The sequence below is a fragment of the Pseudomonas sp. RW10S2 genome (assembly GCF_014268985.1).
Classification (GTDB): Bacteria; Pseudomonadota; Gammaproteobacteria; order Pseudomonadales; family Pseudomonadaceae; genus Aquipseudomonas; species Aquipseudomonas wayambapalatensis.
The window spans coordinates 1-55,419 of sequence record NZ_JABWRO010000010.1; the positions used below are offsets into that span (position 1 = coordinate 1).

Annotated in this window: 55 protein-coding genes (1 of these 55 only partly in view); 30 read left to right on the forward strand and 25 right to left on the reverse strand. The window is 65.0% G+C overall.

Annotated features, from left to right (window positions below; genetic code table 11):
- Nucleotides 1-24: 24 nt before the first annotated feature.
- From HU729_RS03900 to lpxO, 3 genes are all read right to left on the reverse strand, one after another.
- A complete protein-coding gene (locus HU729_RS03900) occupies nt 25-594 on the reverse strand; it encodes an N-acetyltransferase (RefSeq protein WP_054890879.1) in 570 nt (189 codons plus the stop codon).
- Nucleotides 595-672: 78 nt separating this feature from the next.
- Nucleotides 673-1,017: a carboxymuconolactone decarboxylase family protein gene (locus tag HU729_RS03905; protein ID WP_054890878.1), complete on the reverse strand. Its 345-nt coding sequence runs from the start codon at nt 1,015-1,017 to the stop codon at nt 673-675.
- A gap of 102 nt (nt 1,018-1,119) precedes the next feature.
- Nucleotides 1,120-2,019, reverse strand: a complete 900-nt coding sequence (gene lpxO, locus HU729_RS03910; protein ID WP_054890877.1) for a lipid A hydroxylase LpxO — start codon at nt 2,017-2,019, stop codon at nt 1,120-1,122.
- A 204-nt stretch (nt 2,020-2,223) separates the two neighbouring features.
- Between lpxO and thpR the strand changes: the two genes are divergently transcribed.
- Nucleotides 2,224-2,838 carry an RNA 2',3'-cyclic phosphodiesterase gene (gene thpR / locus HU729_RS03915; protein ID WP_186665173.1) on the forward strand — a complete coding sequence of 205 codons (615 nt, stop codon included), beginning with the start codon at nt 2,224-2,226 and terminating at the stop codon, nt 2,836-2,838.
- Between the two features lie 46 nt (nt 2,839-2,884).
- On the opposite strand, the gene HU729_RS03920 is transcribed toward thpR, so the two are convergent.
- A complete protein-coding gene (locus HU729_RS03920) occupies nt 2,885-3,790 on the reverse strand; it encodes an AraC family transcriptional regulator (protein ID WP_186665172.1) in 906 nt (301 codons plus the stop codon).
- Nucleotides 3,791-3,971: 181 nt separating this feature from the next.
- Between HU729_RS03920 and HU729_RS03925 the strand changes: the two genes are divergently transcribed.
- Nucleotides 3,972-5,024 carry an NAD(P)-dependent alcohol dehydrogenase gene (locus HU729_RS03925; protein WP_186708495.1) on the forward strand — a complete coding sequence of 351 codons (1,053 nt, stop codon included), beginning with the start codon at nt 3,972-3,974 and terminating at the stop codon, nt 5,022-5,024.
- Between the two features lie 72 nt (nt 5,025-5,096).
- On the opposite strand, the gene HU729_RS03930 is transcribed toward HU729_RS03925, so the two are convergent.
- Entirely contained in the window at nt 5,097-6,389 is a 1,293-nt protein-coding gene (locus HU729_RS03930) for a hypothetical protein (RefSeq protein WP_186708539.1), read from the reverse strand.
- Between the two features lie 195 nt (nt 6,390-6,584).
- Between HU729_RS03930 and HU729_RS03935 the strand changes: the two genes are divergently transcribed.
- Nucleotides 6,585-7,796 (forward strand): sugar transporter, encoded by a 1,212-nt coding sequence (locus tag HU729_RS03935; protein WP_186708497.1) that lies wholly within the window; start codon nt 6,585-6,587, stop codon nt 7,794-7,796.
- A 3-nt stretch (nt 7,797-7,799) separates the two neighbouring features.
- Here HU729_RS03935 and HU729_RS03940 read toward each other — a convergent pair whose 3' ends face one another.
- Nucleotides 7,800-8,384, reverse strand: a complete 585-nt coding sequence (locus tag HU729_RS03940; RefSeq protein ID WP_186708499.1) for a LysE family translocator — start codon at nt 8,382-8,384, stop codon at nt 7,800-7,802.
- A gap of 48 nt (nt 8,385-8,432) precedes the next feature.
- On the reverse strand, nt 8,433-9,263 hold the full coding sequence (locus HU729_RS03945) for an AraC family transcriptional regulator (protein WP_186665166.1): 831 nt from the start codon (nt 9,261-9,263) through the stop codon (nt 8,433-8,435).
- Nucleotides 9,264-9,398: 135 nt separating this feature from the next.
- On the opposite strand from HU729_RS03945, the gene HU729_RS03950 reads away from it, so the two are divergent.
- A complete protein-coding gene (locus HU729_RS03950) occupies nt 9,399-10,259 on the forward strand; it encodes a hypothetical protein (protein WP_186708500.1) in 861 nt (286 codons plus the stop codon).
- On the opposite strand, the gene HU729_RS03955 is transcribed toward HU729_RS03950, so the two are convergent.
- Nucleotides 10,256-11,152, reverse strand: a complete 897-nt coding sequence (locus HU729_RS03955) for a LysR family transcriptional regulator (protein WP_186708501.1) — start codon at nt 11,150-11,152, stop codon at nt 10,256-10,258. The genes HU729_RS03950 and HU729_RS03955 overlap by 4 nt on opposite strands.
- Nucleotides 11,153-11,254: 102 nt before the next feature.
- Between HU729_RS03955 and nfsB the strand changes: the two genes are divergently transcribed.
- Nucleotides 11,255-11,905, forward strand: coding sequence for an oxygen-insensitive NAD(P)H nitroreductase (gene nfsB / locus HU729_RS03960; protein ID WP_186665163.1), 651 nt, complete (start codon nt 11,255-11,257; stop codon nt 11,903-11,905).
- A gap of 37 nt (nt 11,906-11,942) precedes the next feature.
- Here nfsB and HU729_RS03965 read toward each other — a convergent pair whose 3' ends face one another.
- On the reverse strand, nt 11,943-12,503 hold the full coding sequence (locus tag HU729_RS03965) for a TetR/AcrR family transcriptional regulator (protein ID WP_186708502.1): 561 nt from the start codon (nt 12,501-12,503) through the stop codon (nt 11,943-11,945).
- Between the two features lie 87 nt (nt 12,504-12,590).
- Between HU729_RS03965 and HU729_RS03970 the strand changes: the two genes are divergently transcribed.
- Both HU729_RS03970 and HU729_RS03975 read left to right on the forward strand, forming a co-directional pair.
- On the forward strand, nt 12,591-13,322 hold the full coding sequence (locus tag HU729_RS03970) for an SDR family oxidoreductase (RefSeq protein ID WP_186708503.1): 732 nt from the start codon (nt 12,591-12,593) through the stop codon (nt 13,320-13,322).
- A 40-nt stretch (nt 13,323-13,362) separates the two neighbouring features.
- On the forward strand, nt 13,363-13,953 hold the full coding sequence (locus tag HU729_RS03975) for a 2-hydroxychromene-2-carboxylate isomerase (RefSeq protein WP_186708504.1): 591 nt from the start codon (nt 13,363-13,365) through the stop codon (nt 13,951-13,953).
- Here HU729_RS03975 and HU729_RS03980 read toward each other — a convergent pair.
- The 5 genes from HU729_RS03980 to HU729_RS04000 all read right to left on the reverse strand — a co-directional run bounded on the left by HU729_RS03980 (nt 13,945) and on the right by HU729_RS04000 (nt 17,717).
- On the reverse strand, nt 13,945-14,232 hold the full coding sequence (locus HU729_RS03980) for a hypothetical protein (RefSeq protein WP_186708505.1): 288 nt from the start codon (nt 14,230-14,232) through the stop codon (nt 13,945-13,947). The genes HU729_RS03975 and HU729_RS03980 overlap by 9 nt on opposite strands.
- 6 nt (nt 14,233-14,238) lie before the next feature.
- Nucleotides 14,239-14,784, reverse strand: a complete 546-nt coding sequence (locus HU729_RS03985; protein WP_063545119.1) for a cupin domain-containing protein — start codon at nt 14,782-14,784, stop codon at nt 14,239-14,241.
- A gap of 88 nt (nt 14,785-14,872) precedes the next feature.
- Entirely contained in the window at nt 14,873-16,084 is a 1,212-nt protein-coding gene (locus HU729_RS03990) for an MFS transporter (RefSeq protein WP_186708506.1), read from the reverse strand.
- A 56-nt stretch (nt 16,085-16,140) separates the two neighbouring features.
- On the reverse strand, nt 16,141-16,674 hold the full coding sequence (locus HU729_RS03995; protein WP_186708507.1) for a cytochrome b/b6 domain-containing protein: 534 nt from the start codon (nt 16,672-16,674) through the stop codon (nt 16,141-16,143).
- Nucleotides 16,671-17,717, reverse strand: coding sequence for a catalase family peroxidase (locus tag HU729_RS04000; protein ID WP_186665153.1), 1,047 nt, complete (start codon nt 17,715-17,717; stop codon nt 16,671-16,673). Before HU729_RS04000 ends, HU729_RS03995 begins: the two co-directional genes overlap by 4 nt.
- Before the next feature lie 130 nt (nt 17,718-17,847).
- Between HU729_RS04000 and HU729_RS04005 the strand changes: the two genes are divergently transcribed.
- From HU729_RS04005 to HU729_RS04015, 3 genes are read left to right on the forward strand one after another with little or no spacing between them, the layout of a single operon-like run.
- Complete coding sequence (locus HU729_RS04005) at nt 17,848-18,369, forward strand: sigma-70 family RNA polymerase sigma factor (RefSeq protein WP_186708508.1); 522 nt, start codon at nt 17,848-17,850, stop codon at nt 18,367-18,369.
- Nucleotides 18,366-19,118 carry an anti-sigma factor gene (locus HU729_RS04010; RefSeq protein WP_186708509.1) on the forward strand — a complete coding sequence of 251 codons (753 nt, stop codon included), beginning with the start codon at nt 18,366-18,368 and terminating at the stop codon, nt 19,116-19,118. Before HU729_RS04005 ends, HU729_RS04010 begins: the two co-directional genes overlap by 4 nt.
- Before the next feature lie 52 nt (nt 19,119-19,170).
- Nucleotides 19,171-19,572, forward strand: a complete 402-nt coding sequence (locus HU729_RS04015) for a hypothetical protein (protein ID WP_186665150.1) — start codon at nt 19,171-19,173, stop codon at nt 19,570-19,572.
- A 3-nt stretch (nt 19,573-19,575) separates the two neighbouring features.
- Here HU729_RS04015 and HU729_RS04020 read toward each other — a convergent pair whose 3' ends face one another.
- The 4 genes from HU729_RS04020 to HU729_RS04035 all read right to left on the reverse strand — a co-directional run bounded on the left by HU729_RS04020 (nt 19,576) and on the right by HU729_RS04035 (nt 25,184).
- Complete coding sequence (locus tag HU729_RS04020; protein ID WP_186708510.1) at nt 19,576-20,193, reverse strand: LysE family transporter; 618 nt, start codon at nt 20,191-20,193, stop codon at nt 19,576-19,578.
- Between the two features lie 111 nt (nt 20,194-20,304).
- Nucleotides 20,305-21,555, reverse strand: a complete 1,251-nt coding sequence (locus HU729_RS04025; protein WP_186708511.1) for a carbohydrate porin — start codon at nt 21,553-21,555, stop codon at nt 20,305-20,307.
- Nucleotides 21,556-21,633: 78 nt separating this feature from the next.
- Nucleotides 21,634-24,051, reverse strand: coding sequence for a glucose/quinate/shikimate family membrane-bound PQQ-dependent dehydrogenase (locus HU729_RS04030; RefSeq protein WP_186708512.1), 2,418 nt, complete (start codon nt 24,049-24,051; stop codon nt 21,634-21,636).
- Between the two features lie 218 nt (nt 24,052-24,269).
- Nucleotides 24,270-25,184 (reverse strand): AraC family transcriptional regulator, encoded by a 915-nt coding sequence (locus HU729_RS04035; protein WP_186665146.1) that lies wholly within the window; start codon nt 25,182-25,184, stop codon nt 24,270-24,272.
- Nucleotides 25,185-25,286: 102 nt separating this feature from the next.
- Between HU729_RS04035 and HU729_RS04040 the strand changes: the two genes are divergently transcribed.
- Genes HU729_RS04040 through HU729_RS04060 form a run of 5 tightly spaced genes read left to right on the forward strand, consistent with a single transcriptional unit; the run spans nt 25,287 to nt 29,723 of the window.
- On the forward strand, nt 25,287-25,847 hold the full coding sequence (locus HU729_RS04040; RefSeq protein WP_186665144.1) for a carboxymuconolactone decarboxylase family protein: 561 nt from the start codon (nt 25,287-25,289) through the stop codon (nt 25,845-25,847).
- 46 nt (nt 25,848-25,893) lie between these two features.
- The gene (locus HU729_RS04045) at nt 25,894-26,958 is read left to right on the forward strand and encodes an acyl-CoA dehydrogenase family protein (protein ID WP_186708513.1); all 1,065 of its coding nucleotides are present in this window, start codon (nt 25,894-25,896) and stop codon (nt 26,956-26,958) included.
- Nucleotides 26,955-27,776, forward strand: a complete 822-nt coding sequence (locus HU729_RS04050; RefSeq protein ID WP_186665141.1) for an ABC transporter ATP-binding protein — start codon at nt 26,955-26,957, stop codon at nt 27,774-27,776. The genes HU729_RS04045 and HU729_RS04050 overlap by 4 nt, the downstream gene beginning before the upstream one ends.
- Nucleotides 27,763-28,968 (forward strand): ABC transporter substrate-binding protein, encoded by a 1,206-nt coding sequence (locus HU729_RS04055; RefSeq protein ID WP_186708514.1) that lies wholly within the window; start codon nt 27,763-27,765, stop codon nt 28,966-28,968. The genes HU729_RS04050 and HU729_RS04055 overlap by 14 nt, the downstream gene beginning before the upstream one ends.
- On the forward strand, nt 28,968-29,723 hold the full coding sequence (locus tag HU729_RS04060) for an ABC transporter permease (protein WP_186708515.1): 756 nt from the start codon (nt 28,968-28,970) through the stop codon (nt 29,721-29,723). Before HU729_RS04055 ends, HU729_RS04060 begins: the two co-directional genes overlap by 1 nt.
- Nucleotides 29,724-29,899: 176 nt before the next feature.
- On the opposite strand, the gene metH is transcribed toward HU729_RS04060, so the two are convergent.
- Nucleotides 29,900-33,607: a methionine synthase gene (gene metH, locus HU729_RS04065; protein ID WP_186708517.1), complete on the reverse strand. Its 3,708-nt coding sequence runs from the start codon at nt 33,605-33,607 to the stop codon at nt 29,900-29,902.
- Nucleotides 33,608-33,780: 173 nt separating this feature from the next.
- Here metH and HU729_RS04070 point away from each other — a divergent pair, with 173 nt between their 5' ends.
- From HU729_RS04070 to HU729_RS04090, 5 genes are all read left to right on the forward strand, one after another.
- On the forward strand, nt 33,781-36,081 hold the full coding sequence (locus HU729_RS04070) for a fatty acid cis/trans isomerase (RefSeq protein ID WP_186708519.1): 2,301 nt from the start codon (nt 33,781-33,783) through the stop codon (nt 36,079-36,081).
- Nucleotides 36,082-36,202: 121 nt separating this feature from the next.
- Complete coding sequence (locus HU729_RS04075) at nt 36,203-37,237, forward strand: acyltransferase (RefSeq protein WP_186665127.1); 1,035 nt, start codon at nt 36,203-36,205, stop codon at nt 37,235-37,237.
- Between the two features lie 58 nt (nt 37,238-37,295).
- Nucleotides 37,296-37,880 carry a Fe-S biogenesis protein NfuA gene (gene nfuA, locus HU729_RS04080; protein WP_063545100.1) on the forward strand — a complete coding sequence of 195 codons (585 nt, stop codon included), beginning with the start codon at nt 37,296-37,298 and terminating at the stop codon, nt 37,878-37,880.
- Between the two features lie 285 nt (nt 37,881-38,165).
- Nucleotides 38,166-38,774, forward strand: coding sequence for an SCO family protein (locus tag HU729_RS04085; protein ID WP_054890835.1), 609 nt, complete (start codon nt 38,166-38,168; stop codon nt 38,772-38,774).
- Entirely contained in the window at nt 38,775-39,257 is a 483-nt protein-coding gene (locus HU729_RS04090) for a copper chaperone PCu(A)C (RefSeq protein WP_186665125.1), read from the forward strand.
- A 51-nt stretch (nt 39,258-39,308) separates the two neighbouring features.
- On the opposite strand, the gene HU729_RS04095 is transcribed toward HU729_RS04090, so the two are convergent.
- From HU729_RS04095 to HU729_RS04110, 4 genes are all read right to left on the reverse strand, one after another.
- Nucleotides 39,309-39,536 carry a hypothetical protein gene (locus HU729_RS04095; protein WP_054890833.1) on the reverse strand — a complete coding sequence of 76 codons (228 nt, stop codon included), beginning with the start codon at nt 39,534-39,536 and terminating at the stop codon, nt 39,309-39,311.
- A 63-nt stretch (nt 39,537-39,599) separates the two neighbouring features.
- Entirely contained in the window at nt 39,600-40,433 is an 834-nt protein-coding gene (locus tag HU729_RS04100) for an AraC family transcriptional regulator (protein ID WP_186665123.1), read from the reverse strand.
- Entirely contained in the window at nt 40,430-40,744 is a 315-nt protein-coding gene (locus tag HU729_RS04105; RefSeq protein ID WP_065862729.1) for an AzlD domain-containing protein, read from the reverse strand. The genes HU729_RS04100 and HU729_RS04105 overlap by 4 nt, the downstream gene beginning before the upstream one ends.
- Complete coding sequence (locus tag HU729_RS04110; RefSeq protein ID WP_186665119.1) at nt 40,741-41,442, reverse strand: AzlC family ABC transporter permease; 702 nt, start codon at nt 41,440-41,442, stop codon at nt 40,741-40,743. Before HU729_RS04110 ends, HU729_RS04105 begins: the two co-directional genes overlap by 4 nt.
- A 154-nt stretch (nt 41,443-41,596) precedes the next feature.
- Between HU729_RS04110 and HU729_RS04115 the strand changes: the two genes are divergently transcribed.
- Nucleotides 41,597-42,502, forward strand: a complete 906-nt coding sequence (locus HU729_RS04115; RefSeq protein WP_186708520.1) for a hypothetical protein — start codon at nt 41,597-41,599, stop codon at nt 42,500-42,502.
- 25 nt (nt 42,503-42,527) lie between these two features.
- Here HU729_RS04115 and HU729_RS04120 read toward each other — a convergent pair whose 3' ends face one another.
- Nucleotides 42,528-43,196 carry a class I SAM-dependent methyltransferase gene (locus tag HU729_RS04120; protein WP_186708522.1) on the reverse strand — a complete coding sequence of 223 codons (669 nt, stop codon included), beginning with the start codon at nt 43,194-43,196 and terminating at the stop codon, nt 42,528-42,530.
- 114 nt (nt 43,197-43,310) lie between these two features.
- Between HU729_RS04120 and HU729_RS04125 the strand changes: the two genes are divergently transcribed.
- From HU729_RS04125 to HU729_RS04140, 4 genes are all read left to right on the forward strand, one after another.
- Entirely contained in the window at nt 43,311-44,063 is a 753-nt protein-coding gene (locus HU729_RS04125; RefSeq protein ID WP_186665113.1) for a class I SAM-dependent methyltransferase, read from the forward strand.
- A gap of 88 nt (nt 44,064-44,151) precedes the next feature.
- Complete coding sequence (gene ykgO / locus HU729_RS04130) at nt 44,152-44,298, forward strand: type B 50S ribosomal protein L36 (protein ID WP_054890826.1); 147 nt, start codon at nt 44,152-44,154, stop codon at nt 44,296-44,298.
- Between the two features lie 102 nt (nt 44,299-44,400).
- Nucleotides 44,401-45,615 carry a YeeE/YedE family protein gene (locus HU729_RS04135; protein WP_186708524.1) on the forward strand — a complete coding sequence of 405 codons (1,215 nt, stop codon included), beginning with the start codon at nt 44,401-44,403 and terminating at the stop codon, nt 45,613-45,615.
- A gap of 300 nt (nt 45,616-45,915) precedes the next feature.
- Complete coding sequence (locus tag HU729_RS04140; RefSeq protein WP_186708526.1) at nt 45,916-48,141, forward strand: TonB-dependent siderophore receptor; 2,226 nt, start codon at nt 45,916-45,918, stop codon at nt 48,139-48,141.
- Between the two features lie 45 nt (nt 48,142-48,186).
- Here the strand turns inward: HU729_RS04140 and HU729_RS04145 are convergent, their stop codons facing one another.
- A complete protein-coding gene (locus HU729_RS04145) occupies nt 48,187-48,798 on the reverse strand; it encodes a LysE family translocator (RefSeq protein WP_112898414.1) in 612 nt (203 codons plus the stop codon).
- Nucleotides 48,799-49,074: 276 nt separating this feature from the next.
- Between HU729_RS04145 and HU729_RS04150 the strand changes: the two genes are divergently transcribed.
- The 5 genes in view from HU729_RS04150 to HU729_RS04170 are tightly spaced (at most 10 nt apart) and all read left to right on the forward strand, a layout consistent with a single transcriptional unit that may run on beyond the window.
- The gene (locus HU729_RS04150) at nt 49,075-50,688 is read left to right on the forward strand and encodes an ABC transporter substrate-binding protein (RefSeq protein ID WP_238348300.1); all 1,614 of its coding nucleotides are present in this window, start codon (nt 49,075-49,077) and stop codon (nt 50,686-50,688) included.
- Nucleotides 50,685-51,668: an ABC transporter permease gene (locus HU729_RS04155; protein ID WP_186665105.1), complete on the forward strand. Its 984-nt coding sequence runs from the start codon at nt 50,685-50,687 to the stop codon at nt 51,666-51,668. The genes HU729_RS04150 and HU729_RS04155 overlap by 4 nt, the downstream gene beginning before the upstream one ends.
- On the forward strand, nt 51,665-52,528 hold the full coding sequence (locus HU729_RS04160; protein ID WP_186665103.1) for an ABC transporter permease: 864 nt from the start codon (nt 51,665-51,667) through the stop codon (nt 52,526-52,528). The genes HU729_RS04155 and HU729_RS04160 overlap by 4 nt, the downstream gene beginning before the upstream one ends.
- Nucleotides 52,525-54,234 (forward strand): ABC transporter ATP-binding protein, encoded by a 1,710-nt coding sequence (locus HU729_RS04165; protein ID WP_186708528.1) that lies wholly within the window; start codon nt 52,525-52,527, stop codon nt 54,232-54,234. Before HU729_RS04160 ends, HU729_RS04165 begins: the two co-directional genes overlap by 4 nt.
- A 10-nt stretch (nt 54,235-54,244) precedes the next feature.
- Nucleotides 54,245-55,419: the 5' portion of an acyl-CoA dehydrogenase family protein gene (locus tag HU729_RS04170; protein ID WP_186708529.1), read on the forward strand. 37 nt of this gene lie beyond the right edge of the window; only the first 1,175 of its 1,212 coding nucleotides appear in the window; its start codon is at nt 54,245-54,247; its stop codon lies off the right edge, out of view.

Consider the following 55,419-nt stretch of genomic DNA (forward strand, 5'->3'; position numbering starts at 1 on the left):
CTGCCCCTGCAGGCTCAAGGGCGCCTAGCGGCCCCGGCGCCGCGACACCCGCGCCTCGATGTTCTTGCGTCCGATCAGCAGCGCCGGTTTCTCGGTCACTGGCTCATCGGCCAGCCACTTGTACATCACCAGGCAATCCACCAGCCCCAGTGCTGCATGACGAAATGCCTTGGGCAGGCGCCCGACGGTCTCGAAACCGAGCTTGTGCCACAGCCCCACGGCGACCTCGTTGCTCGCCACTACCGAATTGAACTGCAAGGCCAGAAAACCCTCCTGGCGCGCCAGCTTCTGCGAGTGCTCGCACATCAGCCGTGCCACGCCACGTCCGCGTGAACGGGGTGTGACCATGTATCCGCAATTGCCCACGTGCGCGCCCGGGCCTGCGGCATTGGCCTTGAGGTAGTAGGAACCGAGCAGCTCGCCATCCTCTTCGGCCACCAGGGTGTGCAACGGAAACTCCAGCCACAGCGTGCGCGCCTGCTCCTGCGACATCTGCGGGTCGTATGCGTAGGTCTCGCGCGCCTGGACGATGGCCTGGAAGGTCGGCCAGAAACGTTCGAAGTCTTCCGGGGTCATGGGGCGAATGTGGATCATGTCGGTTCCTGCTCGGGCTGGGCCGGCAAGTCTGGGTGTATGGGCGCCGTCATGCAAGTGCTGCGGCGCCCGAGCGCCTCAACTGCCGGCCTTGCCGACCGCATCCAGCGCCCGTGCCGAATACACCAGGGCAGCGCCCGCGTTCATGGCCACGGCCACGCCCAGGGCTTCTGCGATTTCCTCGCGGGTGGCACCGTGCTTGACCGCCTGCTGCGAGTGCACGGCGATGCAGCCGTCGCAGCGGGTGGTCACTGCCACGGCCAGGGAAATCAGCTCGCGGGTCTTGGCGTCGAGGTGGTTGGTCTTGGCGCCGGCAGCGCTGGCGGTGGCGTAGCCGGCCACGGTGTCGGGGGAAAGCTGCTTGAGATCGCCGATGCCGGCCATCAACTGCTTACGGTAGGCGTCCCAGTCCATCATGCTCATCGTCTTCACCTTGTCAGGTTGGCAACAGGAGCTTTCAGGCTAGTCGAAGATGGGGGGAAGGGCGGGCCTCTTCGCCGAGGGGCTAGGAGGCCGCAGGAAGTGTCAGATGTAGATGAACAGCAGCACCAGTGCTGCCACCACGGCCCACTTCTCGAGGTAGTAGCGGGTGCGGTTGCGTTTCTTCATGGCCTTGCCACGTTCGCGGATCTTGTAGATGCGCGTGAACAGACGGTTGATGCCGCCTGTCTTGTCGTTGGCATCGTTGGGTGCGGCAGCTGCGGCCATGACGTTGCGGCTGAACCAGCGGTTGAAGGCGCTTGCCCAGCGGTATTTCAACGGGCGCTCGACGTCGCAGAACAGGATGATACGGTTGTGCTCGGTGGTATTGGCCGCGTAGTGGATGTAGGTCTCGTCGAAGATCACCGCCTCGCCGTCGCGCCAGGAATACTTCTCGCCGTCCACGTCGATGTAGCAGCCATCGTCGTTCGGCGTGTCCAGGCCCAGGTGGTAACGGTACGAGCCGGCATAGGGGTCACGGTGGCGAACCAGCTTGGCTCCCGGCGGCAGGGTGGCGAACATCGCCGCCTTGACCGTGCCGATGCCTTGCAGCAGTTCGGTGGTGCGTGGGCACAGGGTCATCGCCGAGGGATGGCTCTCGCCGTACCACTTCAGGTAGAAGCGCTTCCAGCCGGTCTTGAAGAAGGAATTGAAACCAACATCATCGTAGTTGTCGGATTTCTTGATCTCGCCAGCGTGCAGCAACTGCTGGGCTTCTTCGCGGATTTCCTGCCAATGGTCCTTGAGCGGCTGCAGTTCGGGGAACGATTCCACGGGCAGGTAGGGCTTGGCCGGGTGCTTGGAGAACAGGTACAGGAAACTGTTGACCGGGGCGAGGAAGCTCGAGTGGTCGCCCAACTGACGAGTCAGCTTGTGGCGAACGCGACCGCGCAGGTGAACATAGGCGATCGAGAGGACGAAGATCAGTACGAGTGCGATTTTCATGGACGGTTACTTGTCGAATAAAAATGGCCATGCGCCATGGCTGTAGCCCGCCAGCATAAACAATCGAGTCGCCAGTTTGTACATAATGTTGTTACATCGCTTTGGACCAAGGTGGAATGGTCGGCAGTCTGCGCAAACGATTCAACCCGGCGGCTTGGTGAATCGACACGTCACCCGGTTCTTTGGCTGATCAAGGAGTTTCCGATGGTTCAGGATGCACGCCCAAGCGGTGCGCCCTTCAAGCGCCTTTTCTTTGCCCTGGATTTGCCCGAGGCTCAGCGCCGGGCCGTTGCCCAGTGGCGCCGTGAGTTGGGGTTGCGGGCCGGCAAGCCGGTACCGGCCGAGAATTTTCATGTGACGTTGCTGTTCCTGGGCGATGTGGATGCCGCCCTGGTGCCGGCGCTGTGCGCTGCGGTAGACGGCATGACGCCTCGTGGGACCGGGGCGCCGATACGCCTGCTGCTCGACCGTCTGCAGGTGTGGCGACGTGCTGGTGCACTGGTGCTCGAACCTGGCGAGACACCCGCCAGCCTGCGCCAGCTGGTCTACGGCCTGGAGCAGCGGGTACTGCCGCTGGGCATCGCCGGGCAGGCCCGTGACTATCGTGCGCACCTGACCTTGTCGCGGGACTTCCAGGGGCCGCCGCCCGAGGCTGGCCAGGCGCCGGAGTTTCTTCTCGATGCCCGCCGGTTCGGTCTTTATGAATCGCGCAAGGGGCGTTACTGGCCGCTGGCAGAGTGGCCCTTGGGCGCCGCCGAGGCATTGTCACAGGCAGCGGCCTCGGGGAGGTCGAGCCAGGGCTGGCCAAAGCGGAACTGAGCGCCGGCATCGTGGCGATGGTCCGTCGCCAGGCCTGAGAGCCGGGTCATACCGGCAGGCTGCGGTAGGGCAGTTCGTCACCTGGGCTGCGGGCGAATTCGCGCTTGTACTCGCGGCTGAACTGCGACGTGCTCTGATAGCCTACGCGGTGCGCCACCTGGGCTACACCCAGGCTCTCGCCGATCAGCATCTGCTGCGCCTTGAGCAGCCGCAGGCGCTTGAGGTACTGCATCGGCGCCAGTTCGGTGCAGCGCTTGAAGTGTTCGTGGAAAGTCGAAACGCTCATGTTGGCGCGGCTGGCCAGCGCTTCGACACTCAATGGCTCGGCGTAATGGTCGCGCAGGTAGGCGAGCACGACGCCGATGCGGGCAAAGTGCCCCTGCTGTTCGACCAGTGCCCGCAACACGCCGGCCTGCGGGCCGCGCAGGGCGGTGTACAGCACCTCGCGCACCCGTGTCGCCCCCAGCATTCTGGCATCCAGTGGGTCCTGCAGGCATTCGAGCAGCCGCTCGACGCTGGCGCGCATCGGTTTATCCAGCGCCGCCGAACTCATCGACTGCGGCGTCTGCGCCTGTACTGCCGGGTCTGGTGGCAGGGCCATGTTCTGCACCAGTTCGCTGAGCACGTTGCGGTCGATGCTCACGGCCACGCCGAGCATGGGTGCCTGGGGTGTGGCGAAGGTTTCGCACATGAAGGGCACTGAAAGCGCCTGGATCAGGTAATGCCCGGCACCGTACTCCAGCGTGCGCGGCCCCAGGCGTGCGAGCTTGCTGCCCTGGGCGATGATGATCAGGCTCGGCTCGTAGATCTGCGGGCTGCTGGCCACGTAGTGGTCCCACGACAACACCTGGACCTGGGGCAGGTAGGTGTCGACGAATCCGGGGCGCGGGGCGAGGGCGCGAATCAGCGAGCAGAGGGGGGCATTGGCGTCGACGTGTTGGGTCAGTTGCATGGCAAACCAGTGACAGAGAATCAGACACTGGCATCTTCGCAGATTGACAGTCCAGCGCCAGATTGCTTCGACCAACTCCGGAGAATCAGGCACGAATGCCGGAGGATCGGCTGTGGGCCTGGCCCGTTTCGATGCGCAGAATGCGTGGCCTGAATCGTTTCAACATTGCGAGGTCCAGAGCATGTACACCGCCATCGGTTATGCCGCCCAGTCTTCCACCGCGCCCCTGGCGCCCATGACCTTCCAGCGCCGCGGCCTGCGCCCGGACGACGTCGCCATCGAGATCCTCTACTGCGGCGTATGCCACTCCGATATTCACCAGGCCCGCAATGAGTGGGGCATTGCCGTCTACCCACTGATGCCCGGCCACGAGATCGTCGGCCGCGTCACCGCTGTGGGCGAGAAGGCCGGCAAGTACCAGGTCGGTGACCTCGTCGGTGTCGGCTGCATGGTCGACTCCTGCCGCCATTGCGAGGCTTGCCGACAGGACCTGGAGCAGTATTGCCTGGAAGGGCCGACCCAGACCTATGCCACTCCCGACCGTATCGACGGCAGCAATACCCTGGGTGGCTACTCCAGCAGCATCGTGGTCAGCGAGCACTTCGTTCTGCGTATCCCCCAAGGGATGGACCTGCCGAGCGCCGCGCCGATCCTCTGCGCGGGCATCACCACTTACTCACCGCTCAAGCACCACGGTGTGGGGCCTGGGCACAAGGTCGGCGTGCTGGGCATGGGCGGCCTGGGCCACATGGGCATCAAGTTCGCCAAGGCCCTGGGCGCCGAGGTGACACTGTTCACCCGCTCCCCGGCCAAGGCCGAGGAAGCCCGCCGCCAGGGCGCCGATCATGTCATCGTCTCCACCGACGAGGCGCAGATGCGCGAGGCAGCAGGTCGTTTCGACTTCCTGCTCGACACCATTCCGGTGCAACACGACCTGAATCCCTACCTGGAAACCCTGAAGTTCGACGGTGTGCACATCCTGGTCGGCCTGATCGAGCCGGTCGATCCGCCCGTGCATGCGGCCAACCTGGTACTCAAGCGTCGGGTGCTGGCCGGCTCCTTGATCGGCGGCATCGCCGAAACCCAGGAAGTGCTGGATTTCTGCGCCGAACATGGGATCAGCTGCGATATCGAGATGCTGGATATCCGCGATATCAACGAGGCGTTCGAGCGGATGATCAAGGGTGATGTGAAGTACCGCTTCGTGATCGACATGGCGACCTTGCAGGCCTGATCCGGGCGGTTATCCCCATCGCGGGACGAGTCGCAGCGGCGAACCGTCCCGCGATTGCGGCCAGTACAGGGGCTACCAGACCATTGCCTTCTCCCACCCTTTCCAGAACAGCCAGCGGCGCAATTCGGCATGTTCGCCGGTGCCGATCTGCCAGGCAGGTCGTTTGCTGTCCAAAGCGATCAGCGAGATGAAGCCGGCATGGCTGGCCGCGACCAGGGTGCTGCCATCGGCGCTGATGTCCATGGCGCTGATGGCCGACCCCAGGTAATGCTGCCAGTGTGCACCACCGTCTTCGCCGAAGCCGCGCAGATAGCCTTGGGCATCGCCGACGATGTACTCACCTTCGCGTGCGACGCCAGCATGAATCTGCACGCCTTCCTGCAGCATCGAGATCTGTGGGTCGGTTGCAAGATTGGCGAGCGTTACGCCAAGGCTGGCCCCGCCGTCGCCCTGGCAGGCATTGAGCAGCAACTGGTCGCCGCGGTGGTTGAACAGGGCAAAGTGCGGATACTCGCCCGCCGGGACGATCTCGGCCAGCGGCTCCAGGTGCTCGTCGAGTAGCTGGTGGTTGCCGCGTTGCTCGCCCAGCACGATCCTTCGGCCATCCGGCGACAGTGCCGCATGGGCCAGGGTCAGGGTGAGCGCGATGTCGTCAGGGTCGGTGCCGTCGGCCAGTTGCGCCAGGATATCTGCTTCGCGGCGCAGCAGGCGGGTGGCACCTTGAGGTGCGAGCAGGAAGATGCCCTCGCGGCTGACCAGCAGCACCCGTTGGCCATCCGGCAGGGGGAGAAGCTGGGTTGGGGCGGGTGGCAGGTCGAAGGGATCGAACGGGTAGCCAGGTGGCAGACCTTCCAAACCATGGGGCCAGGACAGCCGGGCGACCTGCGGGCCGCCCCAGCCGTCGGTGATGCGTACGCCCTCGGCATTGGCCAGGGCGAAGTAGCGTCGTCGCGGGCAGCGACCGAAATACTCGACGCTGATCATCGGGGTCACCCCGTTGCGGTCGATCTGCACCACCTGGCCCTTGTCGTGGGGCATGCCGATGCGTGCCAGCAAGCGGCCGTCATCGAGCAGCAGCACATTGGCGATACCTTGGCCATGGCTCTGGAGCAGTGGCAGCAAGGGATCATGGGCGGGCGGCCAGGCTTCGCGAAACAACTGACGCTGGTGCTCGTCGATGCCAGGCCTGTTGATCGCGTGCAGGGCGAGCTGCCAGGCCTCGAGCAGGTGGTCGATGGCCGGTGGGCAGGGCGCTTGTGCTGGGTCGTGCCCTGGTGCGCGACCTTGCGCAACATGGCGGTTGACGGCCTCGGCGTAGGCGGTGATCGCCTGTTGCCACTGCTGCTGAGGGTGTTGCTTGTCCATGAGCGGATCGAACTCCTTGTTCCGCAGGTTGCTACAGTGCGTCATGGTACTCCGTGCGCGCGCGGTTGTGAGGCCCGGCCTTGACGCGTACCATGCCGAGTACTCCTATCAATAACAAACCGTGCATCCGCGTCCTTAACCTGGGCACGTGGGGCGCGTCCTATCGCTTTGCCTGCGGAGATTGCATTGGCCTCGATGAATGGACCCCTACCTGATTCCCTTCCTGCACCGGCAGGCGGCGGCAGCTGGCTGAGCGTGATCGCGCTGGCACTGGCGGCCTTCATCTTCAATACCACCGAGTTCGTGCCGGTGGCACTGCTCAGCGACATCGGTCGCAGCTTCGACATGACCACCGCGCAGGTGGGCCTCATGCTGACCATCTACGCCTGGGTAGTGGCGCTGGCTTCGCTGCCGATGATGCTGATGACCCGTAACATCGAGCGGCGGCGCCTGCTGTTGTTCGTGTTCCTGGTGTTCGTCGTCAGCCATCTGCTGTCGTGGATGGCACAGAGTTTCGCCATGTTGCTGGTCAGCCGCATCGGCATCGCCTTGTCGCACGCGGTGTTCTGGGCGATCACCGCGTCGCTGGCGGTGCGCGTGGCGCCGGCCGGCAAGCAGGCCAAGGCGCTCGGGTTGCTGGCCACCGGGACTACCCTGGCGATGGTTTTGGGCATCCCGCTCGGGCGGGTGGTGGGCGAGGCGCTGGGTTGGCGCATCACCTTCCTCAGCATCGCGGGTGTGGCGCTGGCGACCATGCTGTGCCTGATGAAGTCGCTGCCCTTGCTGCCGAGCCAGAACTCCGGTTCGTTGCGCAGCCTGCCGATTCTGTTCCGCAGGCGCGCCCTGGTCATCACCTATCTTTTGGTCACGCTGGTGATCACCGCACAGTTCACCGCCTACAGCTACATCGAACCGTTCGCCCTGCATGTGGCGCAGATCAGTGGCGAGCACACCACCTTGATCCTGTTGCTGTTCGGCGGGGCGGGGGTGCTCGGTTCGGTGCTGTTCAGCCGCTACAGCGACCGCTTCCCGCATGGTTTCCTGGTTGGGTCGATCGGTTGTCTGGCCGCTTGCCTGTTGCTGCTGTTGCCGCTGTCGGGGAGCTTCGCCGCATTCGCCGTGTTGAGCATGTTCTGGGGCGTGGCGATCCTGAGCTTCAGCCTGTCGCTGCAATCGAAGACGCTCAAGTTGGCGTCCGACGCCACCGATGTGGCCATGGCGCTGTTCTCGGGGATCTACAACATCGGTATCGGCGGTGGGGCGTTGCTGGGCAGTATCGTCAGCAGCCAGATCGGCGTGGCCAATATTGGCCTGGTCGGCGGCGTGGTGGCGGTGCTGGGCTTGGGCCTGGCCTTGGCCAGCAGCCAGCGCTTTCGCGATGCTCTGGCGACACCCCCGGCGCCTTGAGCTTCACGCCAGCAAAGCCGACCACGCTGACACCAGCAGCAACAGTGCCAGCAACTGGTTGAAGCGCTGCAGGTGCCGGGGTGAGCGCAACCAGCGGGCACTGCCGATCCCAAGCAGCGCCCAGGCGCCCATGCAGGGCAGGGCGACGATCAGAAACACCAGCGCCAAGTGCCACACCGGCACTCCTGGCGCGGCAAACACCCCGATCACCGCCACCGCCATCAGCCAGACCTTGGGATTGACCAGTTGCAGCGATGCCGCGCTGACAACCCCGAAGCGCTGCCGTGCCGTGGCACGCAAGGGCTCACCAGCGGCGCGGAACAACTGCCAGGCCAGGCGGCTCAACCACAGCACGCCCAGCCCGCTCATCACTTGCTGCGCCAGCGGGTGGCGCAGCAGCACCTCTCCCAGCCCCAGGCCTACCACCCAGACGATCACCGCCGCCGCTGCGCAAGCCGCGAAGATTGGCGCCAGGCTGGCACGCAGGCCGTTGTGTGCACCGTGGGCGAGAATCAGCAGGTTGGTCGGCCCGGGGCTGATGCTGGCGACCAGGGCAAAAAGGATGAAGGGCAACAGCGATGACGACATGGTGAGGCTCCTGTGGTTCGGAGCACCATGGTCAGGCTTGGGGGCGGTTCAGTCTGGAAGCTTTGAGCAGCGTCGGCGGTAGTCGGCCGGTGTCAGCCGGTAGGCACGACGGAACCACCGGCCCAGGTGGCTCTGGTCGGCAAAGCCCAAGGCCATGGCCACTGCGCTGGGTGTGTCGCCGCGAGCCAGCAGGCGCCGGGCGCGGGCCAGGCGCAACTGAATCAGGTAGGCGTGCGGCGCCAGGCCGAACGCGGCCTTGAAGGCGCGGGTCAGGCGAAAGCGATCGACGCCGCAGGCCTGTGCCACTTCGTTCAAGCTGATGTCCTGGTCGATGTGGGCGTGCAGGTAGTCGCGCGCTCGCTGGGCGCACAGTGGCAGGCGTGGATCGGGGTCAAGGCGCTTGCGCCAGTGCAGGTGCCGGGTCAGGCAGGCGAGCAGGTCGTCCATGGCGGTCTGGCGCACGATTCGCATTTCGCCGCCGTGCATGGCCTGGAAGGCGCGCAAGGTGGTGCCCGCCAGTTGCGGGTCGGCACACAGGGTGTCGGCGAAGGCCGGCAGGCTGCCGGTCGGGGCCTGTTCGAACAGTGCATGCAGCTCATTTTCCAGCCACTTCGAGTCCAGGTACAGCGTGGAATAGGTGAAACCTTCGTGGGTGGGGGCGTCGCCATCGTGAAGGTCGCCCGGCTCCAGCAGGAACACCTGGCCCGGTGTGCTCTGGTGCCGAACCCGGCGGCAATTGAACTGCTGCACACCCTGTTCGGTGACCCCGACCAGAAAGCTGTCGTGCCAGTGCGGGTCGTAGGCATGGCCGACGAAATGGGCGCGGACCGACTCGATGCCTGTGTCGGCGTCCTGCTTGAGGTCGATCCAGTTGGACATGGGCGTGGCCTGCGAAAGGGAGTCTTCACCTTAGCTTAAAAGCGCTGCGGATTTTAGAACGGATGTGCACGGGATGGGTCGGATAGTGGCATTTAGCCTGTATGCTGGGTGTTTTTGCAGGAAGCTGTTGCTCTGATGAAAGACATATCTACAAATTGGTTGCAGGTACTGCTGGTCATGGTCGTCACTGCGGTGATTGCCCAGGTGGCAGCGACCCTCATAGTGATTCCCCTGGCCCAGAATATGGGCGCCACGGGCGGCTGGCTGTTGATCATCTATCTGGTTTTCGTCGGCGTGTGCACCCTGGCGAGCGGTGCCCTATCTTTTCGAGCGCCGAAGGTGGGGTTTGCCCATGACTGGAAAGTTATGTCGCTGATCGCCTCCAGCAAGCTCATGCTTCTGGTGACGGTGGCCCTGACCGTCGTGCCTCTGGCGGTCGAGGGATTCAAGCAGGCGGGACATGTCGAGCAAATGCCCTTCAGCTTGTTCATGTACTGGCTGAGCGGTTTGAGCCTGCTGGTGTTTTCCATTCTTTATCACCTGTGCGCGCCCGGCGCGTATCGGTATCCGACCTTTGAAGACCTGATCAGGCGTGAAGGCAGTGCCAGGGTGCTACGTGGCGAGGCTGGCAAGGCATTGGAGGGCTTGCGCGCCGGGAAACCGGCGAGCGGGGCTGCTGGTGCGACGCCCTTCACGAGCCAGGACGAGCATGTTCTGGAAGTGCTCGCCCAGGGCCGCGTCATTGACGATGCCCAGTGTTATTTCGTCATGCGCGAGCATAGCGCCAACGACAATTGGAAGGTGCGTTGGGCGTTGACGCTGGCGTTGCTGATTCCCGCCTATGTCATTCCCACCGTGACCGTGGGCAAGATGTTCGCGGTCGTGGACACCGCTCGACAGCAGGTGCATGACCGGGGTGGCTGGTTGTGCGCCATCTATGGCAGCGTGCTGATGCTTGGCAAGGAGCCGGCCGAGTCTTCCTGCAAAGCGCACTAACCAGGGTTGGGCTGCAACTGTGCAAACTTGCCCTGCAACCACTGGTGCAAGCGCGCCACCGCCGGCGACAGCTGCTTGCGGTGCGGGCACACCAGGGTCAGAGGGCGCAGGTCGCCGGGGAAGTCCGGCATCAGCACCTCGAGCTCGCCGACGGCAACATTGGCACGCACGTCCAGCCATGACTTGAAGGCGATGCCTTCGCCAGCCAGTGCCCAGCGCCGTACCACGTCGGCGTCGTCGCAGAACAGCGGCCCGCTGACCTGCACCGTCTGCTCGCCCAGTTGCCAGCGGTCGAACACCCGCGACTGCTGCAGGTACAGCAGGCAGTCGTGCTGTTGCAGGTCTTGCGGGGTGTGCGGGCGGCCGCGGCGGGCGAGGTAGGCGGGGGCGGCGACCAGCACCCGGCGGTTCCACGGCGCCAGTGGCAGCGAGATGTAGTTGGCGGTCTCGTCGATGCCATAGCGGATGCCGACGTCCACCGGGTCGCGGTACAGGTCGGCGAGTTCGTCGGACAGGAAGAAGCGTAGGCTCAAGCCCGAGTGTTCTCGGCGAAACTCGGTGAGCCAGGGCAGCACCAGGTTGCGTCCGACATCCGAAGGCGCCGACACCTGTAGTACACCGCGCAGTTCACTGTGGTCGCCATGCAGGCTTTCGCGCCCTTGACGCAGGGTCTCCAGCACGCTGTGGGCGGTGGGCAAATACAGCTCACCCTCGGCGGTCAGGCGCAGGCTACGGGTGGTGCGGGCAAACAGGCGCACGTCCAGCTCACGCTCCAGGCGCTTGATCGCTGCTGCCACCTGGCCCGGTAGCAGGCCGGCTTCCAGGGCGGCGGCGGTAAAGCTGCCCAAGGCGCTGGAGCGAATGAACAGGTTTAAATCTTCAAGGCGCAGCATTTTCACTCCTGGAATGAAAGTGTTGCTGCATTGTGCTGCTTTTTCTTTCCTGTAGGAAATATAAGATACGCGCCATCACCTTCCCTGACAGGAGCAGTTCCGATGGATACCGTCACCCTGGCCAAGCGCCGCTATACCACCAAGGCCTACGATGCCAGCCGCAAGATTGAGCAAGCCACCATCGATGCACTGCTGGAGCAATTGCGTCATAGCCCGTCGTCGGTCAATTCGCAGCCTTGGCACTTCATCGTCGCCGGCAGTGCCGAAGGCAAGGCACGCCTGACCAAGGGCACCGAAGCCTTCGCCTACAACACACCCAAGATTCTCAATGCCTCGCACGTGATCGTGTTCGCGACCCGCACCGAAATGACCGAGGCGCACCTGAACGCCGTGCTGGACCAGGAAGCCGCCGATGGCCGTTTTCGCGATGACCAGGCCCGTGCCGGCCAGGACCTGACCCGACGCAGCTTTGTGAACCTGCATCGCTACGACTTCAAGGACACGCAGCACTGGATGGAAAAGCAGACCTACCTGGCCCTGGGTACCGCATTGCTCGGCGCTGCCGCCCTCGGGCTCGATGCGACCCCGATCGAGGGCTTCGACAGCAAGGCGCTGGACGCTGAGCTGGGCCTGCGCGAGCGTGGCTTTACCAGCGTCGTGCTGCTGAGCCTTGGGTATCGCAGCGAAGATGACTTCAATGCCGGCCTGAACAAGTCGCGGCTGCCGGCCGAGACGGTGTTTACCTTCCTCTGAAAAAAGCGGGGCAGGCCATTACGGTCTGCCCCGGTTTTCAATTTTCCTCCAGCGCCCGCTCGACCACGTCGCGGCTGGCGTCCAGCACTTGTTGCTGCACCCCTTCGCTGGCCAGCATGCGCCCGACCACCAGGGCACCGACGCACTGACTGATCAGCGCCCAGGCCCTGCGCTCATCCCCAAGCGTTTCACTCCAGGCTGCCTGCAGTTCGAGCAACCAGTGCTCGGCCTGTTCACGCACCGGTGGCTCGGCTCGGGCAATCTCGACCCCCAGTGGCGGCAGCGGGCAGCCACCCTCGGGATTGTGCAGGTGGGCCAGGCTCAAGTACTGCTTCAGGCAACGACGCAGGCGCTCGCGGTCGGCGCCCTGGCTGGCCAGGCGGGCGAGCGGGCTGTTGCACAGCTCTCGGCGTACCACCTCGCTGAACAGGTCATCCTTGGACGGGAAGTGATTGTAGAAGGCGCCACCGGTGAGGCCGATAGCCTTCATCAACTCAGCGACCCCGGTACTGGCGAAACCACCGCGCTTGGCCAGGACGCCACTGCTGGCCAGCAGTTTCTCGCGGGTCTGTTGCTTGTGATCGGTGGAATAGCGCATCCGCGAACCTCGGTATGCTGGCTTGACGGTGCAGCGATCATAGCATAGCGTTCGTTTACTAAATGATCGTTCACTAATGAGGTGCCGATGACAGAACAACGAAAAGCGGTCCTGGTGATAGGGGCGGGCGATGCCACCGGCGGCGAGATCGCCAAGCGTTTTGCCCGCGAAGGTTATATCGCCTGTGTGACCCGTCGCGACGCTGACAAGCTGCAACCGCTGGTGGACGAGATCCGTGCGGCCGGCGGCCAGGCCTACGGTTTTGGCTCCGATGCACGCAAGGAAGAGGCGGTGGCCGAGCTGGTCGAAACCATCGAGCGTGATATCGCCCCGATCGAGGCCTTCGTGTTCAACATCGGTGCGAACGTGCCCTGCAGCATCCTCGACGAAACGCCGCGCAAATACTTCAAGATCTGGGAAATGGCCTGTTTCGCCGGTTTTCTTACTGCCCAGGCGGTGGCGCGGCGCATGGTCACCCGCGAGCGCGGCACCCTGATCTTCACCGGCGCCACTGCCGGCACTCGCGGCGCCGCCGGTTTCGCTGCCTTCGCTGGCGCCAAGCATGCCTTGCGCGCACTGGCCCAGAGCATGGCGCGCGAGCTGGGGCCACGAAACATCCACGTGGCGCACGTGGTGGTCGACGGCGCCATCGACACGGCGTTCATTCGCGACACCTTCCCCGAGCGCTACGCCCTGAAGGACCAGGATGGCATCCTCGACCCTGCGCATATCGCCGACAGCTACTGGTACCTGCACACCCAACCCCGGGACGCCTGGACCTTCGAACTGGACTTGCGCCCCTGGATCGAACGCTGGTGATCCGCTGTGCCCAACCACCTTCCGCCACAAGGAGTGCTGCATGAGCAAATGCGTCGAGTTCTACTTTGACCTGGGTAGTCCGGCCAGCTACCTGGCCTGGACCCAATTGCCCGCCCTGTGCGCCCGCCGAAGCGCCACCCTGGCGCTGCGGCCAATGCTGCTGGGCGGTGTGTTCCAGGCCACCGGAAACGCCTCGCCGGCGACGATACCGGCCAAGGGGCGCTACATGATCGGCGACCTGAAACGCTTCGCTGCCCGTTATGGCGTGCCGTTCAGCCTGCCGACGGGGTTTCCGGTCAATACCCTGAACCTGATGCGAGGCGTACTCGGCACGCAGATGCGCTCGCCCGAGCGCCTCGAGCCTTTGCTCAAGGTTTTGTTCGATGGGCTGTGGGTGCAGCAGCGCAATCTGTCGGACCCCGAGGTACTCGATGCGACGCTGCGCGAAGCAGGCATGGACCCCGAGGCGTTTCGTGCCCTGGCGGCCGACGTCGAGGTCAAGGAGCGGCTCAAGCAGGTGACCCAGGAGGCGGTCGAGCGGGGCGTGTTCGGCGCGCCGATCTGTTTTGTCGGTAGGGAGATGTTCTTCGGTCAGGACCGCTTGGACTTCATCGAAGAAGCATTAACCTAACAGCCGCTCCAACTGCTCGCGCTCCCAGACGCTGAGCAGCTCGACCGGGTCGGTGCCATAGCGTTGCCAGTGGCCGCGCTCGGCCTCACGGCCATCGGGGGCGCGGCATTCGCTGCAATGGGCGAGGCCTTCGTCGTCGAGGGTCAGGATCAGTTGCCAGTGGCCGATCTGTACCCTGACCCGACCATCGCTCAGATGCTCGTGCACTTCCAGCGCCTGGACGCCGAGGGCGGCGTCACGCAGGCACTGGTAGATCTCGCGGCTGTTGGGAGCGGGCATGAACGATCAGAAGTTCGCCGGGGTGTTGGCGCTGATGATTTCTGCTTCGTCCGGGCCGATGTTCTTGAAGCTGTGCGGCAGCGTGGTGGGGATGTAGTAGCCGTCGCCAGAGTTGAGCACGCTGACCTGGCCATCGACCCACAACTCGACCGTACCCCGGGTGACCAGCCCGCATTCCTCGCCTTCGGCATGCACGATCGGCTCGCCCGAGTCGGCGCCCGGCGCGTAGAGCTCACGCAGCATGCGCATCTGGCGGCCTTCGACACTGGCACCGACCAGCAACATGCGCAGGCCGTTGCGCCCCAGGTCAGGTTGCTCGCTGCCGCGGAACACGTAGCGCTCTTCGCGTGCAGGTTCATCGAAGCTGAAGAACTCGGCGAGGCTCATGGGGATGCCTTCGAGGAGTTTTTTCAGGGAACTGACCGAAGGACTGACGCGGTTCTGCTCGATCTGCGAGATCGTCGAGTTGGTCAGGCCGCTGCGGCGGGCCAGTTCCCGCTGGGAGAGGTTGTTGCGTTCACGCACCAGTTTGAGTCGTGTCCCAGTGTCCATAGCCGCCTTGAGTAGTGAGTGATCAGAGGTGTCAAAAATAATGGGCAGCGCATTAAAACACACTCTGACCGGCAACGCGCTGTGCTTGTCAGGTGCGCTGGGCGGCGGGCGCAGGCCACAGCCCGACCAGCAGCAACAGCACGGCCACGGCCAGGAACGGCAAGCGCGGATCGAGGGCGTAGACCAGGGTCCCGGCGAGGGGGCCGACTACCGCGCCCATGCCCTGTGCCGCGCTGATCGAGCCCGCAGTGGCGCCTTGCTCGCTGGCTTGCATGGCATTGGCGGCCAGCGCCGAGAAGGCCGGGAAGACGAAGCCCATGCCGGCGGCGGCGACGAAGAAGCACGCCCACAATGCCGGAGCAGTGGTGGCCAAAGCCCCGGCGGCAAAGCCCAGCGCGCTGATGCTGGCGCCCACGCGGATCATCTTCAGCGGTGGCCACTCCAACTGGCGCAGCAGAATCTGCGAGCCAATCAGCGCCACGCCCACGGCGGTCAGGGCGATGCCTGCGGCCTGGGCGGCATCGGCACTGTTCAGTTGCAGACGGTCGAGGGCGAAAAAGCCCACGGTGATCTGCGACACGGTCACGCTGAGCATGGCGCTGAAGGCCACGATCAACGGTCGACGCAGGCGCGGATCGCCCAGGCGTACGGGGCTCGGCGCATAGTTGTGGGGCAACGGCTGCGGCTTGAGCTTGAACAGCAGTACGAGAAATGCCGTGGCCGGCAGCAGCGACATGATGAAGAACGGTGCGCTCAGGCTATGGCGCGCCAGCAATGCGGCCAGGGCCGGACCGAGCACGAGCCCCACGGCATTGGCCGCGCCCAGCAGGGCCATGGCGCGGGCGCGGCGTTCGGGCTCGACATGATCGGCGATCAGCGCATTGCCGCCCACCGGCAGCGCGGCATAGAAGGCGCCGATCAGGCCGCGGGTCAGCATCAAGCCGAGGAAAGCCAGGGTTGCGCCCGGCAGCCAGCGCAGGGCGCCATCGATGAACAGGCACAGCAGCCAGTAAGCGACGGTGAATCCGGCACTGCCCATCAGCAGGATGCGTCGCCGGCCCAGACGGTCGGCTGCGCGGCCCCAGGGGCGCGCAAGAATGACCCAGACCACGCCCGCCACGGTCACGGCGGACCCGGCCTGCCAGGTGGCCATGCCCAGCAGGCGGGCGATGGGGCCGATCAAGGCGACGAACGCCATCATCGACATGGTGCAGGCCATGTTCACCAGCAACAGCGGGCGTAGATCGAGGGTGGGGGCGTGAAGCGGGGTGGGAGAAGCAGCGTCCTTCGCGGTGGTCATTGAAACATCCATGGCAGGCGGAAAGGTATCGGCCCCGTTCCGCCTGCAGGCGTTTTTCAGTCGCTGCGGCGCAGGGGCCCTGGCCACATGCTACGCAATACGCCGTCACGGCGCACCAGTGCATGGAACAGCGCTGCGCCGAGGTGGGCCAGGATGGTGACGAACAGCAGGTAGCCCGCCCAGCCGTGCGCCTGGCGCAGCACGGCATACAACTGCAGGTCGTGAGGCATGATCGCCGGCAGTTGCAAGGGCCGTGGGTAGCCGCCTGCCGAGAGCATCGCCCAGCCGAGCAACGGCATGGCCAGCATCAACCCGTACAGTGCCAGGTGCGAGGCGCCGGCTGCGAAGCGCTGCAGCGGTGGCAGGTCGGCGGGCAGTGGCGGATGCGGCAGCATCAGGCGCAGGATGATGCGCAGTACCACCAGTGCCAGCAGTGCCAGGCCCGTGGCCTTGTGCAGTTCCACCAACCAGGGGTGACGTGGCGACAGGTCGCCGACCATGCTCACGCCAATGAACAGCATTGCCAGGATCAGGAACGCCATGAGCCAGTGCACCAGGCGGGCCAGCGGGTGGAAGGCGGACGGTTTCATGGGCGGGCTCCTGCGCCGAGACTTTCGCGGCTGCGGCGATTGAACGATTCCGAATAGGCGGCCGAACGCGCGGCGAGGATCGGGTCGGCGGAGGCTTCGATGCCGCTGGGCAGAATCAGCGGGTCGAAGTTGAGGTCGCGGCAGGCGCCTTGTTCAGGTGCATCGACGTGGTCGATCACCAGGGTGCCGGCATCGATGCTGCGGCGCGAGTCGGGCCATTGGCTGGCCGGGTCGTCGATGGCGTCACCGGGTTCGGCGAGGGTCAGGCGCAGTGTCCAGCGCAGCGGCGCCTGGCTCAGGCGTTGTTGCAGATCGTGTTGCAGGTACAGGTTGTCCTCGACCTGGGCGGGCAGGGCGGCAAAGGGTGTTTGCGCGACCATGCGCCAGCGCACGGCTTGCGCCTTGCCGCTGGCATCGATCAGGCGAAAGGCGTTGATGCTGTTGTAGTCCGTGTTGGCGAAGCTGTCGCTGGGCTTGGCGCTGGCGGCCCACTGGCGGAAGGCTGCGCTTTCCGGGTGGGCGGCGAAGAAGGCCTGCAGCTTGGCCGGGTCCGGCTTGCCGGTGCTCGGGCTCGGGCCGCTGGCCAGGACCAGATCGTAGAAGCCTTGCGCAGTGCTCACCGCCAACACTGGCGGATTGTTCATGCCGGTACGCCAGACCTGGCCGTCGTCGGTGCTCAGCTGGATCGCCAGGCTGCGGGTCGGTACGCCGGCGTCGGGGCTGTAGGGGTTGGCACCGCCGATGGCGAAGCGGCCGATCACCGGCACCCGTGCCTGGCTGAATACCCGCGCACTCGACAGCGCCTGCGCCTGGCCGCTGCTTTCGAAGTAGCCGCTGACGCACAGGCCCTTGGCGTGGTTCTTGCGATAGCCGGGATGGTGGCCGGCCTGGGCTTCGAAGGTGTCGATGATGCGCTGCGGCGTCAGGGCAGGGGTGCCGATCCAGCCGGCGGCATAGGCGAAGCCTGCACCCAGCGCCACGACCGTGGCGCCTATGGCGGCCAGGCGCAGGGCCTTGGCAGGGCCTTGCAGGGGTGTGTTCATGATGACGTTCCGGGTCAGTGAATGAGTCGGTATGACGTGGCAGCGAAAAATTTATTCCCCAGGCGGGAATAGATTTCTTCGCGCCCCGTCTGCCCATTACACTGACAGCCCATGGGGCCGGAACCTGACCATGCATGACCTGGATGAACAACAATGGCGCGAACTGCTGCAGAGCCTGCGGCGCTTCGCCTTGTGGCTGACCCGCGAAAGCGGCAGTGCCGACGACCTGGTCCAGGCCACCGTGGAGCGTGCGCTCACCCGCAGCGCCCAGCAGCGAGAGGAACAGAACCGGCGTGCCTGGTTGTTCACCATCCTCTACCGGCTGTTTCTCGACGGCAAGCGCCGCGATCGCCTGCACTCGCGCTGGTTGAACTGGTTCGGTCGCGGCGGGCAGGCCGAGGAGCCGCTGGGCTACGAGACCGAGAGTATCGTGCTGGCCCAGGCCGACCTGCAGGCCTTCGCCCGCCTGCCCAGCGAGCAGCGCGCGCTGTTGCTGCTGGTCAGCGTCGAGGGCTTGAGCTACAAGGAGGTCGCTCAGGCCCTGGATATTCCGATCGGCACAGTCATGTCGCGCTTGTCGCGCGCCCGTGCCGCGTTGCGTGAACTGACCGAGGGCAAGCCATCGTCCTTGGCCTTGCGGAGACTGAAATGACTCGCCTGATTCCCACCGAGCAAGAGCTGCATGCCTACGTCGACGAGCGCCTGGAGCCGGTGCGCCGGGCCGAGGTCGAGGCCTGGCTGGCGGCCAATCCGGAGCAGGCCGCACGGATCGAGGCCTGGCGCAGCGATGCCCGGCGCCTGCGTGCGGCGCTCGCCGGTTTCAACGACATGCCACACAATCCGCAACTGGAACTGGCCCATCTGCGGCGGCGTATGCGTCAACGCCGCCAGCAGCGCTTCGCGTCGGCTGCAGTCCTGTTGCTGGCGTTGGGGGTTGGCGGGCTTGGGGGCTGGCAGGCACGTGAATCGACGATGCTGGCGGGCGATATGCCGATGGCCGACGCGGTGCAGGCACACAAACTGTTCGCCGATGCCAAGGCCCTCGATGTCCAGGCCGATGACCCCGCACAGTTGCAGTCGTGGCTGGGGCGGCATTTCAACCGGGTCGGCCAGGTGCCGGACCTCAGCGGATACGGCTTCCAGCCGGTGGGCGCACGTCTGCTGGTCAACGAGGACGGCCCGGCGGCATTGCTGGTGTTCCAGGACGCAAAAGGCGAGCGCATCAGCCTGTTCATGCGCTCGCCAGGCGGGCGTTACGAGCAGATGCCCAGCGGGCAGCGGGTCGATGGGCAGCTCGAGGCGCGCTACTGGTCCCATGGCGACTACAATTTCGCCCTGGTCAGCGCGGCGGATGATACCCGTAGCGAGCAGGTGCGCAAGGTTCTGGGGGTCAGTCTCTAGCGCCGATGGCCAGGGGAGGCGAACATTCATTTGAAAGCGCTATGCTTGGCCCATGTCCAGCACACCTGCCTTGCGCCAACCTTGCCCTCCCGGCGCCTGTGATTGCGGGCGCGAGCAGTTGCACGCGCACCCACCCCAGGCCCAACGTATCCTCCTGCTGACCCGCCAGGAGGAAAAACGCCTGCTCGAACGTCTGGAAAACCTCAAGAGCCTGGAAGACCTGCAGCACCTGCAGTCACGCCTCTTTGAGCAATTGGGCATTGGCGTGCATATCGCACCAGGCTACAACGAGGTACGTACCATGCGCGGCTTCGTCATCGAGCTGGACGACCAGCCAGGCCTGTGCCGCAAGACCCGCCAGTCGATCCCGGCTGCCATTCGCAAGGGCCTGGAGCGCAATCCGGAAGTGGCCTTCCGGCTGCTCGATGCCCATGACCTGCTCGGCGGCGCCTGAGTCTCAGCGCATCGCCGCCAGCTTGATGCCAAACCCGACCAGGCAGGCACCGGCCAGTCGCTCGAGCAGGTTGGACACCCGCGGGTTGGCGCGCATACGCTCGGCCAGGTGGTGGGTCAGCAGCACCGCGACCAGGCCGTAGAGGAAGGTCAGCCCGGCGACCGTCACTGCCATGAAGGCGAAGGTGATGAAGCCCTGATGCTGCACCGGATCGATGAACAGCGGGAAGAAGGCCATGTAGAACATGATCGCCTTGGGGTTGAGCAGGGTGATCATCATGGTCTGGCGCAGGTAGTGGCCGCTGTCCATCCGGCTTTCACGCGGCGCTGTGCCGGGCTTGCTCAGCACCATGCGCAGGCCAAGCCAGGCCAGGTAGGCGGCGCCCGCCCACTGCACGACGTGAAAGGCGGCCGGGTAGGCGGCGAGCAGGGTGGCGACGCCAGCAACGGCCAGCCACATCAGCACCTGGTCGCCAAGAATCACCCCGAGAGTCGCCGCCAGGCCACCCTTGATCCCGCCCTTGCCGGTGGCGGTGATCAGGGCGAAGTTGCCGGGGCCGGGAATGGCCAGGAGGACGATGAAGGCGATGACGAAGGCGCCGTAGTCGGTTACGCCGAGCATGGGGCAGTTCTCCTGGGGATGGGGATGCCAGGATATATGCCACTTTCCGCTCGGCTTGCATAGCGGCCGATCATGAATGGCGCCCTACCGTGCAGGAGCGTGTCGGCTCTATCAGAACGTCGCCTTGACCTGCAGCCCTACGACCAGTGCGTTGTCGATGGCTTCCCCGGAGAAGGCGCCAGGTTCGATGATGTACTGCACATCCGGACGCAGGTTCAGCCATGCGGTGGCCTGGTAGCCATAGCTGAGTTCGATCAACTGCTCGGCGCTGTCCAGGTTGGGGAAGTCGCGCCCGGCATCGAACGCGGTCGCTTCCAGCAATTGACGGCTGCGCGGGTTCGGCACCGCCCGTCCATAGCCTAAAGCCAGGGTGTCGCGCGGGCGTCCTTCGAAGGGCTTGTACAACACCACGCCTGCGCCATACCAGCGGGTGAAGGGCGAGGCGGCCTTGCTCGACGCCGAATATTGGCCGAACGCATGCAGGCTACGACCCGCGGAGGCTGGGTCGTTCCACAGCGCCTGGTCGACCAGCAGGTAGTGGCCGCTGCGTCCGGCCACGTCCTGGTCGCTGCCGATACGTTTGACGTTGGAGCTGTCGTAGTAATAGCCCAGCTTGTACTCGCCCGGCAGTTCGCCCAGGTGCTTGTACACCAGCTCGACTGGCACCACGGTGCCTGTGCTGTGCTTGGGCCCCAGGTGCCAGGCGCGGCTGGAGTTGCCGTTGCTTTGCGGATCGACGTTGAAGGCCGCCACGCGCAGTTGCCAGGAGGGCGAGAGATCGTATTTGACCCGGGCGCCGAGGTGCGCGTTGGGGTAGTTGGTCCAGCCGCTGCCACCGGACATGTTCAGCGGATGGCCGCAGAAACCGGCATTCATGAAATTGCACAGGATGCCGCTGTCCAGGCCGCCGAGGTCGTTGCCCATGGCCATGTAGCCGAGCTTGAGATTCAAGGCCGGGGTGAACAGGCTGCGCTCGTAGCTCAGTTCGGTGAGGCGGGTATAGAGACCGCCGTAGTTCTCCTGGATCGGCAGACGGTTGCCGACCAGGTCTTCGGAGGCGCTGTTGCCACGGCGGTCGTTGACCGTCAACTGGACCTTGCCGCCGTTGTCCAGGCCATACAGTTTCGACAGGTCGAACTGCACGCCGAACTTGAGGTTCTGCGAGTAGCGCGCCGAGCGGTGCAGGCCGCCGTGGGCGTTGTAGGCGGTTTCGCCGCTGTAGTCGCCGGTGATGTGGATGCCGTCTTCTTCCAGTTGCTGGCGCAGGCCGCCCCAGTCACCGGTCAGGGTGTTGTCGGCGGCGAGCGAAGCGGTGCTGGTCAGGGCGAAGACAAGAGGGGTCAAGCGAAAAGCGGGGGACATTGCAGGGTCTCGGATGGTCTGTGAGGGCCCCTTCGCGTGCAGGCCGCAGCGACTTGCACGCGAAGGGGGCAACGCGGTCTACGGCAGGGCGTACGAAATCACATAGTCGCCACGGTCAGTCGACTGTCGCGCGCCACCGGCGGTGATCACCACGTACTGCTTGCCGGTCTTGGGCGATACGTAGGTCATCGGCCCGCCCTGGCTGCCGACCGGCAGGCGCGCCTTCCAGATCTCGTTGCCGTTGCTGCTGTCGTAGGCACGCAGGTAGAAATCCTGGGTGCCGGCGATGAACACCAGGCCGCCTTGGGTGGACAGGGTGCCGCCCAGCGTCGGCAGGCCGATCTTGATCGGCAGGTGCATGCGGATGCCCAGGGGGCCTGTGTCCTCGACGGTGCCGACCGGCACCTGCCAGGCGATCTGTCGGGTCTTCATGTCGATCGCGGTGAGGGTGCCGAACGGCGGAGCCTGGCAGGGGATGCCGGCCACCGACAGGAAGCGGTTCTTGTTCACCGCGTAAGGTGTGCCCTTGAGGGGCACGGCGCCCATGCCAGTGTTCAGTGCCTCGCCACCGGAGGCTGCCTGGCCACTGTTCTGCGAAGGGATCATCTGGATCCACAGGCCCAGGCGCATGTCATTGACGAAAATGAAGCCGTGCACCGGATCAGTCGAAAGGCTGCCCCAGTTCATGCCGCCCAGCGAGCCTGGGAAGCTCAGCGACAGATCGGTTCCCGGTGCGGTGTACAGGCCGTCGTAGCGCATCTTCTTGAAGTCGATGCGGCACAGCAGTTGATCGTACGGGGTGGCGCCCCACATGTCCGACTCGGTCAGGGTCTGCGCGCCGATCTGCGGCATGCCGACAGACTTGGGTTGGGTCGGGGAATAGGGCTCGTTAGGGATGTTGCTCGGCTTGACCGGGACTTCATCGACCTGGGTCAGCGGTGTGCCGGTGGCGCGGTCGAGCACGTAGATCTGCCCGGCCTTGGTGCCGATCACGACGGCCGGCACGGTACTGCCGTCGTCCTTGGTGAAGTCGATCAGGCTGGGTTGCATCGGCAGGTCGAAGTCCCAGAGGTCGTTGTGCACGGTCTGGTAGACCCACTTCTGGTTGCCGGTGGTGGCATCCAGCGCCAGCACTGAGGCGCCATAGGTGTGGTCGAGCTTGCTGCGCTCCACGCCATAGATGTCGGTGGAGGAGGAACCCATCGGCAGGAATACCGTGTTCATCGCCGGATCGTACGACATCGGTGCCCAGCTGTTGGGGGTGCTGCGCACGTAGGTGCTGCCGTCGGCAGGGGCGTTGCGGTCCTGCGGATTGCCTGGGTCGAAGGCCCAGCGCATCTGCCCGGTGATCACGTCGAAGCCGCGCAGTACACCGCCGGGCATGTCGGTCTGGACGTTGTCGGCGACCCGCCCACCGACCACCACGGTGGTACCCGCCATCAGCGGCGCGGAGGAGAGCTGGTAGTAGGAATCCGGAACATCGCCAAGGCCGGCCTTGAGGTCGACCTGGCCGTTGTTGCCGAAGCCTTCGCAGAAGGCGCCGGTGTCGGCATCCACTGCGATCAGGCGGCCGTCGATGGTGTTGGTCAGCAGGCGACGCTGGCAGTTGGCACCCGCCGGCAGCGTGGCAACGGTGATCGGCGAACTGTGCGGTTGGGTTGGCTGGACGATCGGCGCGGTGGCATCGAAGTAGGCCAGGCCACGGCAGCGCTGCCAGACCTTGGACTGCGCGTTGATGGCGTTTTTCCAGAGTTCCTTGCCGGTGTCGGCATCCAGGGCGATCAGGTTGTTGTGCGGGGTGCAGATGAACACCTTGTCGCCGACCTGCAGCGGGGTGAGCTGGTCTTCGGCGCCGTTGCCGTCGCTGATCGCGACATCACCGGTGTGGTAGGTCCAGGCCACCTTGAGCTTGTCGACGTTGGCGCGGTTGATCTGATCCAGCGCGGCGAAACGGCTGCCGCCTTCGGTGTTGCCGTAGTGCGCCCAGTCCTTCTGCGCCTTGCCCGGTTCCACGGCGGTCAGGCCCGGACCATTGCCGGTCGGTGCGACGCTGGGGTGAGCGACGAACATGTTGCCTGCGGCAATGGCCAGCACCACTGCCAGTGCTGCAGCCAGGGCATAGGCGCGACGACCGGCACTGCCGCCATTGGCACGCACCAACAGTGGATAGACCAGCGCGACCACCAGGCCGATGGCGCCGAACATGAACAGCCGCGAGAACAGCGGCCAGAATACCAGGCCCGCATCGGCCAGTGCCCAGATGAAGGTGCCGAGCAGAAACACGGCGTAGAGCCAGGCGCCGGCCGGCTTGCGACGGGCGATGAGCAGGCCGGCAATGGCCATCACCAGGCCGCCGATCAGGAAGTACCAGGAGCCGCCCAGGCCGGCCAGCTTGACGCCGCCCGCGGCCAGGAGCATGCCGAGCAGGGCGATGATGACGCCCAGCCCGACCAGAAGGAATGTGGAGGCGCCAGAGGCGCGGGGTGTGTCGTTCATGCCAGGGATCTCGCAGGTGGGATGCGCGAAGTCTAAGCCCTTAGCAAGCTAATTAACAAGTTGGTACATTTTATTGGGTGACGGATTGTCGCAGGTGTTTACAAGCTTTTTCCGGGATTTATCGTGAATATGGCGGTTATATGCAGATAAATTCAGGCAATTGGCATTGCTTGCGCATTCGACCAAGGTCGTATTCGCAAGTCAGCGGTACGTCGGAATCAGCGCCTGGGTTCGTGTTGCTTGCGGTAGGCACCCGGTTGCATGCCGATTGCCTTGGCGAATGCCCGGGTGAAGGCCGCCACCGATTGGTAGCCCGCCTGGGCGCCGACCTGTTCCACGGTATTGCCTGCGCGCAGCAACTGGCAGGCATGCCGCATGCGCAGGGCCAGCAGCACCTGGCCCGGCGATTGCCCGGCCAGTTCGTTGAAACGCTTGAAGAACGCCGAGCGCGACAGCCCGGTGCAGGCCGCCATGCTCTCCAGCGACCAGGCCTGGCCCGGGTCTTCGATCAGGCGTTCGAGCAGGCCGGCAAAGGCCGGCTGGCGGGCGAGGGCGATCAGCCCGCCGAGCGACTGGCCGCCATTGACTTGCTGACGCAGCACGTAGAGGAACAGCAGGTGGGTCAGGCGTTCGAGCAAGGTCTGCGAGGGTGTCGGCTGGCGGCGACATTCTTCCAGGATCAGCTCGAAGAGCGCTCGCGCGGCGCTGCCGGCCGGATCGTCGGCCCGCAGCAGGATCCAGTCGGCCAGCCCTTCGACGATCAGCGACGACAGCCCCGACTGGAACTGGAAGAAGCCGCACACCAGGCCCACGCCATCCCCTGCGTCGAGGTCCAGCGCCTGCATGGTGCGCCGCGGCTGGGCGCAGGCATCGACGGGGTCGGCGTCGCTGGAGAGCCTGTAGGCCAGGTCGCGCAGCAAAAACACCGCATCACCGCTGTCCAGGCGGATCGGCTCCGGTTGCCCGTCGATGTGCAGCCAGCAGTGCCCCTGAACCACCAGGTGGAAGCTGGCCCGGCCCATGCCCTGGGTGCTGGCGTGCCAGCCGCCGCAGTAGCGGCCGACATGAAAGAGGCTGGCGTCGAGCTCCAGGCCCTCTAATAACCAATCGACAAGATGGCTGGACGAAATCATCTAATGCAAAGACTCAGGAGCAAGGAAAGGCGACTGATGAATATGGATGCTACTTCTTATAACCAACAGACTGTACGGACACACATCAAAGGAGACTACTCCATGTCCTCGCGCATTACTCTACACACTCTGCAGAGCGCCCCGGAAGCTGCACGTCCCTTCCTCGAAAACGCCCAGAAGAACTCCGGCTTCATCCCCAACCTGCTGGGTATTCTGGCCAACGCCCCCGCGGCCCTGGAAACCTATGTCACGGTTTCGGCCCTCAACGGCAAGTCCGAGCTGACCCTGGCCGAGCGCGAAGTGGTGCAACTGATCGCCGCCACCAAGCACGGTTGCGACTTCTGCGTTGCCGGCCACACGGCAGTGGCCCTGAACAAGGCCAAGCTGCCGCAAGAGGTGGTCGATGCCCTGCGCGCACGTGGCGAGCTGCCTGATGCACGCTACGAAACCCTGGCCGAGTTCGCCCGTGAAGTCATCGCCACCCGCGGCAATGTCAGCGATGCCACCTACCAGGCCTTCCGCGATGCCGGCTTTACCGAAGGCAATGCCCTGGAAGTGATTCTGGGCGTGAGCCTCGCAACCCTGTGCAACTTTGCTAATGTGTTCGCCCAGACGCCGCTCAACGACGAGCTGAGCAAGTACCGCTGGCAGCCTTCGGCGTAATCCACGCCCGGTGCCGGCACGCCGGCGTTTTAAAAGGAGTAGGGACATGCTTGATTCTGCATTTCGACAATGGCTGGATGCCAATGCCGAGGCAATCGACCAGGGCCAGTGCGACCCGCACCTGGTGCTGGCCCACATCGCCGAGTCGCAGTTGCTGCGGGTTGGCGTCGATCCGGCACTTGGCGGCTCGGGCGGTGACGTTACCGACGCGGTGGAGGCCATCGCCGCCATCGCCAGTCGCTCGCTGGCCTCGGCCTTCGTCTGCTGGGGGCAGCGGGCCTTCATCGAATACCTGCTGCACAGCCCCAACCAGGCCTTGCGCGAGAAGTTGCTGCCTGAGCTGCTGACCGGCGAACTGGCCGGCGCCACCGGCTTGTCCAACGCCATGAAATTCCTCTCAGGTATCGAAGCCTTGCAAGTGCAGGCGCGTGCCGAGGGCGAAGGCTGGGCCCTCGAAGGCCGCCTGCACTGGGTGACCAACCTGCGCAAGAGTGGCTTCGTGGTGGCGGCGGCGATCGAGGCCGAAGAGGGCCAGGCGCCCTTCGTGCTGGCGATTCCGTCCGACAGCCAAGGCCTCGAGCGTTCCGACGACCTGCAACTGATGGGCCTGCAGTCGAGCAGCACCGCCGCGCTGGCCTTCCACCAGGTCGCGCTGGACCGCAGTTGGCTGTTGCACGAGAACGCCCGCGAGTTCCTGCCTCGGGTGCGTCCGGCATTCCTGGCGCTGCAGTGCGGCATGTCCATCGGCCTGACCCGTCGCGCCCTGGACGAAGTGCGCGAGCACCTGCAGGGGCGCGGCTCGTTCCTCGCCGAAGCCGAGCAGGTGCTGCGCGAGCGCCTGGAGAATACCGTCGGCGAGCTCAAGCAGGGCCTGCTCGACGGGCGTTTCCTCAAGCAGCCAGCGGCACTGTTCAAGCTGCGCATCACCCTGGCCGAAAGCGCCGCCGATGCGGTGCAGATGGAGCTTCAGGCCAGTGGCGGCAAGGCCTATCTCACCGCCTATGGCGAAGGCTTCGCCCGGCGTTGGCGCGAGTCGGCATTCGTGCCGATCGTTACGCCGAGCCTGGTGCAACTGCGCGCCGAACTGCAACGCCAGGCGGCGAACGTATGACCGACGTGTTACTCGAAGCCCGCGCCATCAGCCTGGGCTACCCTCGCGAGGGCGGCTGGCAGGCGGTGCTGGAGCAGTTCGACCTCAAGCTGTCGCCGGGCGAAGTGGTGACCATTCTCGGCCCCAGCGGTGTCGGCAAATCCAGCCTGCTCCGCGTGCTGGCAGGCCTGCAGCAGCCTGGTGGTGGTGCGGTGTCCCTGCATGGCGTGCCCCTGCAGGGGCCGCATCCGCGTCTGGCCGTTGCTTTCCAGGATCCGAGCCTGTTGCCCTGGCTGAGCCTTGAAAAGAACGTTGCCTTCGGCCTCGACTTCGCCCGTCAGCCTGCGCTGGCGGCGGCCGAGCGTCGTGCTCGGATCGACCACGCCATCGAGGCGGTGGGCCTGAACCATGCGCGCAGCCAGTACCCGGCGCAGCTGTCGGGCGGCATGGCGCAGCGCACGGCGCTGGCCCGTTGCCTGGCGCGCCAGCCGGAAGTGCTGCTGCTGGACGAGCCCTTCGGTGCACTCGATGAAGTGACCCGCGCCGACATGCAGCAACTGCTGCTGCAACTGATCGCCACCCACAACACCGCGGCGGTGCTGATCACCCACGATATCGACGAAGCCCTGCTGTTGTCCGATCGCGTGCTGCTACTGGGCAACCACCCGGCGCGCACCCTCGGCCAATGGCATATCGACCTGCCGCAGCCGCGCGCGCAGCGGGTCGAAGAGCTGGGCGCGCTGCGCATCGAGATCCTGAAAACCCTACGGCAGGCGAGCCGCCCCACCTCAACGTCTTCTTCCCCCCTGTCGTCGGAGCCTGCCCATGTGCATGGATGATTGCTGCTCTTCCACCTCGCGTCGCGATTTCATCAAGCTCAGCGCCATGCTCACCGCCGCCGGCGCCTTGCCGATGCTGTCGAGCCTGCAGGCGCGCGCCGCCGCCGAGCCGGACGCGCCGGTACGCATCGGCTACCTGCCGATCACCGACGCCACGCCGCTGCTGGTGGCGCACAACAATGGCCTGTTCGAGGCCGAAGGCATCAAGGCCGAGCGTCCGGTGCTGCTGCGCAGTTGGGCGCAGGTGATCGAAGCGTTCATCTCCGGGCAGGTCAACGTGATCCACCTGCTGTCACCGATGACGGTCTGGGCCCGCTACGGCAGCAAGGTGCCGGCCAAGGTCGTGGCCTGGAACCACGTCGGCGGCTCGGGCCTGACCGTGGCACCGGACATCACCGACATGAAGCAGCTCGGTGGCAAGACCGTCGCCATTCCGTTCTGGTACTCGATCCATAACGTGGTGCTGCAGCAGATGCTCAGTGACAACGGCCTGAAGCCTGTGTCCAAGCCTGCCACCGCGCAACTGGCGGCCAACGAGGTCAACCTGCTGGTGCTGCCGCCTTCGGACATGCCGCCAGCACTGGCCAGCAAGCGCATCGCCGGCTACATCGTCGCCGAACCCTTCAATGCCCTGGCCGAGAACCTCAAGGTCGGGCGCGTGCAGCGCTTTACCGGCGATGTCTGGCGCAACCATGCATGCTGTGTGGTGTTCATGCACGAGCACGACCTGAACAACCGCCCGGAGTGGTCGCAGAAGGTGGTCAATGCCATCGTCAAGGCGCAGCAGTGGACCCGTGATCACCGCGCCGAGGCCGCCGCCTTGCTGTCCAAGGCCGGCCCCAACAAATACACCCCGCACGAGCCGGCGGTGCTGACCAAGGTCCTGGCGCCTTCGGTCGAAGACCGCGCCGGCTACATCGCCAGCGGTGCGATCCAGCATCAGCAGTGGGACGAAAAGCGCATCGACTTCCAGCCGTACCCGTTCCCCAGCTACACCGAGGAGTTGGTCAAGCGCCTGAAGAACACCCTGATCGAGGGCGAGAGTGGCTTCCTCGCCGGACTGGACCCGGCGCAGACCGCGCGCGACCTGGTGGACGACCGCTTCGTGCGCAACGCCATCGCCGCCGTGGGTGGCCCGTCGGTGTTCGGCATCGCCGACAACTTCGAGCGTAGCGAGGAGTTCGCGGTCTGATGCGCAAGCATGTCGTACATGGCGCCTTGGGCCTTGCCGGGCTGGCGGTGCTGTTGCTGTTGTGGTGGGCGGGAGTGCGGGTGTTCGGCGAGGCCGATGGCCTGTCTGCGCGCTTCTCGCCCCAGGCGACGCTGGAGAGCCTGGTCGAGCTGCTCGACCATGGCGAGGTCTATGGGCACATCTGGGTGAGTCTCAAGCGTATCCTCATCGGCCTGCTGCTGGCGCTGCTGATCGGTGTGCCGCTGGGTTTGCTGGTGGGCAGCTACCGGCACCTGGAGGCGGCGACCACGCCGGCGTTCCAGTTCCTGCGGATGATCTCGCCGCTGTCGTGGATGCCGGTGGTGGTGATGCTGATGGGGGTGGGCGATCAGCCGATCTACTTCCTCCTGACGTTCGCCGCACTGTGGCCGATCCTGCTCAACACCGCCGCGGGTGTGCGTCAGCTCGACCCGCGCTGGTTGCAGTTGTCGCGCAGCTTGAGTGCCACGCGCTGGGAAACCCTGTGCAAGGTGATCATCCCCGGGGTGATCGGCCATGTGCTGACCGGCGTGCGCCTGGCGATCGGCATCCTGTGGATCGTGCTGGTGCCGTGCGAGATGCTCGGGGTCAGCGCGGGCCTGGGGTACTTCATCCTCGACACCCGTGACCGCCTGGCCTATTCGGAGCTGATGGCCATGGTGCTGCTGATCGGTGTGCTGGGCTTCATGCTCGATGCACTGGCGCGCGGGCTGCATCGGCGCTGGGTGCATGCCTGAGGTGTTCGGGCGTGCGGGCGCCTGCAGCTTCGGCGCGGCAACCATGCAGCCGACAACGATGTTAGCCGCATAAAACCACGGCGCCGCCGGCCACGGTGCTAGTCATGCAAGGACTGCGCAGGCGTGTAGACGCTGGACAAGGCACGTGCGCCCACACAAAAGGGTGTGGGCGCAGCTTAGCCTTCGTAGCCCAGATTCGGTGCCAGCCAGCGCTCGCTCACGCTGACATCCTGGCCTTTGCGGGCGCTGTAGCTGTCGATCTGGTCCTTCTCCACCTTGCCGACGGCAAAGTACTGCGCCTGCGGATGGGCAAAGTACCAGCCGCTGACCGCCGCCGCCGGGAACATCGCGAAGTGTTCGGTGAGGAACACGCCGCTGGGGCCGGTTTCGCCGATGGCCGTGCCATCGAGCAGACGGAACAGGGTCTCTTTCTCGGTGTGATCCGGGCACGCCGGATAGCCCGGGGCAGGGCGGATGCCGCTGTACTGCTCCTTGATCAGCGCATCGTTGTCCAGTTGCTCGTCCTTGGCATAACCCCAGTAGTCCTTGCGCACCCGCTCGTGCAGCCATTCGGCGCAGGCCTCGGCCAGGCGGTCGGCCAGCGCCTTGACCATGATCGAGCTGTAGTCGTCGCCTTTGTCCTGGTAGGCCTTGGCCACTTCCTCGGCACCGATGCCAGCGGTGGTGATGAAGCCGCCCACATAGTCGCTGATGCCGCTGTCCTTGGGTGCGACGAAGTCGGCCAGCGACCAGTTCGGCTTGCCGTCGGGCTTGATGGTCTGCTGGCGCAGGTGGTGCAGGGTGGCCAGAGGCTTGCCGTCGTCGCCATAGACTTCGATGTCGTCATGCGCGACCTGATTGGCCGGCCAGAAGCCGAATACCGCGCGGGCGCTGATGAGTTTTTCACCGATCAGCTTCTCGAGCATGTCGCAGGCATCCTGGTACAGCGCGGTAGCAGCTTCGCCGACCACCTCGTCGGTGAGGATGCGCGGGAACTTGCCCGCCAGGTCCCAGGAGATGAAGAACGGCGTCCAGTCGATGTACTTGGCCAGTTCGCGCAGGTCGATGTCTTCCAGCACCCTGACGCCGGTGAAGGAGGGCACCACTGCCTGGTAGCTGGCCCAGTCGTACTGTGGCTTGGCCGCTATCGCCTGTTCGTAGGTCAGGCGCTCGGTGCGGGCACTGCGGTTGGCGGTGCGCTCGCGCACTTCCACGTACTCCTGGCGGGTCTTCTCGACGAAGCCAGGCTTGAGCTCCTTGGACAGCAATTGCGTGGCCACGCCCACGGCGCGCGAGGCGTCGGTGACGTAGACCACCGCGTCGTTGGCGTACTTGGGTTCGATCTTCACCGCCGTGTGCGCCTTGGAGGTGGTCGCGCCACCGATCATCAGCGGCAGGTGGAAGTCCTGGCGCTGCATCTCGCGGGCGACGTGGACCATCTCGTCCAGCGACGGGGTGATCAGCCCGGACAGGCCGATGATGTCGCACTTCTGCTCGCGGGCGGTCTGCAGGATCTTCTCGGCCGGGACCATCACGCCCATGTCGACGATGTCGTAGCCGTTGCAGCCCAGCACGACGCCGACGATGTTCTTGCCGATGTCGTGCACGTCGCCCTTGACCGTGGCCATGAGGATCTTGCCCTTGGCTTCGGGCTTGTCGCCTTTTTCGGCCTCGATGAACGGGATCAGGTGGGCCACCGCCTGCTTCATCACCCGTGCGGACTTGACCACCTGGGGCAGGAACATCTTGCCCGCGCCGAACAGGTCGCCGACCACGTTCATGCCGCTCATCAGCGGCCCTTCGATGACTTCGATGGGGCGCGCCGACTGCTGGCGGCACTCCTCGGTGTCTTCGACGATGTAGGCGGTGATGCCCTTGACCAGCGCGTGTTCCAGGCGCTGGTCGACGGGCATCGAGCGCCACTCTTCGTTTTCCACTTCCTTCGCTGCGCCGCCGCCCTTGTAGTCGTCGGCGATGGCCAGCAGGGCGTCGGTGCCTTCGGGGGTGCGGTTGAGTACCACGTCCTCGACCTTCTCGCGCAGTGCCGGCGGGATCTCGTCGTAGATCTCCAGCTGGCCCGCGTTGACGATACCCATGGTCAGGCCGTTCTGGATGGCGTGGTAGAGGAACACCGAGTGGATCGCCTCGCGCACCGGGTTGTTGCCGCGGAACGAGAACGACACGTTGGACACGCCGCCGCTGGACAGCGCGTAGGGCAGGTGGTCACGGATGTAGGCGCACGCTTCGATGAAGTCGACGGCGTAGTTGTTGTGTTCCTCGATGCCGGTGGCAACGGCGAAGATGTTCGGGTCGAAGATGATGTCTTCGGGCGGGAAGCCTACTTCGTTGACCAGGATGTCGTAGCTGCGCTGGCAGATCTCGCGTTTGCGCGCGGCAGTGTCGGCCTGGCCGACCTCGTCGAACGCCATCACCACCACGGCGGCGCCGTAGCGTTTGCACAGGCGGGCGTGATGCTTGAACTGCTCGACGCCTTCCTTCATGGAGATCGAGTTGACGATGCCCTTGCCCTGGATGCACTTGAGGCCCGCTTCGATCACCTCCCACTTCGAGGAGTCGATCATGATCGGCACGCGGGAGATGTCCGGCTCGCCGGCGATCAGGTTGAGGAAGCGGACCATGGCGGCCTGGGAGTCGAGCATCCCTTCGTCCATGTTGATGTCGATCACCTGGGCGCCAGCCTCGACCTGCTGCAGGGCGACTTCCAGGGCTTCGGTATAGTTCTCCTCGCGGATCAGCCGGGCGAACTTGGCGGAACCTGTGATGTTGGTGCGCTCGCCGACGTTGACGAACAGCGACTGGCGATCGATGGTGAATGGCTCCAGGCCCGACAGGCGGCAAGCCTTGGGGATGTCCGGAATGGCCCGTGGCTTGTACTTGGCCACGGCCTCGGCGATGGCCTGGATGTGCGGCGGGGTGGTGCCGCAGCAGCCGCCGATGATGTTGAGGAAACCGCTGGCGGCGAATTCCTCGACCACGGCGGCCATTTCCGCCGGGGTTTCGTCGTATTCGCCGAAGGCGTTGGGCAGGCCGGCGTTGGGGTGCGCGGACACATGGGTGCCGGCCTTGGTCGACAGTTCTTCCAGGTACGGACGCAGGTCCTTGGCGCCCAGGGCGCAGTTCAGGCCGACCGAGATCGGGTTGGCGTGACGCACCGAGTTCCAGAAGGCTTCGGTGGTCTGGCCCGACAATGTGCGGCCGGAGGCATCGGTGATGGTGCCGGAGATCATGATCGGCAGTTCGATGCCGTCATCCTCGAACACCTGCTGCACGGCGAAGATCGCCGCCTTGGCGTTCAGGGTGTCGAAGATGGTCTCGATCAGGATCAGGTCGGCGCCGCCTTCGATCAGGCCGCGAGTGGCCTCGATGTAGTTTTCCACCAGCTCGTCGAAGGTGACGTTGCGGTAGCCAGGGTCGTTGACGTCCGGGGAGATCGAGCAGGTGCGGCTGGTCGGGCCGAGCACGCCGGCGACGAAGCGTGGACGGTCCGGCGTTTCCAGTGTCTTGGCGTCGGCCACCTGGCGGGCGATGCGCGCGCCCTCGACATTGAGCTCGTACACCAGCTCTTCCATGCCGTAGTCGGCCTGGGAAATCTGCGTGGCGTTGAAGGTGTTGGTCTCGAGAATATCGGCGCCAGCGTCCAGATAAGCCTTCTCGATGGCGGCGATGACATCGGGCCGGGTGAGCAGCAGCAGGTCGTTATTGCCTTTCACATCGCTTGGCCAATCGGCGAAGCGCGTGCCACGATAGTCGCCTTCCTCCAGGCGGTAGCTCTGGATCATAGTACCCATGCCGCCGTCGAGGATCAGGATGCGCTCCTTGAGGGCATGCTGGAGTGCTTGGAGACGAGCGCTGCGGTCGGACATGAGAACTACCTGGTCGGACAAATATCGGAAGTGCGGAATAATAACAAAGCTGCACGGATTTTAGACGTATCGCCCGATAGCATGAATTTGATTCATGTTGGTGATGCCAAGACTCAGGCCCAGGGACAGAAAGGCAAATCGTGACAGCTATCAAGAACCAGGACATACGGCACATGGTGCATCGTTTTATAGCCGCCATCTTCGCCCTGCTCGTCAGCGGCGCAGTGTTGGCGCAGGCCCCTCAATCGAGCTCGGCCATCTCCTATACCCGTGACATCCAACCGATCTTCACCCAGAAGTGCGTGGCCTGCCACGCCTGCAACGACGCCGCTTGCCAGCTCAACCTGGGCAGCGCCGAGGGGGCCGAGCGGGGCGCCTCCAAGGTGCCGGTGTACCAGGGCGAGCGCAGCCAGGCAGTCGCCACCACGCGGCTGTTCTATGACGCTCAGAGTGAAGAGGGCTGGCGCAGGAAAGGCTTCTATTCGGTACTCGACAACCAGGGCAGCCAGGCCGCGCTGATGGCGCGCATGCTCGAACTGGGCCACAAGACGCCGCTCACGCCCAACGCCAAGCTGCCTGAAGAGATCGTCCTGGGCCTTAACCGCAACAACATGTGCCCGTTGCCCCACGAGTTCGACGCCTATGCCGGTGCGCACCCGAAAGAGGGCATGCCGCTGGCGGTCACCGGGCTGACAGACCAGGAGTACTCGACCCTGCAGCGCTGGCTGGCGGCCGGTGCACCGGTCGAGTACCAGCCGATCCAGCCGAGCCCCAGCGAAGCGAAGCAGATCGCCGACTGGGAGGCGCTGCTCAACCGCCCCGGCTCCACCGAGGCGCTGGTGGGGCGCTGGCTGTACGAGCACTTGTTCCTGGCGCATATCTATTTCGTCGGCGGTGAGCAGGGCCACTTCTTCCAGTGGGTGCGCTCGCGCACGCCGAGTGGCCAGCCGGTCGACGTGATCGCCACGCGCCGCCCCAACGACCCGCCGGGCAATGACTTCTACTACCGGTTGATCCCGGTGCAGGGCGTGATCGTGCACAAGACGCACATCACCTACCCGATGGGGCCGCAGAAGCTCAAGCGGGTCAAGCAGCTGTTCTACAGCGGCGACTGGCGCGCCACCTCGCTGCCGGGCTATGGCCCGCAGCGCCGCGCCAACCCGTTCGAGACCTTCGAGGCGATCCCGGCGGTGGCGCGCTACCAGTTCATGCTCGACAACGCCGAGTACTTCGTGCGCACCTTCATCCGTGGCCCGGTGTGCCGTGGCCAGATCGCCACCGACGTGATCCGCGACAACTTCTGGGCGCTGTTCCAGGAGCCGGCCCACGACCGCTACGTCACCGATGCCGCCTACCGTGGCCAGGCCACGCCGTTGCTGGCCATGCCGGGGCAGATCGACGATGTCGGCAGCGTGCTGAGCCTGTGGCGTGCCTACCGCGACAAGCGCAACGACTACGAGACGCTGCGCCGCGAAGCCTACGCCGAAATGCCGCCGCCGAGTTGGTCGACGCTGTGGGCAGGCAACGACAACGCCTTGCTCAGCATCTTCCGCCACTTCGACAGCGCCTCGGTGAGCAAGGGCCTGATCGGCGACGTGCCGCTGACCATCTGGCTGTTCGACTATCCGTTGCTGGAGCGCACCTACTACCAGCTGGCGGTCAATTTCGACGTGTACGGCAACGTCTCGCACCAGTTGCAGACGCGCCTGTACTTCGACCTGATCCGCAACGGTGCCGAGGTCAACTTCCTGCGCCTGATGCCGGCCGACAAGCGCGGCGCGATCCTCAGCGACTGGTACCAGAACAGCGGCAAGGTGAAGATGTGGCTCGACTACACCGACATCGATACCGATACCCCAAGCGCCCTGCATCTGAACGAGCACAATGCCACACGCGACTTCGGCCTCAAGTTGCTGCAACGCACTGGCAGCCTGAACGCGGCGCCCGATCCGATCAATCGCTGCACCGGCGCCTATTGCTCGCGCCCGCAAATGAGCGAGGAGTTCCGAGATGTGGAGCAGAGCCTGAGCCGCCTGGTGTCGCGTCCGGCCGCAGGGCTGAAGGTGATCGGCCAACTGCCCGAGGCAACCATGCTGCGCATCGAAGGGCAGGGCGGTCAGCGTCAGGTCTACAGCCTGCTGCGCAACCGCGCCCACAGCAACGTTGCCTTCCTGCTGGGCGAGGCCTACCGCTACCAGCCGGGGCTGGACACCTTGACCCTGTATCCGGGGGTGCTGAGCAGTTATCCGAACTTCATCTTCAACATTCCGGCCAGCGACGTGCCGGAGTTCGTCGAAGACATGGAAGCGGCGCGTGACGACCAGGGCAAGTTCGAGCGTATCGTCGAGCGTTGGGGCGTGCGCCGCAGCCATCCGCAGTTCTGGCAGTACTTCCATGACCTGAACACCTACATCAAGGAAACCGAACCGGTGGAGGCCGGCGTGCTGGACATGAACCGCTACGAGAACCTCTGATCGATTGCCGGGAAAGGCGTGCGACCTTTCCCGGCATTCTGCGGTCGGACCTGTGGGTGGCCCCGGGGATGCGTTGCAGCCCATCGCGGGCCTGAATGCACCAAGAACCGCAGGACAACCCATGTTGTATTCGCTTCAGGCTCTCCGGGCGTTCGCCGCCTGGGTGGTGGTTTGCCACCACTTCATGCAGATCTTCTTCGATTTCAATGCCAAAGGCCCCGTCGGCCGCCTGCTCGCCGAGCGCGGAGCGGTGGGGGTCGATATCTTCTTCGTCATCAGCGGCCTGGTGATCTACCTCTCGACCCGCGACAAAGTCATCGCCCCGCGCGAATTCCTGCTCAACCGCGCCTTGCGCATCGTCCCGGCGTACTGGTTCTACACCTTGCTCATGGCCCTGCTGTTAATAGTGGCCAGCCGCTGGATGCCGCACCAGGTGTTCGAGTGGCAGCACCTGGTGCTGTCGCTGTTGTTCGTGCCCGCGGAAAACCCGGGTGGCTACGGGCTTTATCCCACGCTCAATGTGGGCTGGACGCTGAACTTCGAGATGTTCTTCTACCTGTTGTTCGGCCTGGCGTTCCTGGTGCGCCAGCGTCATCACCTGGTGCTGGTCACTGCGGCGCTGCTGCTGGTCAGTGAGGTGCTGGGGCGCCTGGGGGTGCTCAGCCGCTTCTACAACAACGACATCATCTACGAGTTCCTGCTGGGCATCGGCCTGGGTGTGCTGTATCGGCGCGGGCTGATCCGCGAGGGGCTGTGGCTGCCGCTGGCGGTGCTGGCGGCGGCGGGGTATGCGCTGTACCAGCTCGATGCTTCGCAGCGCCTGCTGCATTGGGGCTTGCCCAGTGCGATGGTGGTGCTGGCCTTTGTCGCACTGGAGCCGTACTTTCGTGGCAATCAGGTGCTCAAGGCGTTGGGCGACTGTTCGTACTCGGTGTATCTCACCCATGTGCTGGTGCTGTGGGGAGGCTGGTTCATCAGCCAGCGGCTGCGGCTCAATCCGTATCTGGTGTTCGCCTTCTGCGTACCGTCAATCGGACTAATGTCGTGGTTCAGCTACCAGTGGCTGGAGCGCGGCCTGTACCGCCGTCTCAAGGCCTGGTTCGGGGTGCGGGGGATGCGCCAGGCGCAACCGGCACTATCCCGAGTCAATTACTAGGACTTTGTTCGAGGCTTGGCATGACGTACACTGGGCGACAAGTCTGTGAGGAACTTCCATGAGCGCTATAACCATTACCGACGCCGCCCATGATTATCTGGCCGATCTGCTCTCGAAGCAGAACACGCCCGGGATCGGCATCCGCGTTTTCATCACCCAGCCGGGCACCCAGTACGCCGAAACCTGTATCGCCTACTGCAAGCCGGGCGAAGAAAAGCCTGACGACACCGCCGTGGGTCTGAAGAGCTTTACCGCATACATCGACGCCGTCAGCGAGCCGTTTCTCGAAGACGCACTGGTCGACTACGCCACCGATCGCATGGGCGGCCAGCTGACCATCAAGGCGCCGAACGCCAAGGTGCCGATGGTCAACGAAGACAGCCCGATCAACGAGCGCATCAACTACTACCTGCAGACCGAGATCAACCCCGGTCTTGCCAGCCACGGCGGTCAGGTGAGCCTGGTCGATGTGGTCGATGACGGCATCGCCGTGCTGCAGTTCGGCGGTGGCTGCCAGGGCTGTGGCCAGGCGGACGTCACCCTCAAGGATGGCATCGAGCGCACGCTGCTCGAGCGCATCCCGGAGCTCAAGGGTGTGCGTGACGTGACTGACCACACGCAAAAAGAGAACGCCTACTACTGATAGGCACTATCGCGGGGCAAGCTCGCTCCTACAGGTACGGCGTCGTGCCTGTAGAAGCGGGTTTGCCCCGCGATTGCATTCGCTGCCCGCCAAAAATGTCTTCGCCTAGCAACAAAGTGTTACTGTTTCAAGCCCTGCGACAACAGGCCGCAGCCCGTAAACCAAGGGCTGCAGCCCGATCTGCCAAAGGTCGTCTGGATGGTGCGGGGGTGTCATGCCAGAATGCCCCGGTTTTTCGACCGGCCCTGCTCGAGGGCCGGCACCTTCCCTGTAAAGGATGGTTCCATGACTGATCTACTGACCCGGCGCGCAGTTGTCGCCGGGATGGGCGTACTGGGGCTTGGCCTGCTGGCGGGTTGCAACCCGGCCCGGGGCCTGGACTTCAAGTACGGCAAGAACATGAGCAACGAGATCCTCGGGCGCAAGTTCAAGCTCAAGGATCCTCAGGGTAACGAGCGTACCCTGTCGAGCTTCTACGGCTCGATGCCGATGATCTTCTTCGGTTTCACCCAGTGCCCGGCGGTCTGCCCGACCACGCTGGCACGCGCCGCGCAGATCCGCAAACTGCTCAAGGGCCGTGACCGTGATCTGTTCCAGGTGGTGTTCATCACCCTGGACCCGGAGCGTGACACCCCTGAAGTGCTGGACGCCTACGTCAAGGCCTTCGACCCCTCGTTCGTCGCCCTCACCGGCACCCCGGAAGAAATCGACGAGGTGGCCCGGGAGTTCAAGGTGTTCTACGAAAAGGTCCCTGCCGGCGACACCTATACCATTTCCCACTCGTCCACCAGCTACGTCTACGATACGCGTGGCACCTTGCGCCTGAGTCTGGGCCATTCCCTGAATGCTCAGGAATGCGCCGAAGACCTGCGCACCCTGATGGAGATCTGCTGAATGTCGATGCAACCGATCAAGCGCGGCCTGGCCGCTCTCGCCCTGCTGGGCCTGGCACTGCCGGCGCTGGCCGACACCACCGTAAGCGACGCCTGGGTGCGCGCCAGCGTACCGCACCAGCAGTCCACCGGTGCCTTCATGACCCTGACCGCCAGCACCGACAGCAAGCTGGTGGGCGTGGCTTCGCCGGTGGCCAAGACCGTGCAGGTGCACGAGATGACCATGAATGGCGATGTGATGGGCATGCGTGAAGTGAAGGCGGTGGAGCTGCCGGCTGGCAAGCCGGTCACCCTCGACCCCAACGGTTTTCACGTGATGTTGATGGGCCTGAACGACCAGGTGAAGGAAGGCCAGCAAGTGCCGCTGACCTTGACCATCGAAGATGCCAAGGGCCAGAAGCAGACAATTGAGGTGCAGGCGCCGGTCAAGCCGCTGACCGCCGAGATGGACGCCGGGCACGACCACATGCACATGAAGCACTGAGTACCTACAGGGGCCGCGAAAGCGGCCCTTGTTCTTTCAGCCTGCTGTCGTTCAGCTACGGAATCGCGGCAGCGGCCGATCGATGGTCAGCGAAGTCAGGGTCTTGCGAACCTGGGCTTCGTCGGCCTCCAGGGCCTTGAGGCTCGCGCGGATCTTGCCAGCCGAGGGCACATCGCCCTGCCGGTCGATCCAGTCGGCGATTTCCTTGCAGGCGCTGCTCAGGCAGGCCTGGCGCTGGTTCATCAGCGTGATGAGGGTGGTGAGCTCTCGTTCTGACATGGCAGGATCCTCCGTTCAGCCCTCTCAGTGTAGCAGCGGCTGGCGGTCTTGCCGGGCGATGGGTCAGTGGTGCAGGCAGGCGAGACGGTAGGCGCCTGGCGTCACGCCGAAGGCCTGCTTGAACTGCCGGCTGAGGTGGCTCTGGTCGGCGAAGCCCAGCGCAAAGGCCACTTCCGAAGCTGGCAGGCCACGGCGCAGGAACTCTCGGGCGCGGGCCAGCCGACGCTGCTTGAGCCAGGCATGGGGCGGCAGTCCGGTGGCCTGGCGAAACACCCGGGCAAAGTGGAAAGGTGACAGGTTGACCGCCGCAGCCAGAGCCTCCAGCGAAGGCGGATCGGCCAGTTGGCTTTCCAGCAGTTCGCGGGCCCGTGCCACGGCCACCGGCTCGTGACCGGGGGCAGCAGGTTCGCTGCAATGGCCATGACGTTGTACCAGCGCCAGGACCGCATCGCGCCAGGCGGTTTGCTGCTCCAGCGCGCTCGCTCCGGCCTCCGACAGGCGGTGCACGCGGCTGAAGGCCGCCGCCAGGGTCGGGTCCTGCACCACGCTCTGCCTGAAGTGCGGCAAGCCGTGGCGGCCCAGCTCCAGCTCGTCGAGCACCCCGGTGACACGTTCGTGTTCCGGATAGAACGCACGGTAGCGCCAACCTGCCTCGTGGGCCTTGGCACCTGTGTGCAATTCGTCGGGATTGATCAGCACCACGCTGCCGACCGGCGCCAGGTGATCACTGCCGCGGTGCCAGAAACACTGGGCGCCGGACTCTATCACGGTGAACACATAGCCTTCGTGCACATGCGGCGCAAAGCGCTGCTGTACATAGCGGGCGTGCAGCATCTCGACATCGCCGAGGGCTGGCGCCTGCCACAGGTGGATTTGTTCGCGCAGGGGCGTGCTCATGTCAGCCAGCTGCGCAGGAGAAAGAAGATCAGCATGCTCGCCAGCATGCTCAGCAATACGCTGCGGGTCAACAGCACCAGGGCGATGGCCACCAGCGAGCCAAGCAGGTAGGGATTGAGCGGGTCGAGGTTCAACTGATGCTCGGGCAGGAAAATGATCGGCCCGCAGATTGCCGTGAGCATCCCTGGCACGGCGAAGCCGAGGAACTGGCGCACGTTGGAGCCCAGGCGCAAGGGCAGGCGCGGCTCGAGAAAGACATAGCGATTGAGGAACACCACCACGCCCATCGCGACGATCAGCAGCCAGATCATGAGCGGCTCCCAGCGAATTTCTGACAGACAAAACCCGCAGCCATGCCCAGCAGGCCGGCGGCGACCAGCGCCGTCTCCCAGTGCCAATGGCTGAACAGCACCGAGCAGAACAGCGACACCGCCACGCACACCAGGGTCGGTACGCTGCGTACCAGCGGCGTGATCAACGCGACGAAGGTGGCGACGATCGAGAAGTCCAGGCCGAGCTGGTCCAGGTGCGGGATATTCTGGCCGAGGATGATGCCGGCCAGGGTGAACAGGTTCCAGGCCACATAGAAGGTCAGGCCCACGCCTAATGCATACCAACGGTTGAACTGTTGCTGGTCGTGGTGGCTGGTCAGGGCGAAGAGTTCATCGGTGAGCAGAAAGCCCAACCCCAATCGCCAGCGGGTCGGCAGCCCCGACACCACCGGGCGCATGGACAAACCGTAAAGCAGGTGCTGCGACGTCAGCAGCAGGGTGGTCAGCAGGATCGACAGCAGCCCGGCGCCGCTCTTGAGCATGCCGATCGCCACCAGTTGCGCAGCCCCGGCGAAGACGATCGCCGACAGCCCTTGGCCTTGCCAGGCGCTGAGGTTGGCTTCGATGGCCATGGAGCCTGCGAGCAGCCCCCAGGGCGCAACGGCGAGCGATAACGGCAGGATGGCGACGGTGCCTTGGGTGAAGGCGTGGCGGGCGAGCGGCGGACTGCTGGACATGGCGGCTACGGACAAAGGCAGGGATGGGCAGCATGCCAGAGGAAAAAGCTGCCTGGCTTGAACGATCTTGCTCGTTTACCGGTGCGATGCGTTCTGTCACGACATTTTTTTCACATCCCCTTGCTAGGATCGCCGCGACAGTAAGGAGCGATCGATGATTCAAGTGTTGCGCAAGCGTGGCGTCAGGCTGACTTTGGCCGCGACAGCCGGAGTCGTCACCTGTGCCCTGGGCTTTTTTGCCTGGCAGACGTTCTACCCGGTGCAGGCCTCCGAGGGCTGGCACGTGCAGGTGCTCCACCGTGACGTGGCCAAGGCCGCCTCACTGCTGCCGCTGGCCGATGGCAGTCTGCTGGTCAGCCGCGAGCTGGACGATGGGCTGGGCAGCATTCTCAAGATCACCCCACAAGGGGAGCGGGTGGTGGTGGTCGATGGCCTGTCCAAGCCTGACGGCATGGTTGCGGTCGAGGGTGGCTGGGTGTTCAGCCAGGAGGGCGGGCTGGCCCCGGTCAGCCTGTCTCGCGATGGCCGGATCACCGCCTTGTTCAACGGCGAAAGCGTGCAAGGCCTGTGGAACGACGGCGACCACCTCTACGCCATCGAGGACCGCAAGGGCGATGGCCGCCTGATGCGCTATGACTGGCACAGCGGCCAGGTGCAAGTGCTGCGCTCGGCACTGACTGAAACCGAAGGGCTGACACGCTGCAGCGGTGGTCAATTGCTCTATACCGAAAAGGCTGCCGGCAAGATCCGTGCGCTGAACGAAGGGGGTGAAGACCCGGTAGTGGCCGAGGGACTGCGCAATCCCACCTTCCTGTTCTGCGACCAGCGCGGGTTGTGGATCAGCGAAGACTCCACGCATCGCGCGCGTCTGCTGCGCATCGATGCCGAGGGTAAGCGGCATACCGTGTTGTCCTTCCTCAAGGCGCCGCAGTCGATCGTGCCTGATGGCAAGGGCGGCTACCTGCTCGCCGAAGGCGGTCGCAATCGCGTCCTGCACCTGTCACCGCCCGCGCAGGAACTGGAAGCGCATGTGGCCAGCCTCTACGCGGAACTGCCCTGATCCGTCTCAGTGGCCGACCAGCGTTTCACTTGGGTTGCGCGATCAGCAGCAGCGACTGCGGCACCGGGCTCTGGGGGTGTTGCGGCTCCTGCAGCGTGCACAGGTTGAAACCTGCCATGTCCAGTGCGGCAAGCCAGCTGGACAGCGTGCGGAAATACCAGGGCATGGGCTCCCAGTTGCCCTCGAAACCTGCAAAGGACTCTACCCGCCAGCCATCCTGGTAGTTTCCCGCAGCCGCACTCCACGGGTGCAGGGTCTGGATCACCAGTGCGCCGTCTGGTGCCAGCAGCGGCGCCAGGGCAGCGAGCAGCGGGATGATGTCCTGGTGCAGCAGGGCGAAGTTGGCACAGATCGCCGAATAATCCCGACCGATCTCCACCTCGGCGCTAATCAGTTGCGTGTAGCTGGCCAGGTGCACCTGCGTCGAGCCTGCCGCCCTGGCCGACTCGACCAAGGTCCTGTCGCCGTCTACTCCCACGGCCTCGATTCCCCGGCCCTCCAAGGCGCGCAGCAGCCAGCCCTCGCCACAACCGAGGTCGAGCACGCGCTCCGGCTGGCAGCCGAGGATCGCCAGCAAGATCGCCTGGTCGGTGACCTGGCGGCGCGAGGCGATGCTGCCGCTGCGCACGGCCTCGATCCAGGCCTTGGCATTGTGCTGCCAACTGTCCAGCAACTGGGTGGTGGGATTGGGCATTGGTTGGCCTGCGTGCAGTGGGCGATGCACAGCATTCTAGTGCAACGCTGCCCCGAGACTTGTGCATCGGCCCATGCCCCCGCCACACTGGCTTCCCCGGACAAGGAGCAGCGCATGGCACTTTCGACGACGGACTTCACCACCCGGTTGCTGGTAGACGCGGGCATCGGCCCTGGCATGCGAGTGCTGGATGTCGGCTGTGGAGCGGGTGATGTGAGTGTGCTGCTCGCCGAGTTGGTCGGGCGTGACGGGGCGGTGGTCGGGATCGACCAGTCCGTGGCTGCGCTTGAACTGGCACGCCAGCGTTCGCCTGTTTCGGGCCATGCCCTGGTCGAGTTCGTCGCGTGCGACCTGCATCGATTGCCCGAATCCCTGGGGCTGTTCGACGCCATCGTCGGACGGCGGGTGCTGATGTACCAACCAGACGCCGTTCTGGCCGTGCGCAGGTTGTCCAGGTTGTTGCTGCCTGGCGGCGTGCTGGTGTTCCAGGAGCACGACAGCACCCTGACGCCCGCGAGTCTGGAACCTTTCCCGCTGCATCGCCGCGCCCAGCAGTGGCTCCAGCGAATGCTCGCCCATGAAGGGGCAGACCTGCACATCGGCTTCAATCTGCATCGCATCCTCACTGAAGCCGGATTGCAGGTGCAGAGCCTGCGCGCCGAATGCCTGTTGCAGACCCCGGACAGCCCCTACGGGCTGGCAGCGATCATACGGGCGTGCCTGCCACGAATCCTCGAGCACGGCATCGCCACGGCGCGCCAGGTGGGGATCGAAACGCTACAGGCACGGCTGGATGCCGAGCGCATGCAGTCGCAAGGGATCTATATCGGCGACATGGCATTCGGGGTCTGGGCGAACAAGCGCTGACGCAGTGGGAGAGGGGGCTTGCCAATCGCTAATGATTCTCGTTAATGTAATGTTATTACATTATTAATCGTCGTATCGGAGCATCGCCATGCAAGTCTTGTCATCCCTCAAGCACGCCAAACTGCGCCACCGCGACTGTCAGGTGGTCAAGCGCCGCGGCCGCCTGTATGTCATCTGCAAGTCGAACCCGCGTTTCAAGGCGCGCCAAGGTGGAGTGAAGAAGAAGCGCGGTTGAGCGGCAGGCCTGTTTTCAAGGGTGTGAGCAAGACGGTTGCTCCCATCCGCGAATGTGCGGCGGTATACTCGCCGCCCGTTCGACTGTTATCCGAGTATTTCAATGGGTTTTTCCGCTACCGTCACACCTGAGCCGCGCCGCCTTGGCGCGCCGCTGATTGCCCTGGCCCTGCTGCTGGCAGGCGCCTGGTTCCTCAACCTCAATGCCGGTTTCAAGCAGGTGCTGTTGCTGCTGGTCGGCGCGGCGCTGGGCCTGACCCTCTACCATGCCGCCTTTGGCTTTACCTCGGCCTGGCGGGTGTTCATCAATGAACGCCGTGGCGCGGGCTTGCGGGCGCAGATGGTCATGTTGGCGCTGGCGGTCCTGCTGTTCTTCCCGGCGCTGTCGGCGGGCAGCTTGTTCGGCAGCCCTGTCACCGGCCTTGTGGCCCCTGCCGGGGTGTCGGTGGTGTTCGGCGCGTTCATCTTCGGTATCGGCATGCAACTGGGCGGCGGTTGTGCCTCGGGCACGCTGTTCACTGTCGGGGGCGGCAATGCGCGGATGCTGGTGACGCTGCTGTTCTTCATCATCGGCTCGGTCACCGCGACCCACCATGCCGATTGGTGGTTCGCCCTGCCTTCATTTCCGGCCACCTCGATCGTCCAGGCGTGGGGCATGGGGCCTGCGCTGGTGGCCAGCCTCGGCCTGTTCGCGGTGATCGCCTGGGTCAGCGTGGTGCTGGAGAAGCGTCGCCACGGCGCGCTGGAAGCGCCCGTGAGCAGCGAGCATCAAGGCCTGCGCCGTTTCCTGCGTGGGCCTTGGCCACTGCTGTGGGGCGCAATCGCGCTGGCGTTGCTCAACTACGCCACCCTGGCGCTGGCCGGACGCCCCTGGGGTATCACCTCGGCCTTCGCCTTGTGGGGTGCCAAGACTTTGAGCGGGCTGGGCGTGGACGTGGGCAGTTGGGTGTTCTGGCAGTCGCCGGCCAACGCCAAGGCCTTGGCTGCACCGCTGTGGCAGGACATCACCACGGTGATGGACCTGGGGATCGTGCTGGGTGCCTTGCTCGCTGCCGGTCTGGCGGGACGCTTCGCGCCGAGCCTGAAGATCCCGATGCGCTCGCTGATCGCCGCGGTGATTGGTGGCCTGCTGCTGGGGTACGGTTCGCGTCTGGCCTATGGCTGCAACATCGGCGCCTATTTCAGCGGCATCGCCTCGGGCAGCGTGCATGGCTGGCTGTGGTTGGTGGCGGCCTACGCCGGCAACCTGATCGGTGTGCGACTGCGCCCGCTGTTCTTCGCTGGCGAGCGACGAGCAGCAACCCTGACCGGTTGCTGAGGTGCTTTCAGGGCGCTGAGGCGTAAGCGATCAGCGCCTGTGAAATGGTGAGAAACTACATGAGGTTTTTCTATAAATAACTTCATGTATGTTTCTTATACCATTGATAAATATAGATTTATTTTCTCGATTAATGACGATCGCGTGCGTCCGCTTCAGGCACTGAACCCCGCCTGCTGACCTTCTGTTTTCGTTTTGATGACAATTCGATAACGATTCTCATCCGAGATTCGTTTTCATGTGAATGCCGGCCAACCGGTATCCAGGACTTTCATCGAATCGAACAAGGAGAAGGCAGCGATGTTCGCGCCCATCAGCCGTAGCATGACTCTCACCTTGGGTCTGTGCGCCACCGTCATCAGCCCGGCAGGGGTGGCCGAAGAGCGCGAAAAGCGTTCCGAGGAAGGCGTACTGGAGCTCGGCTCCACCGAAATCCTCGCCCAGGGCCTGGGCAGCACCACCGAGCACACCGGCTCCTACACCACCGGCAGTATGAGCGCCGCCACGCGCCTGAACCTGTCGATCAAGGAAACCCCGCAATCGGTCTCGGTGCTGACCCGCCAGCAACTGGACGACTTCCAGCTCGACACCTTGTCCGAAGCGCTGGGCCACGTCACTGGCGTGACCGTCCAGCGCAACGACTCCGAGCGACCGATGTACTATGCGCGCGGCTACTCGATCAACAACTTCCAGATCGATGGGATGCTCAACACCTTCTCGGGGCTCAAGTCCGACTCCGACACCATCATCTACGACCGTATCGAGGTGGTGCGTGGCGCTACCGGCCTGACCACCGGCGCGGGTGATCCCTCCGGCACCATCGCCATGGTACGCAAGCGCCCGTCCCATGAGCTGGCGGTGAAGACCGGCATCAGTGCCGGCAGTTTCGACAACTACTACAGCTACGTGGACGTTGGCGGCCCTTTGGGTTGGGACGGGCGCCTGCGTGGGCGCACGGTGCTGGCCTATCGCGACAACAAATCGTACATGGACCACTACCAGACCCAGCGTGAGGTGGCCTACGGCATCCTCGAGGCCGACCTCACCGACAGCACGGTGCTTGCGGTCGGCTACGACTACCAGAACAAGCATGTCCAGGGCTCTAGCTGGGGCACCGTGCCCTACTGGAACGCCGATGGCAGCAAGGCCAACCTGCCACGCTCGACCAACCTGGCGGCGCCCTGGTCGTCCTGGCCACTGAAGGACCAGACGGTGTTCGCCACGCTCGACCAGCAACTGGGCAACGACTGGCTGCTCAAGGCGGCCTACACCCATCGGCAAAGCGACAGCGACGGCAAGGTCTACTATGGCGGCAACGGCTTCCCCGAGGCCGACCGCAGCGGCATGAAGGCCTGGAGCAGCCATTTCTCCGGAGAGGAGCAGATGGATGCCGTGGACTTCAACCTTGCAGGCCCCTATCAGTTGCTGGGTCGTACCCACGATTTCATGATCGGCTACGGGGTTTCCGAGCGACGCGACAGCTCGCCGTACTACACCGGCCGCAACGATCCGCAGGGCTACGCGATCATTCCCGACTGGAAATACATGGGCGGTATTCCCAAGTTCTACGATCGCAAGACTGGCCTGGATGAATCGCGCTCGCGCATCGAGCAGAAGGCCGGCTACATCGCCACCCGGCTCAACCCTACCGATCGCCTGCACCTGGTACTCGGCAGCCGCTACGGCAGCTGGAAGACCACCAGCAAGTCCTGGAGCTACGATGACAACCTGGCGGTCAGCGACATCTCCCGCAGCGAGCAGACCCAGAACGACCAGTGGACGCCCTATGCCGGTGTGCTCTACGACCTCAATGAGCAATTCACCGTCTATGTCAGCTATACCGACATCTTCAACCCGCAGACCAACAAGGACATCAGCGACAAGTACCTGGACCCGGTCGTGGGCAAGGTCTACGAGCTGGGCCTGAAGGGCAGCCTGTTCGAGGACCGGGCCAACCTCAGCGCCGCGGTGTACCGCAGCAAGCAGGACAACGTTGCGGAGGTCGACGACTCGGTGCCGCCAGGCCCCAACGGCGAGCAGTACTACAAGTCCGGTGGCAAGGGGGCGGTGGTCGAGGGCTTCGAGGCCGAGTTGGCAGGCGAGGTGATGACGGACTGGCAGATGAGCCTGGGCTACAGCTACACCCACGCCCTGCGCGGCGACAAGACGCGCAAGGACACTGCCCGACCGATGAACCTGGTGCGTTTCTCCAGCACCTACAAGGTGCTGCCAAAACTGACCGTGGGCGGCACCCTCGACTGGCAGAGCCACACCTTTGGTGTCGGTAACCGCCCAGTGGGGCGCAATGCATCGGGTGGCATCATCACCGCCAGAGACCGCATGAGCCAGCGGGCGTTCTCGGTGGTCGGGCTGATGGCCCGCTACCAGATCGACGAACACCTGTCGGCATCGGTGAACGTGAAGAATCTGTTCGACGAGCACTATTACAACAACCTGGGGTTCTACAACGGCGTCTATAACGGCGAACCGCGCACCCTGATGGTCAGCCTGGACTGGTCGTTGTAGCGTCCTGCGCCTGGCCTGCGACGTGCAAGCGCTCGCAGGCCAGGTTCAGCGCCCCAGCGGCAGCGCTACCGCAATCATCGCGAACAGCGCGCCGCAGCAGCGGTTGAACCCCTTGCCGCCCTTGGCCAACCACGGCCTGATGCGACCGGCCAGGCGTGCCAGCAGGTATTCGACCAGGCATTCCACGCAGGCGAACGTCGCCGCCATCACGATGAACTGCAGGGCCAGGCCGCGTTGCGGGTCGATGAACTGTGGCAAAAAGGCGCCATAGAACAGCAGCACTTTCGGGTTGGACAGCGCCGACAGCAAACCCTGGCGGAACAAACCGGCATTTCCCAGCCGGGTCTGGCCCTGGGCCAGGTCCAGGTGCAGGGGTGGGGCACGCCAGAGCTGGATGCCGAGCCACAGCAGATAGGCGCCGCCGACCCATTTGAGCACTTGCAGCACGGAGCCGGACGTTTGCAGCAGTGCGCTCAGCCCGAACATCGCCAGGGCGATCAGGGCGCTGAAACCACACATGCCGCCGAGGATGGTGAACAGCGTTCGCCGCGCGCCGTAGCGGGCGCCATGAGTCAGGGCAAGCAAACTGTTGGGACCCGGGGTCAGAGACAGGCCGATGCTTGCCAGCAGGTAGATGAGCCAGGTGTCGAGTGCCATGAGAACGCCTTGTAGGGGAAGGGGCGGCGGGCCCGCTGCGCGCAAGCGGCCCTGTGAGTGCGAAGTATAGGGCCGCTTGTCCTTAGCGCATGGGTATGATCTGGACGTTCAACTGTTGGCGTGCCAACACCCTGCGCACACTTTGCCCGCCATCGATCACCGCATATTTGGCAAACTCCAGCAAAATCAGTGGGTTGAAACCCGGCACAACTTCTGCAAAAGCCCCTGCATGCCCAGTCATCCGCAGGAGCGCCCTTGAACCGACTCAACTTCCCCTTGATCCCGCTCTGTGCCGTGCTGGCCCTGGCTGGCTGCGAGCGTGCCGAGCAGGTCACGACGCGCAGCGACCAGCCGCTGCACGGCGGAACCTTGGTCTATGCCACCGACCGTGAGCCCACCTGCCTGGACCCGCATGTGGCGGGTGACATGCCGCAAGTGTTCGTGGCCCAGCAGTACCTCGACTCGCTGGTGTCGATGGACAGCGACGGCCGTATCGGTCCTTGGCTGGCCGAGCGTTGGCAGGTGTCCGCCGACGGCCTGAGCTACACCTTCCACCTGCGCCGCGACGTGCATTTCACCGATGGCACGCCGTTCAATGCCCAGGCGGTCAAGGCCAATCTCGACCACATGGCCGACCCCAAGACCCAGTCCAGCACCGCGGGCGGCTATATCCGCCAGTATCGCGGCACCGATATCGTCGACGAATACACCGCCGTGGTGCACCTGGCCACGCCTTACGCCGCCTTCCTCGAAGTGCTCGCCCAAGGTTTTCTCGGCATCCAGTCGCCCACCGCGCTCAAGCGCAGCCGTGACGAGAACTGTGAAAGCCCGGTGGGCAGCGGGCCGTTCAAGGTGGTGCGCTGGGACCGGCAGAACCAGGTCGAACTGGTGCGCAACCCTGACTACAACTGGGCGCCTCCGACCGCCAGGCACCAGGGCCCGGCGTATCTTGAGCGCATCGTGTGGAAGTTCATCCAGGAGCCTTCGGTGCGTTTCGCCTCGCTGCAGGCCGGTGAGGTCGACGTGATCGAGAGCGTGCCACCCGAGTCGCACGAGGCTGCGCGGCGCAATCCGGATGTCGAGCTGATCATCGCCCAGCGCCCCGGCAACCCCACCAACGGCACCTTCAACCTGCGCCGGGCGCCGTTCGACGATATCCGCGTGCGGGAAGCCTTCGTACGCAGTGCCGATATCGAAGGCGCGCTCAAGAGCGTGTACTTCGGCGAGTTTCCGCGAGCCGGTGGCCCGCTCAGCGTGGCCACGCCGTTCTACAGCGGCGATTTCGAGCGCAGCCAGGACTACGATCCGCAGCGCGCCGCCCGATTGCTCGACGCCGCCGGCTGGACCGCGCGTGATGCGCAGGGTTACCGCACCCGCAATGGCAAGCGCCTGAGCGCGGTGGTGCTGATCGGCGCGCGTACACCGCCTTCGGAACTGACCCTCTGGGAGCAGGTGCAGGCCACCACCCGCCAGGCTGGCCTGGAACTGGTGATCGATCAGATGAGCGACGCCCAGGTCACCGCGCGCCAGGCCGCCTGGGACTACGACATCCGCACCGGTTACTGGAACACCAACACCCCGGATGTGCTGCGCATCATCTTTGGCTCGGCGTTCGTCCAGCCGGCAGGTGTCGGCGGCTATCACCAGAACTCCTCGGGCTTTGCAGATCCGGGCTTCGATGCGCTGCTCGACGACGCCCTGGCCACACAGGATCCGGAGCGCCGTCGGGCGCTGTACCTCAAGGCCCAGCAACAGGCCGCCAGCCAGTACCTGCAATTGACCACCTACCCACAGAGCACGCGGCTGGGCCTCTACAAGACGGCCCACGGCGTGCGCCTGGAGCCCTCGTTGGCGGTGACCTACCTCTATGACGCATGGGTGAGCAAATGAGCGACCCGACGACCCTGACCGATCCCCGTCGCGAGCGCCTGGGTGCGCTCGCACGCCGCGCCGCCATTCGCCTGGGCGGCGGCCTGCTGGTGCTGTGGGCGGTGGCGACCCTGACCTTCTTCGCCCTGCGCCTGATGCCGGGCGACCCGGTGCTGGCGATTCTTGGCGGCACCACCGGCAACCCGACGCCGGAAGCCATCGAGGCGACCCGGCGCGAGTACGGCCTGGACAAACCGCTACCGGTGCAATACGTGCTGTATCTCGGGCGTCTGGTGCAGGGCGACCTGGGCCAGTCCTACTCCCAGCACCAGCCCGTGACCCGAGTGCTGGCCGAACAGGCCGGGGCAACCCTCGAGCTGACGTTCGCCGCGCTGGTGCTGGCCTGGTTGCTGGTGCTGCTGTTGACGGTGGTCACCGCCGGCCGTGGCCGGCTCATCGGCGGGCTGGCCTCGCTGGCCGAAACCCTCAGCGCCGCCTTGCCGCACTTCTGGCTGGGGGTGGTGCTGCTGGCTGTGTTCGCCTTCGGCTTGCGCTGGTTCCCGCCGGCGGGCAGCGACAGCCTCGCAAGCCTCGTGCTGCCGGCATTCTCCCTGGCCATTCCGCTGGCAGGATTCATCGCCCAGGTGACCCGTGAATCACTCGAGCTGACTCTCGATCAGCCCTTCATTCTCAGCGCCCGCAGCCGTGGCCTGAGCGACCTGGCCGTGCGCTTCCGGCATGCCCTGCGCCACGCCCTGCTGCCGGGGGTGTCACTGTCGGGCTGGGCCATCGGTGCGCTGATCAGCGGGGCGGTGGTGTGCGAAGTGATCTTCTCGCGCAAGGGGGTGGGCCGTCAGTTGTACCAGGCGGTGCAACTGCAGGATCTGCCGCTGGTGATCGGCATCACCCTGGTGGTGGCTGCAGCCTACGTGCTGGCCAACATTCTCGTGGACCTGCTCTACCAATGGATCGACCCACGCCAACAGGAGGCGAGCGCATGAGCGACCTTATTCTGGAACACAGCCAGGCGCCGCTGCGTCGACAACGTCGCTTGCAGTGGCCGCCGCTGGGGGCGAGCCTGGCGATCCTGTTCCTGCTCGCGCTGCTGCTGGCGGCGCTGGCGCCTGGGCTGTTCACCCGCATCGACCCGCTGGCGATCGTGCCGCGCGAGGCGTTCCAGGCGCCGAGTTGGACGCACTGGCTGGGCACCGACCAGTCGGGGCGCGACATCTTCGCGCGTATCGTCCATGGCGCGCGTCAGAGCCTGCTGATCGGTGTGGCGGCAACCTTGCTGTCGATGACCATCGCCGTCAGCCTCGGGCTGCTCGGCGGATTGGGCGGGGCGCGGGTAGACCGTGGCGTGGGCTGGCTGCTGGAGGTGCTGTTCGCCTTTCCCAGCCTGGTGCTGGCGCTGCTGTTCGTGGCGGTGTTCGGCAGCGGTGTCGGTCCGCTGATCATCGCCACCGGGCTGGGTGGGGCGCCTGGCTATGCGCGGATGGTCCGTGGCCAGGTGCTGGCGGTACGCAATTCGGGCTATATCGAAGCGGCGCGGGCGCTGGGGCACCCGACCGCACGCATTGTCCTGCGTCAGTTATTGCCCAATGCCATGCGCCCGCTGGTGGTGACCCTGACCATGGGCGTCGGTCAAGCCATCGTCTGGGCATCTGCCCTGAGTTTCCTGGGGCTTGGTGCCCGACCACCTGCGCCTGAGTGGGGCACCATGCTGTCGATGGGCCGTGATTTCATTGCCAGCGCCTGGTGGCTGACCTTTTTCCCCGGCCTGTTCATCGTGCTCACCACGTTGGCGACCACCGCGGCCGGACGCTACCTTCAACACCGCCTGGAGGGCCGCCTGCCATGAGCGACAAGACCTTGATCGTCGATGGCCTGAACGTGACGTTCGAAGGCCGCAGTGTGGTGCGCGAACTGTCCTTTACCCTGGCGCCGGGTCGCTGTGTGGCCCTGGTGGGGGAGTCTGGCTCGGGCAAGAGCGTCAGCGCCCGCAGCCTGGTTGGGCTGGTGGGCGCGCGTGGCGAGGTGACCGCGCGCACCTTGGGCTTTGCCGGTCGCGACCTGCTGGCCCTGAGCGAGCGTCAATGGCGTGCGGTGCGTGGCAAGGATATCGGCTTCGTGCTGCAGGATGCGTTGGTGTCGCTCGACCCGCTGCGGCCCGTGGGCAAGGAAATCCTCGAGGTGTTGCAGACCCATGGCTATGGAGATCGGGTGCAGCGCGCTGCGCGCGTACTGACGCTGCTCGAACGGGTCGGGGTGCCGGACGTGGCGTTGCGTGCGCGGCAGCGGCCAGGCCAGCTTTCTGGGGGGCTGCGCCAGCGAGCGCTGATCGCCAGTGCGCTGGCACTGGAACCGGCGCTGGTGATCGCCGATGAACCCACCACTGCGCTCGATGCCACGGTCCAGGCGCAGATTCTTGAGGTGTTCCAGCAGATCAAGGCGCGGGGTGCATCGTTGCTGATCATCAGCCATGACCTGGCGGTGGTCGCGCAACTGGCCGATGAGGTGGTGGTGCTGCGCCATGGCGAGATGGTGGAGCAGGGGCCGATGCAGCAGGTGCTGCGTCAGCCACAGCATCCCTATACCCAGGCGCTGTTGGCCGCGGTGCCGGCGGAGCATCCGCGTGGCAGCCGCCTCTCGCCAACGCGTGCGGGCGAGCGTGTACCGCGTAGCGCCGTGCCTGGCGAGGTGCTGCTGCAGGCCCGAGGCCTGGGCAAGCGCTACACCGGCCCTGACGGGGTGGTGCGCCAGGTGGTGCAGGGCGTGGACTTCACCCTGCGTGCCGGGCGTACCCTGGGCATCGTCGGTGAGTCCGGCTCGGGCAAGACCACGGTCGCGCGCATTGCCCTCGGGCTGCTGCAACCGGACCAGGGCGAGGTGCTGTATCGCGGCCAGCCATGGAACCGCCCGAACGATGCCGTAAGCGAAGCCCGCCGCCGCCCGCTACGCCAGCAGATCAGCGTGATCTACCAGGACCCGCTGGGTTCGTTCGACCCGCGCTGGACCGTGGCGCAGATCCTTGATGACGCCTTGCAGGTGGCGGGCGTCGAGGCCGCCGCGCGCCCGGCGCGTATCCAGGTGCTGCTCGAGCAAGTGCGCCTGCCGGCCAGCCTGGCCAGCCGCCGGCCGTTGCAGCTCTCCGGCGGCCAGCGCCAGCGTGTGGCGATCGCCCGCGCCATCGCCAGTGAGCCGAAGCTGATCATCTGCGACGAGCCTGTGTCGGCGTTGGATGTATCGGTGCAAGCCCAGGTGCTCGACCTGCTGGCCGACCTGCAGGATGCGTTGGGTCTGGCCTATCTGTTCATCTCCCACGACCTGGGGGTGATTCGCCATGTCAGCGATGACGTGCTGGTGATGCGCCATGGCCAGGTGGTCGAGCATGCGCCGGTCGAGCAGTTGTTCGAGCAGCCTGCCCACGAATACACCCGCCGCCTGCTCGGCTCGGTGCCGCGCCTGCCGGGCAGCGGCGCCGAGCTGGTGGTGCCGCCGCTGGACCTGGAACACGAAGCCTTCGACCTGTTCGATGAATCACGCCTCTGGAAAATCGCCATTTAAGGATTGCCCCATGACCACCTTCCAACGTTTCCCCTCCCAGGCGCCGGCCGCCACTGTGGAGGCCTTGAAGACGCGCATCGATGCGCTGCTGCCAGACATCGCCGCCGGTGCGGCCGAGCGCGAGCGTGAGCGCCAGTTGCCGTTCGAAGCCATCGCCCGGCTGGCTGCGGCCGGGCTCTACACCGTGCGCATCCCGACCCGCTATGGTGGGCCCGGTGGCACGGTGAGCGATGTCATCGAATTGCTGCTGAAGATCGCCTCGGCCGACTCCAACGTTGCCCAGGCCCTGCGCCCGGGTTTCGCCTTTGTCGAGGGCCTGCTGGTGTCGGGCGCAGACGATGCCGAACAGGAGCGCGAGCGCTGGTTTGCGCGCTACCTGCAAGGTGCGGTGATCGGCAATGCAGGCTGGGAACTGGGCGGCGCCAATGGTGCCATCGCTGCGCGGCTGGTCCGCGAGGGTGACCACTATCGCGCCAATGGCAGCAAGTTCTACAGCACCGGGGCGCTGTTCGCCGACTATGTCAGCGCGGTGGCGCTGGATGAGGACGAGCAACCGGTGTCGTTCATCCTTCCGCGTGACCGCGACGGCCTGGAGCTGGTCGATGATTTCGATGCCATGGGCCAGCGCCTGACCGCCAGCGGCACCACGCACCTGCGCAATGTGCGGGTGGAGGCGCGCGAACTGCGCACGCGTACCGTGGAGGAGGGCAAGCGCACGCTGGTGACGCCGTTCCTGCAACTGTTCCTGGGCACCGTGCTGGCCGGGATCGCCCGCAATGCGCTGGACGACGCCACCCGTTTCGCCCGCGAGCATGCCCGGCCGATCAAGCACAGTACGGCCAGTCGTTCGGTGGACGATCCCTATGTTGAACTGAGCGTGGGCGATATCGCGGCGCGCGCCTATGGCGCCGAGGCGCTGGTGCTGAAGGCGGCCGCCACGATCGACCGGGCCTGGGCGGCGCAGTCGGACGAGGCGGCGGTGGAGCAGGCCGCGCTCGAAGTCGCGCAGGCCCAGTACCTGGTGGCGGAGCTTGCGCTCAAGGCGGCCGAGACAGTGTTCGACGTGGGAGGCGCGTCGACCACCGGGCGTGCGCACAATCTCGACCGCCATTGGCGCAACGCCCGCACCGTGGCCAACCACAATCCACGGCAGTGGAAGGCGGCGGTGGTGGGTGCCTGGCTGCT

Coding starts and splice junctions, on each gene's coding strand:
- HU729_RS03930 (WP_186708539.1), bottom strand. CDS start 6,389: ATGGACAAGCAACACCCTCAGCAGCAGTGGCAACAGGCGATCACCGCC.
- HU729_RS04155 (WP_186665105.1), top strand. CDS start 50,685: ATGAGCGACCCGACGACCCTGACCGATCCCCGTCGCGAGCGCCTGGGT.
- HU729_RS04160 (WP_186665103.1), top strand. CDS start 51,665: ATGAGCGACCTTATTCTGGAACACAGCCAGGCGCCGCTGCGTCGACAA.
- lpxO (WP_054890877.1), bottom strand. CDS start 2,019: ATGAAAATCGCACTCGTACTGATCTTCGTCCTCTCGATCGCCTATGTT.
- HU729_RS03975 (WP_186708504.1), top strand. CDS start 13,363: ATGAGCAAATGCGTCGAGTTCTACTTTGACCTGGGTAGTCCGGCCAGC.
- HU729_RS03980 (WP_186708505.1), bottom strand. CDS start 14,232: ATGCCCGCTCCCAACAGCCGCGAGATCTACCAGTGCCTGCGTGACGCC.
- HU729_RS04105 (WP_065862729.1), bottom strand. CDS start 40,744: ATGATCTGGCTGCTGATCGTCGCGATGGGCGTGGTGGTGTTCCTCAAT.
- HU729_RS04135 (WP_186708524.1), top strand. CDS start 44,401: ATGGGTTTTTCCGCTACCGTCACACCTGAGCCGCGCCGCCTTGGCGCG.
- HU729_RS04085 (WP_054890835.1), top strand. CDS start 38,166: ATGACTGATCTACTGACCCGGCGCGCAGTTGTCGCCGGGATGGGCGTA.
- HU729_RS04120 (WP_186708522.1), bottom strand. CDS start 43,196: ATGCCCAATCCCACCACCCAGTTGCTGGACAGTTGGCAGCACAATGCC.
- HU729_RS04125 (WP_186665113.1), top strand. CDS start 43,311: ATGGCACTTTCGACGACGGACTTCACCACCCGGTTGCTGGTAGACGCG.
- HU729_RS03920 (WP_186665172.1), bottom strand. CDS start 3,790: ATGCAACTGACCCAACACGTCGACGCCAATGCCCCCCTCTGCTCGCTG.
- ykgO (WP_054890826.1), top strand. CDS start 44,152: ATGCAAGTCTTGTCATCCCTCAAGCACGCCAAACTGCGCCACCGCGAC.
- metH (WP_186708517.1), bottom strand. CDS start 33,607: ATGTCCGACCGCAGCGCTCGTCTCCAAGCACTCCAGCATGCCCTCAAG.
- HU729_RS03985 (WP_063545119.1), bottom strand. CDS start 14,784: ATGGACACTGGGACACGACTCAAACTGGTGCGTGAACGCAACAACCTC.
- HU729_RS04055 (WP_186708514.1), top strand. CDS start 27,763: ATGTGCATGGATGATTGCTGCTCTTCCACCTCGCGTCGCGATTTCATC.
- HU729_RS03950 (WP_186708500.1), top strand. CDS start 9,399: ATGAAAGACATATCTACAAATTGGTTGCAGGTACTGCTGGTCATGGTC.
- HU729_RS03900 (WP_054890879.1), bottom strand. CDS start 594: ATGATCCACATTCGCCCCATGACCCCGGAAGACTTCGAACGTTTCTGG.
- HU729_RS03945 (WP_186665166.1), bottom strand. CDS start 9,263: ATGTCCAACTGGATCGACCTCAAGCAGGACGCCGACACAGGCATCGAG.
- HU729_RS03905 (WP_054890878.1), bottom strand. CDS start 1,017: ATGAGCATGATGGACTGGGACGCCTACCGTAAGCAGTTGATGGCCGGC.
- HU729_RS03965 (WP_186708502.1), bottom strand. CDS start 12,503: ATGCGCTATTCCACCGATCACAAGCAACAGACCCGCGAGAAACTGCTG.
- HU729_RS04045 (WP_186708513.1), top strand. CDS start 25,894: ATGCTTGATTCTGCATTTCGACAATGGCTGGATGCCAATGCCGAGGCA.
- HU729_RS04140 (WP_186708526.1), top strand. CDS start 45,916: ATGTTCGCGCCCATCAGCCGTAGCATGACTCTCACCTTGGGTCTGTGC.
- HU729_RS04015 (WP_186665150.1), top strand. CDS start 19,171: ATGTCCAGCACACCTGCCTTGCGCCAACCTTGCCCTCCCGGCGCCTGT.
- nfsB (WP_186665163.1), top strand. CDS start 11,255: ATGGATACCGTCACCCTGGCCAAGCGCCGCTATACCACCAAGGCCTAC.
- HU729_RS04075 (WP_186665127.1), top strand. CDS start 36,203: ATGTTGTATTCGCTTCAGGCTCTCCGGGCGTTCGCCGCCTGGGTGGTG.
- HU729_RS04000 (WP_186665153.1), bottom strand. CDS start 17,717: ATGAACACACCCCTGCAAGGCCCTGCCAAGGCCCTGCGCCTGGCCGCC.
- HU729_RS04020 (WP_186708510.1), bottom strand. CDS start 20,193: ATGCTCGGCGTAACCGACTACGGCGCCTTCGTCATCGCCTTCATCGTC.
- HU729_RS04090 (WP_186665125.1), top strand. CDS start 38,775: ATGTCGATGCAACCGATCAAGCGCGGCCTGGCCGCTCTCGCCCTGCTG.
- HU729_RS03925 (WP_186708495.1), top strand. CDS start 3,972: ATGTACACCGCCATCGGTTATGCCGCCCAGTCTTCCACCGCGCCCCTG.
- HU729_RS04095 (WP_054890833.1), bottom strand. CDS start 39,536: ATGTCAGAACGAGAGCTCACCACCCTCATCACGCTGATGAACCAGCGC.
- HU729_RS04110 (WP_186665119.1), bottom strand. CDS start 41,442: ATGTCCAGCAGTCCGCCGCTCGCCCGCCACGCCTTCACCCAAGGCACC.
- HU729_RS04060 (WP_186708515.1), top strand. CDS start 28,968: ATGCGCAAGCATGTCGTACATGGCGCCTTGGGCCTTGCCGGGCTGGCG.
- nfuA (WP_063545100.1), top strand. CDS start 37,296: ATGAGCGCTATAACCATTACCGACGCCGCCCATGATTATCTGGCCGAT.
- HU729_RS03995 (WP_186708507.1), bottom strand. CDS start 16,674: ATGAAACCGTCCGCCTTCCACCCGCTGGCCCGCCTGGTGCACTGGCTC.
- HU729_RS04040 (WP_186665144.1), top strand. CDS start 25,287: ATGTCCTCGCGCATTACTCTACACACTCTGCAGAGCGCCCCGGAAGCT.
- HU729_RS04145 (WP_112898414.1), bottom strand. CDS start 48,798: ATGGCACTCGACACCTGGCTCATCTACCTGCTGGCAAGCATCGGCCTG.
- HU729_RS04100 (WP_186665123.1), bottom strand. CDS start 40,433: ATGAGCACGCCCCTGCGCGAACAAATCCACCTGTGGCAGGCGCCAGCC.
- HU729_RS03935 (WP_186708497.1), top strand. CDS start 6,585: ATGAATGGACCCCTACCTGATTCCCTTCCTGCACCGGCAGGCGGCGGC.
- HU729_RS03940 (WP_186708499.1), bottom strand. CDS start 8,384: ATGTCGTCATCGCTGTTGCCCTTCATCCTTTTTGCCCTGGTCGCCAGC.
- HU729_RS03970 (WP_186708503.1), top strand. CDS start 12,591: ATGACAGAACAACGAAAAGCGGTCCTGGTGATAGGGGCGGGCGATGCC.
- HU729_RS04115 (WP_186708520.1), top strand. CDS start 41,597: ATGATTCAAGTGTTGCGCAAGCGTGGCGTCAGGCTGACTTTGGCCGCG.
- HU729_RS04035 (WP_186665146.1), bottom strand. CDS start 25,184: ATGATTTCGTCCAGCCATCTTGTCGATTGGTTATTAGAGGGCCTGGAG.
- HU729_RS04030 (WP_186708512.1), bottom strand. CDS start 24,051: ATGAACGACACACCCCGCGCCTCTGGCGCCTCCACATTCCTTCTGGTC.
- HU729_RS03955 (WP_186708501.1), bottom strand. CDS start 11,152: ATGCTGCGCCTTGAAGATTTAAACCTGTTCATTCGCTCCAGCGCCTTG.
- thpR (WP_186665173.1), top strand. CDS start 2,224: ATGGTTCAGGATGCACGCCCAAGCGGTGCGCCCTTCAAGCGCCTTTTC.
- HU729_RS03990 (WP_186708506.1), bottom strand. CDS start 16,084: ATGACCACCGCGAAGGACGCTGCTTCTCCCACCCCGCTTCACGCCCCC.
- HU729_RS04010 (WP_186708509.1), top strand. CDS start 18,366: ATGACTCGCCTGATTCCCACCGAGCAAGAGCTGCATGCCTACGTCGAC.
- HU729_RS04005 (WP_186708508.1), top strand. CDS start 17,848: ATGCATGACCTGGATGAACAACAATGGCGCGAACTGCTGCAGAGCCTG.
- HU729_RS04050 (WP_186665141.1), top strand. CDS start 26,955: ATGACCGACGTGTTACTCGAAGCCCGCGCCATCAGCCTGGGCTACCCT.
- HU729_RS04025 (WP_186708511.1), bottom strand. CDS start 21,555: ATGTCCCCCGCTTTTCGCTTGACCCCTCTTGTCTTCGCCCTGACCAGC.
- HU729_RS04165 (WP_186708528.1), top strand. CDS start 52,525: ATGAGCGACAAGACCTTGATCGTCGATGGCCTGAACGTGACGTTCGAA.
- HU729_RS04070 (WP_186708519.1), top strand. CDS start 33,781: ATGGTGCATCGTTTTATAGCCGCCATCTTCGCCCTGCTCGTCAGCGGC.